The organism is Micromonospora sp. NPDC048169, from assembly GCF_040652815.1.
Classification (GTDB): domain Bacteria; phylum Actinomycetota; class Actinomycetes; order Mycobacteriales; family Micromonosporaceae; genus Micromonospora.
Genome location: NZ_JBEZMS010000033.1, coordinates 1 through 56,023, shown reverse-complemented (window position 1 = coordinate 56,023; position 56,023 = coordinate 1). Strand labels below are relative to the sequence as shown.

Below are 56,023 nucleotides of genomic sequence, written 5' to 3'. Positions count from 1 at the left end.
CGCGGCCCTGCTCACCGGCGTGCTGATCGGCCTGATCCTCGGGTTCCTGGTCGCGAAAGTGGGAATCCCGTCCTTCGTGGTGACGCTGGCCGGCTTCCTCGCCTTCCAGGGCGTGGTGCTGCTGCTCATGAAGGAGGGCAGCAACATCTCGATCAGCGACGACGTGATCGTCGGCATCGAGAACGGCCGCATCTCGCCGGCCGTCGGCTGGCTGCTGGCCGCCGTCGCGGTCGTCGGCTACGCCGTCGCCCAGCTGCTGCGCCACCGCAACCGGGTCTCCCGGGGCCTGGTGACCGAGCCGACGGCCGTGATCGGCGCCCGGATCGGCGGGCTGGCGCTGCTGATCGTGCTCGCGGTCTACGTGCTCAACCAGGAGCGCAGCATCAACCCGCTGATCACGTCGAACAAGGGCATGCCGGTGGTCGTGCCGATCGTCGCGCTCCTGCTGGTGTTCTGGACGTTCGTGCTCAACCGGACGGCCTACGGCCGGCACCTCTACGCGGTCGGCGGCAACGCCGAGGCGGCGCGGCGGGCCGGCATCAACGTGGACCGGCTCAAGATCTCGGCGTTCGTGATCTGCTCGGGCATGGCCGCGGTCGGCGGCATCATCGCCGCCAGCCGGGACCGGTCGGTCGACCCCAACACCGGTGGCAGCAACGTGCTCCTCTACGCCGTCGGCGCGGCCGTCATCGGCGGAACCAGCCTCTTCGGGGGCAAAGGTCGCATGATCAACGCGGTGCTGGGTGGCGCGGTGGTGGCTGTCATCATCAACGGTATGGGACTGCTCGACCTCAGCTCCGGGCTGAAGTTCATCTTCACCGGCCTGGTGCTGCTCCTCGCCGCCGGCGTCGACGCACTGTCCCGGCGACGTTCGGCCGCGACCGGTACCCGCTGATCCGGTCATCGACACCATGGCAGTGGCAATGCGCGCAGGCCCCAGTCAGGACGAGATCCGTCGGCAGAACCTGGGCGCGTTGCTCCGCTACGTGCACGTACACGGGGCCACCACCCGGGCCGAGCTGACCACCGCGCTCGGACTCAACCGCAGCACCATCGGCGCGCTGACCGCCGACCTGGCCGGCGCCGGTCTGGTCAGCGAGGGGACGCCGAAGGAGACCGGCCGGGCCGGACGACCGTCACTCGTCGTCCGGCCCGAGTCGGAGCGGGTCTACGCGTACGCGTACAGCGTCGAGGTGGACCGGCTGCGGGCCGCCCGGGTCGGGCTCGGCGGTGAGGTGCTCGACCGCCGGGAGATGGACCGGCCACGCAGCCTGATCGCCGGGGAGGCCGCCCCGCTGCTCGCCGACGCGGTGAAGGAGATGCACCAGTCGGTGCCCCCGGACGCGGTCTGCGTGGGCGCCGGGGTGGCGGTGTGCGGCATGGTCCGCCGCGACGACGGGCTGGTCCGGCTCAGCCCGACCACCGGCTGGGTGGACGAGCCGATCGGCGCGGCGCTCGCCGTCGAGCTGGGGATAGACGTACCGATTACGGTCGGGAACGTGGCCGACGTGGCCGCGTACGCCGAGCACGCCCGCGGCGCGGCGGTCGGCTGCGACAACGTCATCTACATCTACGGCGACGTCGGCGTGGGCGCGGGCATCATCGCCGGGGGCCGGCGGCTGACCGGGCACGGCGGCTACGGCGGCGAGGTCGGCCACATGGTGGTGGTCCGCGACGGGGTGCGCTGCGACTGCGGCCGGCGCGGCTGCTGGGAGACCGCGATCGGCGAGCACGGGCTGCTGCGCGCCGCCGGCCGGTCCGAGGCGCGCGGCCGGGACGCCCTGCTCGCCCTCTTCGACGCGGCCGACCGTGGCGACGCCCGCGCCCAGACGGCGGTACGGCAGGCCGGCGACTGGCTCGGCTTCGGCGTGGCGAACCTGGTGAACATCTTCAACCCGGAGATGGTGATCTTCGGTGGCACCATGCGCGACCTCTACCTGGCCTCCGCCGCGCAGGTGCGCAGCCGGCTCAACTCCAACGGGCTGCCCGCGTGCCTGGAACACGTGCGGCTGCGTACCCCGAAGCTCGGTGACGACGCGGCGCTGATCGGCGCCGCCGAGCTGGCGTTCGAACGACTCCTCGCCGACCCGCTGAACTGATCGGCCCGCCGATCCGTACCAGTGTGCGGACGGGCGGCCGGCTTGCGCGGCCGTCCACCACACCCCGCGTACCGGTCCGGACCGAGGAGGCACCGCAACCATGGCATCGCTGGAATCCGCACGCCGCAAGCTGGCGCACCGGGTGGTACTGCTGCTCGCCGCGCTGGGCGCGGGGATCGGCGTCGTTCCCGGGACGGCGCAGGCCGCGCCCAACCCCGGCGTGCAGATGAACGCCGCCGACATGACGCTGCTCAACGGCGTACGGCTGGCCGGGTTGTGGGAGATGCCGGCCGGGCAGATGGCGGCCGAGAAGGGCCAGTCCGCCCGGGTACGCGAGGTCGGCGCGGAGATCGCCAAGCAGCACGCGCAGCTGGACCAGCTGGTGGTCGAGGCGGCCAACAAGCTCGGCGCCACCCTGCCGACGGATCCGACCGCCGAGCAGAAGGGGTGGCTGACCGAGATGCAGAACGCCACCGGCGCCCGGTTCGACCAGATCTTCGTCACCCGGCTGCGGGTCGCCCACGGCAAGATCTTCCCGGTGATCGGCGCGGTCCGGGCCAGCACCCGCGACCCGATCGTGCGCAAGCTGGCCGAGGACGCCAACACGTTCGTCAACGACCACATGACCATGCTGGAGAGCACCGGGCTGGTGCGCTGGCAGCAGTTGCCGCCGGCCGCGCTGCCGCCCGCGCAGAGCGACTCGCTCGTCGCCGCCGCCCAGGCCAACGTGGGCAGCGGCGGTGGGCTCCAGGTCGGCACCGGGGTGGTGTGGGCGGTGTTCCTGATCGCGCTCGGCACCGGCGGGTACGCGACCTGGCGGCTGGCCCGCCGCTCCTGAACCGGCCGCCGAACGGGCCCCGGCACGTCCGCCGGGGCCCGTCGCGCGTCCTCAGCCGTGCCAGGACCGCCACAGCGCGGCGTACGAGCCACCGGCCGCGACCAGTTCGTCGTGTGAGCCCAGCTCGGTGATCCGGCCGTCGGCGACCACCGCCACGCGGTCCGCGTCGTGGGCGGAGAAGAGCCGGTGCGCGATGGCGATGACGGTGCGGCCGTGCAGCACCGCCGACAGCGACCGTTCCAGGGCCCGGGCCGCCCGCGGGTCGATCAGCGAGGTGGCCTCGTCCAGCACCAGCGTGTGCGGGTCGGCGAGCACCAGCCGGGCCAGCGCGAGCTGCTGCGCCTGCGCGGGGGTGAGCGGGTGGCCGTCCGCGCCGACCGGCGTGTCCAGCCCGTCCGGCAGGGCCAGCGCCCAGTCCAGCGCGTCGACGGCGGCCAGCGCCGCGCGTACCCGCGCCGGGTCGGCGTCCGGCCGGACCATCGCCACGTTGTCGGCGAGCGTACCGATGAACACGTGGTGCTCCTGACTGACCAGCGCGACGTGGGTACGCAGTTCGGCCAGGGGCATGCCGGCGAGCGGCCGGCCGTCCACCGTCACCGCGCCGGCGCTCGGCGCGTGCACGCCCGCCAGCAGCCGGCCCAGCGTCGACTTGCCCGCACCGGACGGGCCGACCATCGCCAGCCGCTCCCCCGGCCGGGGTTCCAGCGTCACGCCGTGCAGCACGTCGTGCCCCGGGCGGTACGCGTACCGGACGTCGTGCGCGGCGAGCCGGCCCGCGCCGCCCGCACTGCCCGGAGCGGCGGCGCGCTCGTCCGGCGTGGCGAATGCCTTGGCGCGCTCGTCCGGCTCGGCGGCCACCCCCAGCAGCCGGGCCAGCGACGCGCCGCCGACCTGGAACTCGTCCAGCCAGCCGAGCAGCCGCTCGATCGGGTCGGTGAGCTGCTGGGCGTAGAGCGTGGCGGCGGTGACCTGGCCGAGGGTGGCCCAGCCCTTCAGGTGGAACCAGCCGCCGATGAGCAGGGTCGCCACCATCGGCACCAGGTAGCCGAACTCGGCCACCGGCCAGAACACGGTCCGCAGGTAGAGCGTGTAACGCTCGGCCGCGTACGACCGGCGGATGTCCGCGTCGCCGCGAGCCCGGCGGCGGGCCGCCTGCCGCAGCGCCTCGGTGGTCCGCGCCCCCTCGACCGTCTCGCTGATCCCGTCGGTGATGTCCGAGTAGGCGGCGTTCTCCCGCAGGTAGCCCTGCGGCGCGCGGCGCAGGTACCAGCGCGTGCCGGCCCACAGCACCGGCACCGACAGCAGGCTGGGCAGCGCCAGCAGCGGGCCGGTCAGCACCAGCGCGCCGAGGATCAGCAGCACTGTGAGCGCCGCGATGAGCGTCTCCGGCCCGGCGAACCGGACCGTGCGGGACAGCGCGGCGACGTCCCGCGAGGTGCGGGTGAGCAGGTCCCCGGTGCCGGCCCGCTCCACTGTGGCGAGCGGCAGCGCGAGCACCCGGTCGACGAACTCCTCCCGCAGCTCGGCGAGCACCCGCTCACCGAGCCGGGCGGAGGCCAGGTGCGCGAAGCGGACCAGCACCGCCTGCACCACCACGAACGCGGCGATGGCCGCCACGACCCGGTCCACGGTCGTCGCGGCGATGCCCTGGGAGATCCCCTGCACCAGGTCACCGAGCAGGCGCGGGGCGACGAGCCCGGCCCCGGCGGCGAGCGCGTGCAGACCGAGCACGGCGGCCAGGCCGCGCGGGTGACGGCGGATCAGCTCCCGCGCGTACCGGCGGACCTGGGCGCCGTCGGCGACGGGCAGCGCGTTGCTCATCGGTCTTCCTCCCGGCTCACCGTGGCGGCGTAGCGCGGCTCGGTGGCGAGCAGTTCCTCGTGCCGGCCCTCGGCGACGACCTTGCCGTCCTCCACGAAGACGACGTGGTCGGCGTGACCGAGCACCAGTGGGCTCGTGGTGCAGACGAGCGTGGTGCGGCCGCGACGGGCCGGGCCGAGCCGTTCGGCGACGCGCGCCTCGGTGTGCGCGTCCACCGCGCTGGTCGGCTCGACCAGGATCAACGTCTCCGGGTCGGCGACGAGCGCGCGGGCCAGCCGCAGGCGTTGCCGCTGCCCGCCGGAGAACTCCCGGCCGCGTTCGGCCACCTCGCTGTCCAGGCCGCCGGGCAGCGCCTCGACGATGTCGGTGGCGCTCGCCGCGGCAAGCGCCGCCTCCACCACCCCGGGCCCGGCCCGGTCGTGCGGGTCCAGCTCCGTGCGCAGCACGCCGCTGAACAGCTGCGCGTCGTTGTCGGCCACCAGGATCCGCTCGCGCACCGTCGCCAGCGCCACCTCCCGCAGCGGTACGCCGTGCAGCGTGACGTCCCCGTCGGCGTACCGGCCGAGGCGGTCGGCGATCTCGGTGGCGTCCTGCGGGGTGGCGGCGGCCAGCGCGGTGAGCCGGCCCGGTCGCAGCACCAGCCCGGACCGAACGTCCGCCAGCTCGCCCGGCCCGGCCGGCACCGGCACCGGGGTGGCCGGGTCGGTGAACTCCGGCGCGAGCCGCAACAACCGGACCACCCGGCGGGCCGCCACGTGCCCGCGGGTCAGCTTGTCGGCCGCCTCGGTCAGGTTGCGCAGCGGGCTGACCAGGAACGCGGTGTAGCCGTAGAACGAGACGAGCTCGCCGGCGCTGATCTCGCCGCGCAGCGCGAACCGGGCGCCCAGCCAGGTCACCAGCACCACGAAGACGCCGGGCAGCAGGATCTGCGCGGCCTGCAACAGCGACTCGACGCGGGCGACCCGCAGCCCGTCCGCGCGCAACGCCTGCGACCGTTGCCGGTAGCGCTCGGAGAGCACCGGCTCGCCGCCGACACCGCGCAGCACGCGCAGGCCGGAGACGATGTCCGCGGCCCGGGCGGTGAGCCGGCCGGTGGAGTCCCGGTACGCGGCCTGCTGCCTGTGCAGCGGGCGGATCAGCAACGCCACGAGCGCCATCAGCAGTGGCACGCCGAGCACCACCACAAGACCGAGCGCCGGGGAGGCGCTGAGCAGGATCACCGCGACGGTGACGATGCCGACCACCGAGCCGACGCCCCGGGCGGTGATGTCGATGGCGCTGCCGATGTGCTCGATGTCGGCGGTGCCGATGCTCACCACCTCGCCGGCCGCGACCCGTCGGGGCAGCGCGGCGCCGAGCCGGTTGGTGGCGTCCACTGTGACCTGCACCGTGCGGTAGGCGGCGCCGAGCCAGTTGTGCACCGCGCAGCGGTGGCGCAGGATCCCGGCGACGGCCTGCACCAGGCCCAGCCCGAGCAGGACCAGGCTCCAGCGCACCAGCGCGTCCGGATCGCGTTGGGCCAGGCCGGCCTCCACGGCGCGGCCGAGCACGGCCGGCACCAGCGCCTGGGCCAGCATCCAGATCACGCCGAGCGCGAGACCGGCGCCGAAGAAGACGGGGTGCCGCCCGGCGAGCCACACGAGATACCGGGTGGCCGACCGCGCGTCGGGGGTGCCGGGATCACCGGCCGGTGAGAAGCGCATGACCCACCGACGCTAGGTGCCGGGACGACCCGGGCGCCAACCAATTCCGGCCGCCGTGACGACCCTCGCGTCAGCGGTCCACCTGGGTGAAGTCCCAGCTGTGCGGCGGGCGCGCGATCAGCCGGGCCGGCGGCTCGGGCAGCTCACGGGGGTTGTTCCGCCACTTGGAGATGACCACAAGCCGGTGGTCCGTGGAGGAGAACACCTCGCTGGAGACGTGCATGGGGTCGTGCTCGAAATCAGGCAGCGCGGTCTCGCAGACCCAGGTGATCAACTCGGCGAAGCCGTACGACTCGGCCTTCGCCTCCCACATCCGGACGATCATGTCGGTCCCCTCCCCGCTCACACACTGACCACTGTCAGCGGCATCGCCGAGTCGGCCGGCAGGTCCAGCCGGCTCGGCGCGACGCCCGCGGCGACCAGGTGGGAGCCGAGCGCGGCCACCATCGCGCCGTTGTCCGTGCAGAGCTTCGGCCGGGGCGTACGCACCCGGATGCCGTGCCGGCCGGCCCGCTGCTCGGCCATCGCCCGCAGCCGGGAGTTGGCCGCCACGCCACCGCCGATCACCAGCGTGTCGATGCCGCTGCTGCGGCAGGCGTCGATCGCCTTGCCGACCAGCACGTCGCAGACCGCCTCCTGGAAGGACGCGGCCACGTCGGCGACCGGCACCGGCTCACCGGCCCGCTGCCGCGCCTCCACCCAGCGGGCCACAGCCGTCTTCAGGCCGGAGAAGGAGAAGTCGTACCGGTGCCCGGCCAGGTCCTTCGCGGCGGTCAGCCCGCGCGGGAAGGCGATCGCCGCCGGGTCGCCGGACCGCGCCTCGCGGTCGATGTACGGCCCGCCGGGGAACGGCAGCCCGAGCAGCCGGGCCACCTTGTCGAACGCCTCCCCCGCCGCGTCGTCGATGGTGGCGCCCAGCGGTACGACGTCACGGGCCAGGTCGTCGACACGCAGCAGCGAGGAGTGCCCGCCGGAGACCAGCAGCGCGATCGCGGGCTCGGGCAGCGGGCCGTGTTCGAGCGTGTCCACAGCCACGTGCGCGGCGAGGTGGTTCACGCCGTACACCGGCTTCTCCGCCGCCACCGCGTACCCCTTGGCGGCGGCGACCCCGACGAGCAGCGCGCCGGCCAGGCCCGGCCCGGAGGTCACCGCGATGGCGTCGATGTCGGCGATGGTGACGCCGGCTTCGCGCAGCGCCCGGTCCATTGTCGGCACGATGGCCTCCAGGTGGGCGCGGCTTGCCACCTCGGGCACCACGCCGCCGAACCGGGCGTGCTCCTCGACGCTGGAGGCCAGCGCGTCGGCGAGCAGCGTGTGCCCGCGCACGATACCCACGCCGGTCTCGTCGCAGGAGGTCTCGATGCCGAGGATCAGGGGTTCGTCAGCCATGCGCGTCAGTCCTCGTTGCGCTGCATGACCAGCGCGTCGGTGTTGCTCGGTTGGTAGTAGCCGCGCCGTACGCCGATCGGCTCGAACCCGTAGGTGGCGTAGAGCCGTTGGGCGGGCGCGTTGTCGGCGGCGACCTCCAGCAGCGTGCTGCGGACGCCGCGCCGGGCCGCCTCGGCGAGCAGCGCCTCCAATAGCAGCCGGCCGATTCCCCGGCGGTGCGCGTCCCGGCGGACCGCGACGTTCTGCACCCACGCCTCGTCGGGCGGCGCCACGGCCAGCCCGGCGTAGCCGAGCACGGCACCGCCGTCGTCGGTGGCGACCAGGTAGAAGTGCCCGTTGGCGAGCTCGTTCCAGAACATCGCCGCCGACCACTGCTCGGCGCCGAAGAGGTCCGCCTCGATGGGCAGCACCTGGTCGATGTGCCACCAGCGGAACCGGCCCAGCCTCATGGCAGGACCGGCTTGTGGCCGGTGGCCGCGACCGCGTCCGGCCGGCGCAGGTAGAGCGGGGTGAGCGTCTCGCCGGGCGCGCCCGCGCGGATGCGCGGCGCGGCGAGACGGGCCAGCGCCAGCGGGTCCGGGTAGCGCGGCTCGTCGCGTACCGGCAGTCCGAGCACCTCGGCGTACCGGTGCGCGCCGTCGCCGACCGCGACGGTGACGGCCAGGTCGCGCGCCCGCTCCGCGACCACCGCCGGGGCCGCCACCTCCGGCCCGGCCAGGCGCCGGCCGGTGCCGTCGTAGACGGCCCAGTAGATCTCCCGGCGCCGCGCGTCGCTCGCCGCCAGCACCGGTTCGCCGGCGGCCGCCGGGTGGCCGATTCCGTCCAGCGAGCAGACACCGTACGTGGGCACGCCGAGCACCTGGCCCATGGTGGCGGCGGTGACCAGCCCGACCCGCAGTCCGGTGAACGGGCCGGGGCCGAGGCCGGCGACGATCGCGGCCAGGTCGGCGGGACGCGCGCCGACGTCCGCCAGGACGGCGTCGACCTGCGGCGCGAGCAGCTCGCCGTGGGCGCGGGCGTCGACAGTGCACCGGGACGCGCGGACCGCGACGCCGTCCGCCGAGACCTCGGCCAGCGCCGCGGTCACCGCGGGCGTCGAGGAGTCCACCACGAGTACGAGCACGGTAAGCCAGCCTAGCCGTCCGCCCCGCCCGCCTCCGGCACGCCCTCGCCGCGCGCCCGGTCACGGTGCGTAGCGCCCCGCATCAAAGAGAAGAGGTGAGAGCCTTATGCCTCTGGGTCATGAGCGCTCCCAGTCGATGGTGGGCAGCCCCGCGTCGGCCAGCGCCTTGTTCGCCGCGCTGAACGGGCGGCTGCCGAGGAAGCCGCGCGGGTTCATCGGGCTCGGGTGCCCGGCCTCCAGCACCACGTGCCGCGGGTTGGTCACCAGCGCCGCCTTCTTGCGGGCGTAGCCGCCCCAGAGCAGGAAGACCACGCGCTGGTCGAGCCCGTCGAGCGCCCGGATGGTGGCGTCGGTGAACTCCTCCCAGCCCCGGTTGGCGTGCGAGCCGGGCGTGGCCTGCCGAACGGTCAGGACCGAGTTGAGAAGCAGGACGCCCTGCGCGGCCCAGCCGTCGAGGTTGCCGCTGCGCGGCTTCGGTACGCCCAGGTCCTCGCCCAGTTCCTTGAAGACGTTGCGCAGCGACGGCGGCACCGCCACCCCCTCGCGCACGCTGAAGCTCAGCCCGTGCGCCTGGCCCGCCTTGTGGTACGGGTCCTGCCCGAGGATCAGCACCCGGGTGTCGGCCGGCCCGCACAGCCGGTAGGCGGAGAACAGGTCCTCCAGCGGCGGGAAGACCGTGGCTGTCGCGTACTCCCGGGCGACGAACTCGGCCAGCGCCGCGGTGCGGGCCGGGTCGAGGTGGGGGGTGAGCACGGCACGCCAGTCCTCCGGCAGCAGGGCCGGCAGGTCCAGGGTGGGGGCGTCGGGCATCGGCAACCTCTCCTAGTCGGTCGCCCTCTTCATACCAGCCTCGACCGACACTCCCCGGCGGCGGCGGGGCCGGGCACTGGCGGGAAAAGTTACCGGAGCGTAACCTACCGGCAAGTTACTTACGCCACACCACCACTGCTAGCTTGCATCCACCACCATCGATGCTCGCTAGGAGTGCCCGTGAGCAGCAGAAACACCCGTCCCCGCACGCCCTCCGCAGCCCTCTCCCCTCGCCGCACCGTCGGCCTCCGGATGCTGGCCGTCGCCGCGGCGGCAGCCACCTACCTGGCCGGATCCGGCGTCCCCGCGGCGGCCGACGGCGCCACGCCGGTGGTCTCCCGAGGCGTGACGATCCCGGCCTTCTACCAACCGCCCGCCGACCTGCCCACCACGAACGGCACGCTGATCCGCACCGAGCCGCTGCCGCTCGGCCTGAGCATCCCCGGGCTCGACGGCCGCCCGATGCCCGGCACGGCCACCCGGCTGATGTACCGGTCCACCGACTCCAACGGCCAGGCCGTCGGCGTGACCGGCGCCTACATCGAACCGTGGGCGCAGTGGCGGGGCACCGGGCCGCGTCCGCTGGTGGCCCTCGCCTCCGGCACCATGGGGCAGGGCGACCAGTGCGCGCCCTCGTTCGCCCTGCAACACCCGCTCACGCTCACCGGCGACACCCTGTCCGTCGGCTACGAGGCGCTGGCCGTCTACCGCCTGCTCGCCACCGGCGCCGCCGTCGTGGTCACCGACTACGTCGGTCTGGGCGCGACCGACCGGCTGCACACCTACGTCAACCGGCTCGACGAGGGACGCGCCCTGCTCGACGCGGCCCGCGCCGCCCGCGCGGTGCCGGGCGCGTCGGTCACCGACCGGTCCCGGGTCGGTCTGTACGGCTACAGCCAGGGTGGCGGCGCCAGCGCCGCGGCCGCCGAACTCCAGCCCACCTACGCACCCGACGTGCCGCTGGCCGGCACCTACGTCGGTGCGCCGCCGGCCGATCTGACCGCCGTCATCGGCGGCATCGACGGCAGCGCGCTGGCGGGAGCGCTGGGCTGGTCACTGAACGGCTTCGCCCAGTCCGACCCGGCGGTGCGGGACGTCATCGAGGCGAACGTCAACGAGGCCGGCCGGGCGGCGCTGAAGGACACCTCGACAATGTGCGTCGGGGACGCGATCCTGCGCTACGCGTTCACCAGGAGCAGCAGATGGATCACCGGCGGCCGGTCCCTCACCGCCGTCATCGCCGCCTCCCCCGAGGCGAGCGCCGTGCTCGACCGCCAGCGCATCGGCACCCTCAAGCCAGCTGGCCCGGTACGCGTGGCCACCGGCGTCCAGGACGACATCGTGCCGCACCGGCAGGCCCGCCAACTGGCTGTCGACTGGTGCCGCAAGGGCGCCGACGTGACCTACCAGGCCGTCAGCCTGCCCAACCTCGGGGACAAGCTCCTCACCAATCACCTGGCGCCGCTCATCACCGACCAGGGTGACGCGGTGGCCTGGCTGACCGACCGGCTCGCTGGTCGCACGGCCTACTCCAACTGCTGGACGATGCCGCTCCAGCCCTAGGACAGTTCGGCGACCCGGGCGGCCCAGTCGCCGCCGACCGGCTCCAGCGTGACCGCCCGGGTGTCGTCGTCCCGGCGGTCGATGCGTACCCGCAGGTGCGCGTCGGTCAACTGCTCGACCATGCCCTCGCCCCACTCCACCACGGTGACCGCCTCGTCCACCGAGGCGTCCAGGTCGAGGTCGTCGATCTCCGCTCGCGGGTCGGCGGCCTCGCCCAGGCGGTACGCGTCGGCGTGCACGAGCGTCACCCGGCCGCCCCGGGCCGGGTCGGGCCGGTGCACCCGGGCGATGACGAAGGTGGGCGAGGTGATGTCCCCGCGTACGCCCAGACCGGCGCCGATGCCCTGGGTCAGCGCGGTCTTGCCGGCCCCGAGCGGCCCGCTGAGCAGCAGCAGGTCGCCGGCGCGTAGCACACCTGCAAGCCGCCGCCCGAACCCGTGGGTGTCGTCGACCGTCTTCAGCTCCACGAGCACCGTCATAGCGAATCCAGGAACCTCTCCAGCGCCGCGTTGACCTCGTCGGCGTGCTCCAGCATCACCACGTGCCCGCTGTCGTGGATCTTCACGAACTCGGCGTCCGGCAGCCGGCGGACGATCTCCTCGGAGTGCGTCACCGGCGTGATCATGTCCTTGTCACCCACTATCACCAGCACCGGCGTGCCGGCCAGCGCGGCCAGCGCCGGGAACCGGGAGTGGGTGGCGATCGTGCGCAGGTAGCGGGTGACCGTGTCGGCCGAGGTGCGCGAGTTCATCATCTCGACGTACGACACCAGGGCCGGGCTCGGCTTCGAGGTGCCGAAGCCGTACTTGCGGGTGAGTAGCCAGGCCACGTTCGCCGTCGACCGGCGGGCCCGGTCGATCACGGTGCCGCCGTACCGGGTGGCGTTGCTCATCATGTAGAGCACCGGCGAACCGACGCGCCCGAGCAGCGCGGGCGCCACCAGCTTGGTCTCCGCCGCCAGGCCGCCCGAGGTGGCCATCAGCACGGTGCCGACCACGCGGTCACCGAACAGCTCCGGGTACAGCTCGGCCAGCGCCATGATCGTCATGCCGCCCATCGAGTGCCCGACCAGCACCAGCGGGCCGTCCGGGGCCACCTCGTCGAGCACCCGGCGCAGCGTGTGACCCAGCGCGGTCAGGTCGTACTCGCCGCTCTCCAGCCGGCCGGAGCGGCCGTGCCCCGGCTGGTCGTACGCGACCACCCGGTAGTCGCCGCGCTCGGTGAGCCGCTTGCGCTGGAAGTGGAACGTGCCCATGTCCAGGCAGAACCCGTGCACCAGCACCACCGTCGGGTGCCCGGCGACCGGTCGGGTCGGCTCGACCACCTCCACGTGGATGTCGGTGCCGTCCGGCATCTCCAGCCGGTACGCCTCGTCGTAGCGCTGCTCGCCGAAGACCTCGCCGGCGTACCTGTCGGTCGGGTCGTTCTTGAGCCGGCGGACCAGCACCCGCTCGCCGACCACGCCCGCCGCGAGCCCGGCGGCGGCCACGCCGACCAGCCCGGCGACCTTCCCGGCGGCGGTACGCGGACGCGGCAACCGGACGTTCACGCGCGCTCGCCGTCGTAGACGCGGGGCACCCGCACGCCGCCGAAGCGGGTCACGATCTCGTAGTTGATGGTGCCGACCGCCTCGGCCCAGTCGTCGGCGGTGGGCTCGCCGTCCGCGCCGCTGCCGAACAGCGTCGCCACGTCTCCGGCGGCCACCTCGTCGTCGCCGCAGTCGATCACGAACTGGTCCATGCAGACCCGGCCGGAGATGGTCCGGCGCTTGCCGGCGAGCTGCACCGGGCCGGTGTTGGAGGCGTGCCGGGGCACCCCGTCGGCGTAGCCGAGGGGCACCACGGCGAGGTTGGTCTCCTGCTCGGTGAGGTAGGTGTGCCCGTAGGAGACACCGGTGCCGGCCGACACGCGTTTGGTGAGCATCACCCGGGCGCGGGCGGTCATGGCGGGACGCAGACCGAACTGCTCGCCCGCCACCGGCGACAGGCCGTAGACGGCGATACCGGGACGGACCAGGTCGAAATGGGTGTCGGGCCGGGTGAGCGTGGCGGCCGAGTTGGCCAGGTGCCGGTAGCGCGGACGCAGACCGGCGCGGGCCACCATCTCCAGCCCTTCCTGGAAGACGGCGAGCTGACGGTTGGTGGTGGGGTGACCGGGCGAGTCCGCGTACACGAAGTGGCTCCACACGCCGACCACCTCGACCACGCCCTCGGCCTGGGCCTTCGCGGCGGCCTCCAGCAGCGCCGGCCAGTCGGCGACGGTGGCGCCGCCCCGGGCCAGCCCAGTGTCGATCTTGAGGTGCAGCCGGGCCGCGCGGCCCGCCCGGCGGCTCGCCTCGACCATCTCGTCGAGCTGGGTGAGGCTGGCGCAGCCGAGGTCGACGCCGACGGTGATCCCGTCGTGCAACGGCAGGCCCGGGTCGAGCAGCCAGGCCAGCACCGGCGCGGTGATGCCCGCCTCGCGCAGGCGCAGCGCCTCGTCCAGCGTGCAGACGCCGAGCTGGTCCGCGCCAGCGTCGAGCGCCGCGCGGGCGGCCGGCACCATGCCGTGGCCGTACCCGTCGCCCTTGACCACCGCCATCAGCTCGGCGCTGGTGCCGGCCTTGAGCCGGGTCACGTTCTCCCGGATCGCGTCCAGGTCGACGCGCACCTCCGACTGCCACATGTCCTCAGCCTACTTCCGTCAGTGATCATCAGAGCGGTGAGCCGGGTGGGCGGTGCCCCTCGCTACCTGGCGTCGCCGCCCGGATCAGCCCAGCCGGGCCAGTACCGGACGCAACGCGGCGGCCACGTCGGGCGCGGTCACCGGACCGCCACGCGCCGCCTCCCGCCCGGCCAGCCCGTGCAGGTACGCCGCCGCGGCGGCGGCCCGCTCCGGCGCCAGCCCGGCGGCGAGCAGCGAGCCGAGCAACCCGGCCAGCACGTCGCCGGTGCCGCCGGTGGCCAGTGCCGGGGTGCCGGTCGGATTCACGTACGCGCGACCGTCGGGCGTACCGATGACCGTACGGTCGCCCTTGAGCAGCACCACCGCGTTCATCCAGGCGGCCAGCCGCAGCGCGGCGGCGACCCGGTCCTCCCCCGGCATCTCGCCGCAGAGCCGGGCGAACTCCCGGTCGTGCGGCGTCACCACTATCGGCGCGTCCCGCCCGCGCAGCCGGTCAGCCAGCTTGCCGTCCACCAGGAGCGTCAGCGCGTCCGCGTCGAGCACCACCGGCACCGGCGCGGCCAGCACCGCGCGCAGTTCGGCGGCGGACTCCTCGCCGGTGCCGAGCCCGGAGCCGCAGACCCACGCCTGCACCCGGCCCGCGTCGGCGACCCTGCCGGTGGCGATCACCGACGGGTGCTGGTGCAGCACCTCGCCCTTGGCGCCCCCGGCGTAGCGGACCAGGCCGGTGGGGCCGGCGAGCGCCCCGGCGACCGAGAGCACCGCCGCGCCCGGGTAGGTGGCCGAGCCCGTGGCCACGCCGACCACGCCCCGGGAGTATTTCTCCGACGACGCGCCGAGCGCCGGCCACCAGTCGGCCACGTCCGCCCGCTCGATCACCTGGAGCGCCGGAGTGCCGCGCAGCCAGGGCGTCAGCCCGATGTCGACCAGCTCGACCTCTCCGGCCAGCTCGGCGGCCGGGCCGACGACCAGTGCGGGCTTGAGCGCGCCGAAGGCGACAGTCACGTCGGCCCGGACCGCGCGGGGCCGACCCGCGTCGGTGAGCGGGACGTGGCCGGTGTCGACAGCGACGCCGCTCGGCACGTCGACAGCGACCACTGTGGCGGGCGTGCCGTCGCGTCCACGCTGCCCGGTCAGGCTCGCGGCCAACTGCTCGGCCGTCTCCCGCAGCCCGCCGGTGCCGCCGATGCCGACGATGCCGTCGAGCACCAGGTCGACCACCTCGGGCGGCCGGTCGGCCACCCGGCCACCGGCGGCGCGCAGGGCGGCCAGGCCCTCGGCGTGCGCCCGGCCCGGCGTGAGGAGCAGCGCTGTCACCGCCGCGCCCCGGCGGGCCAGGTGCGCGCCCGCGAAGAGGGCGTCACCACCGTTGTCGCCGGAGCCGACGAGCAGCAGCACCCGGGCGCCGTAGACGCCGCCCCGGCCGCCGAGCAGCAACGCGCAGCGGCGGGCCAGCCCGGCCGCGGCCCGCTGCATCAGCGTGCCGGGCGGGAGGGCGGCCATCAGGCCCGCTTCCGCCGCGCGAACGTCAGCGACCCGCCACACCCGTCTCATGCCACCCCACCCCGTCCGGTCGCGCCGGCTCAGCTTCCGCCCGCGGCTCCCCCGATCACGGCCTCACCCTACCGGCGGTACGCGGCGCGGACCGGCTGACGGAGCGCCCCTGTGGATAACCCCGGACGTTGTCCACAGGGGTCGGCGGACGCTGTCGAGTGCCGCCTAGCGTCCCGGTGTCCGGAGCCGGCCGGTGGCGCCGGGCGAGGGAGGGCACGTGGTGGAGAAACCGTTCGACGTCGACCCGGGGCTGCTGCGCACTGTGGCGCGCGAGCTGGCCGACGACGCCTACCGACTGGCTCGCGGGCCGGGCGCGGCGCCGGAGTCGTTGCTGGTGGCGGCACCGGACGGCTGGCGCACCGGTACGGCGCTGGCCGACCTTGAGTCGGCGGTTTGCCGCTGGTCCGGCGCGCTCGGTGCCCGGGTGGCCGACACCGCCGAGGCGATACGTCGCGGGGCGGACGGCTACGAGGCGGTGGACGAGCGAGCCGCCCGCCGCCTCGCCGGGGTGCTCCGGTGAACGGCGGCACCACCGACGTGCCGGCCGGCTACGCGCAGCTCTGGCGGGCCGACCCGGGCTCCTGGTGCACCGCCGCGACGGCGTGGCGTGGTCTCGCCGGGCCGGTACGGCAGCGCGCCGACGCGCTGACCGCCCGGATCGGCGCGCTCCGCCCCGGGTGGTCGGGTACGGCCTCGACGGCGGCGCAGCGGCGGATCGAGGGCCTGCGCACCGAGCTCACCGACGTGCTGCCGGCGTTGTTCGAGGTCGACCAGGTGCTCGCCGAGTTCGGCGCGCGGCTGGGCGCGGCGAAGGCCCGGCTCGGCGCCGAGGTGGCCCGCGCCGAGTCCGGCGGCCTGCTCGTGGACCGCACCGGAGCGGTCCGGCCCGATCCGGCCCGGCCGATGGCGCAGGCGGGGCCGGCGGTGGCCGACGCGCGGACCGGGATCCGGCGTGCGCTCACGCTCGCCGGAGCCGCCGACCGGGAGGCCGCCGCCCGGCTGGCGGAGCTGACCACCGCGGCGGTACGCGGCTGGGTCAGTGTCCCGCCCGCGTGGCGGCCCGGCCCCGGCGCCGGGCCGGCCGAGGTGAGCCGCTGGTGGGCGGCGCTGAGCCCGGCCGAGCGGCGCTGGCTGGTGGGGCGGGAACCGGGCCGGATCGGCCGTCTCGACGGGCTGCCGGCCGCCGCGCGGGACCAGGCCAACCGGCTGCTGCTCGGCCGGCGGCGGGAACAGCTGCTCGTCCGGCGGCTCGCCCTGCTGCGCCCGCTTCCGGCCGGCCCGTCGGAGGTGTCCCGGCGGGTCCGGCTGGCAGGTGTCGAGGCGGCGTTACGCGGGCTGGACGGGCTCGGTGAGCGGCTGGCGTCGGGCGGGGCGCCGCGGGCGTACCTGCTGGGGCTCGACCCGGCCGGCGACGGCCGCGCGGTGGTGGCGCTCGGCAACCCGGACCGCGCCGCCTCGGTGCTCACCTACGTCCCGGGCATGACCTCGGATCTCGCCGACGCCCCGGCCGAGCTGGACCGGGCGGCCCGGGTGTTGCGGCGGTGCGCGGCGCTCGGGCCCGGCGACGAGACGGCGGCGGTGCTCTGGCTGGACTACGACGCGCCGGACTTCCTCACCGAGGCGGCCGGCACCCGGCAGGCCGAGGACGCCGGCCCGGCGCTGCACCGGTTTCAGGAGGGGTTGCGGGCCGCGCACGAGGGCCCGCCGGCCCGGCAGACGGTGCTCGGGCACAGCTACGGCTCGCTGGTGGTCGGCGCGGCCGCCCGCGACCACGGGTTGAGCGCCGACGCGCTGGTCTTCGTGGGCTCCCCGGGAGTCGGCGTGGACCACGCCGCCGACCTGCGCATGCCCGCCGGGCAGGTCTGGTCGTCGACAGCGCCGGACGACGTGATCCGGCTGACCCGCCCGCCGGACGAGCTGGCCCGCCGCGCGCTGCTGGCGGGTACGCCGCTCGGTCCGGCGCTCGCCGCGCTGGACGGGCACGGCGAACGCCTCTGGTTCGGCGCCGACCCGAGCGCGCCGGGCTTCGGCGGCCGGCGCTTCCCGAGCGCCCCGCACGGCCACACCGGCTACTGGGATCCGGACAACCCGGCGCTGGACGGCATGGCCCGGATCGTGCTGGGCCGGTGACCAGCGCCCTCCGGCGGCGGCCCGGAACCGCCCGACGACCGCTCGCGTGGCAGGCCGGAAACGGCGCGGTCCCTCCACCCGGTGGACGAGCGGAGGGACCGTGGACGAGCCGGAACTACTCGACGGTGACCGACTTGGCCAGGTTCCGGGGCTGGTCGACGTCGTGCCCGCGGGCGGCGGCGATCTCGGCGGCCAGCACCTGCAACGGCACCGTGGTCACCAGCGGCGCCAGCAGCGTCGGCGTACGCGGCACGTAGATCAGGTGGTCGGCGTACCGGACCACGGCCTGGTCGCCCTCCTCGGCGATCACGATGGTGCGGGCGCCGCGGGCGCGTACCTCCTGGATGTTGGAGACGACCTTGTCGTGCAGCATGCCCCGGCCGACCGGGGAGGGCACGATGCAGATCACCGGGGTGCCCTTGTCGATCAGCGAGATCGGGCCGTGCTTCAGCTCGCCGGCGGCGAAGCCCTCGGCGTGCATGTACGCCAGCTCCTTGAGCTTCAGCGCGCCCTCCAGCGCCACCGGGTAGCCCACGTGCCGGCCGATGAACAACACCGTCGGCTCGGACTTCAGCTCGCGGCCCAGCTCGCGGACCGGCTCGATGCGGTCCAGCAGCTCCCGCAGCTTGCCCGGCATCTCCTGGAGCTGGGCCACCACGGCGCCCACCTCGTCGGCGAACTTGATGCCGCGCACCTGGGCCAGGTGCAGGCCGATCAGGTAGCAGGCGACGACCTGGGTGAGGAACGCCTTGGTGGAGGCGACGGCGATCTCCGGCCCGCCGTGGGTGTAGAGCACGGCGTCGGACTCGCGCGGGATGGTCGAGCCGTTGGTGTTGCAGATCGCCAGCACGCGGGCCTTCTGCTCCTTGGCGTGGCGCAGCGCCATCAGCGTGTCCATGGTCTCGCCGGACTGCGAGATCACCACGATCAGGGTGGACCGGTCCAGCACCGGGTCGCGGTAGCGGAACTCGCTGGCCAGCTCCACCTCGCAGGGGATGCGGGTCCAGTGCTCGATGGCGTACTTGGCGACCAGGCCGGCATGGTAGGAGGTGCCGCAGGCGACGATGAAGATCTTGTCGACGTCGCGCAGGTCCTGCTCGCTGAGGCGGACCTCGTCGAGGGCGATCTCGCCGGTCTCGGTGAGCCGGCCCAGCAGCGTGTCGGCGATGGCCTGCGGCTGCTCCTCGATCTCCTTGAGCATGAACCAGTCGTAGCCGCCCTTCTCGGCGGCCGACGAGTCCCAGTCGATGTGGAAGTCAGTGCCGCTCGCCGGCTGACCGTGGAAGTCGGTGATGTCGATGCTGTCCGGGGTGATCAGGACGATCTGGTCCTGCCCCAGCTCGACCGCGTCCCGGGTGTGCTCGATGAACGCGGCGACGTCGCTTGCCAGGTAGTTCTCGCCGTCGCCCCGGCCGACCACCAGCGGCGAGTTGCGCCGGGCGCCGACCACCGCGCCGGGGATGCCGGCGTCGACGGCGAGCAGCGTGAACGCGCCCTCCAGGCGCCCGCAGACCACGCGCATGGCGGCGGCGAGAAGCTGCGGGCTGTCGGGCTCGCCGGCCGAGCGCAGGTCGGCCAGCGCACGGGCGATCAGGTGCGCGGCGCACTCGGTGTCGGTGTCGCTGGTGAACTCGACGCCCTCGTCCTCCAGCTCGGCGCGGAGCTTCGCGAAGTTCTCGATAATGCCGTTGTGGATCACCGCGACGCGGCCGTCCGGGGAGAGGTGCGGGTGGGCGTTGCGGTCGGTCGGGCCGCCGTGCGTGGCCCAGCGGGTGTGGCCGATGCCGGTGGTGCCGTCGCCGATGCCGATCGGGCTGGCGGCGCAGTCCTCGGGGTTGTCCGCCGCCCGCTCGGAGAGGACCTTCTCCAGGTTGGCGAGCTTGCCGGCCTTCTTCTCGGTCAGCAGCTCGTCCTCGCAGACCACTGCGACACCGGCCGAGTCGTAGCCGCGGTATTCGAGACGCCGCAGTCCGTCGAGCACGATGCCGAGCGCCGGGCGGGCACCGGCGTAACCCACGATTCCACACATGGTCCGCAGCCTAACCGAGTTTCGCTCATCGCGCGTGCTCGGAAGGCCGGTTAACGATCACTGATTTTGAGCGAACCGAACGCCGAGGTGGCCATTGCCGGACAAAGCACCATAGGGGTCGTTCGGACCGCCCGGACCGGTTCGGGACGCGGCACGCGGACCGCCGGCCGGGACCGCGTGGCTGGCCGTCACCGCCTACATTGAGGCCGGGCGCCGTCCCCCGGCCCCGTCGTTCCGCGGTCGTCCGCGCCGTACCCCTGTGAGCTGAGCCCATGTCCGAGACGACCCCCTCCCCCGAACCGGCCCCCGGACCGGCCGACCCGACCGCCGCGCCGGCCACGCCGCAGCCCTCCTCCTGGACGCCACCGGACCCGCTGGCCGCCCCGCAGCCGTGGACGCCACCCGAGCCCTGGTCGCCGTCCCCGGCACCCAGCCCCTGGGCGGCCCCCGGCCCGGAGAGCGCGTCCGGGACCGACCCGGCCACGTCCCCGAGCGGCGCGGGCCGGCCGGTGGGCGGACCGGGGTGGGCGGCTCCGGCCGACCCGGCAGCCCCGCCGGCCCCCGGCGATCCCCAGTCGTCAGGCGTGCCGGGCGGGCCCGGGTGGCCGGCCCAGCCGGGCGTACCCGGCTCGTCGGCGCAGCCGGGCTGGACACCGGGCGCCTACCCGCCCGGCTCCTACCCGCCGGGCCCCTATCCGCCCGCGCCCTACCCGCCGCCGTACGCGCACCCCGGCGGGCTTCCCCGCCGCAGCGCCGGCGGCTGGGTAGCCGGTCTGGTGGTCGGCATCGTCACCGTTCTGGCACTCATCGTGTGCTGCTGCGTCGGGCTGTCCTTCCTCGGCCGGGGGATGGACAGCACGGGAGCCTCCGGCGAGCGGTACGACGGGCCGCTGTACGGCGAGCCCGACGGGCCGCCCGGGTGGGCCGACGAGCCCAGCCGCGCCCCGGCCCGGCCGGCCACCACCCCGTCCGGCGGGCCCGGCAAGTTCACCGTGCTGTACGAGGTGACCGCCACCGACGGCGAGGCCGAGGTGCAGTTCTACGACGCGGACGCGAACTTCCACCAGCCCGGTGCCGTGGACACGCCCTGGCGGCTGAGCTTCACGGCGAACGACCGCGAGCGGGTGCAGATCATCGCCAGCCCGGTCGAGTCCGGCGACGTGACCTGCCGGATCACCGTCAACGGCAAGGTCGTCTCCAAGGACTCGGGCGAGTACGGCGCGACCTGCTTCGGCTGGTGAGCACTCGGCGGCGGGCCGTAGGCTGGCCGCCGTGACGACGACCGATCCCCTGGTGGCCCGGATGCGGCCGTTCGGCACCACCGTCTTCGCCGAGATGTCCGCTCTCGCCGTGCGTACCGGCGCGGTCAACCTCGGGCAGGGCTTCCCGGACACCGACGGCCCGCCGGAGATGCTCGCCGCCGCCGCCGAGGCGCTGCGTACCGGCCACAACCAGTACCCGCCCGGCCCGGGGATCCCCGCGCTGCGCGCCGCCGTCGCCGAGCACCAGCGCCGGTTCTGGGGCCTGGAGTACGACCCGGACGGCGAGATCGTGGTGACCGCCGGGGCGACCGAGGCGATCGCGGCGAGCATCCTCGCGCTCTGCGAGCCGGGCGACGAGGTGGTCTGCTTCGAGCCGTACTACGACTCGTACGCCGCCTCGATCGCGCTCGCCGGCGCGGTCCGCCGCCCGGTGACGCTGCGGCCCGGCCCCGACGGCAGGTACGCGTTCGACCCGGACGAACTGCGGGCCGCGTTCGGGCCGCGTACCCGGCTGGTGCTGCTGAACTCGCCGCACAACCCGACCGGCAAGGTCTTCACCGCCGACGAGCTGGCCACTGTGGCCGAGCTGTGCCGGGAACACGACGTGTACGCGGTCACCGACGAGGTCTACGAACACCTGGTGTTCACCGACGCCGCCGCGCCGCACGTACCGCTGGCCACGCTGCCGGGCATGCGGGAGCGGACGCTGCGCATCTCGTCGGCCGGCAAGACGTTCTCCTGCACCGGCTGGAAGGTCGGCTGGGTCAGCGGGCCCGCGCCGCTGGTGGCAGCCGTACTGCGGGTGAAGCAGTTTCTGACGTTCGTCAACGCCGGGCCGCTGCAACCCGCGGTGGCGGTGGCGCTCGGGCTGCCGGGCGCCTACTTCTCCGGGTTCCGGGACGACATGCAACGCCGCCGGGACCAGCTCGCCGCGGGGCTGGCCGACGCCGGGTTCGGCGTGCTCGCGCCGGAGGGCACCTATTTCGTCACCGCCGACGTCACGCCGCTGCGCGGCCGGGACGGGGTGGAGTTCTGCCGGGCGCTGCCGGAGCGCTGCGGCGTGGTGGCGGTGCCGACGCAGGTGTTCTACGACGACGTGGAGGCCGGCCGCCGGCTGATCCGGTTCGCGTTCTGCAAGCGACCTGAGGTGCTGGCCGAGGCGGTGACCCGCCTGCACCGCCTGCGCACGGACTGAACCACGCCGCCCGCCGAGGGAGCCCTCGGCGGGCGGCGTGGTTCAGGCGACCGGGCTGGCGGTGCGGACCTGCTCGGCGATGCGCTCGGCGACCTCGCGCGCGGTGTCCTCGGTGGCCGCCTCGACCATGACCCGCACCAGCGGCTCGGTGCCGGAGGGGCGCAGCAGCACCCGGCCGGTCTCGCCCAGCTCCGCCTCGGCGCGCTCCACCTCGGCCCGGACGGCGGGCGCGGCGGCACCGACGGTACGGTCGCCGACCGGCACGTTGATCAGCACCTGGGGCAGCTTGGTGACCACCGAGGCCAGCTCGGCCAGCGAGGTGCCGGTGGCGGCCATCCGCGCCATCAGGTGCAGACCGGTCAGCACGCCGTCGCCGGTGGTGGCGTAGGCGGGCAGCACGATGTGGCCGCTCTGCTCGCCGCCGAGCGCCAGGCCGGAGGCGCGCAGCTCCTCCAGCACGTACCGGTCGCCGACCTTCGTCTCGACCAGCCGGATGCCGTGTTCGGACATGGCGAGCCGCAGGCCGAGGTTGCTCATCACGGTGGCGACGAGGGTGTCCTGGGTCAGCTCGCCGGCGTCCCGCATGGCCAGCGCGAGGATCGCCATGACCTGGTCGCCGTCGACCTCGTCCCCGTCGGCGGTGACCGCGACGCAGCGGTCGGCGTCGCCGTCGTGGGCGATGCCGAGGTGGGCGCCGTGCTCGACCACCGCGGCGCGCAGCGCGTCGATGTGGTTGGAGCCGCACCCGTCGTTGATGTTGAGCCCGTCCGGCTCGGCGTGGATGGCGATCACTTCGGCGCCGGCCTCCTGGTAGGCGACCGGGGCGACGTCGGCCGCCGCGCCGTTGGCGCAGTCCACCACGACCTTGATCCCGTCGAGGCGGTGCGGCACGGTGCCGACCAGGTGCTGCACGTAGTGGTCGGCGCCGTCGAGCAGGTCGTTGACCCGGCCCACGCCGGCGCCGATCGGGCGCTTCCAGGCGGTGGTGGCGTTCGCCTTCACCGCCTCCTCGATCCGCATCTCGATCTCGTCGGGCAGCTTGTGGCCGCCGGCGGCGAACAGTTTGATGCCGTTGTCCGGCATCGGGTTGTGCGAGGCGGAGAGCATCACGCCCAGGTCGGCCTTGATCTCGGCGGTGAGGAACGCCACCGCCGGGGTGGGCAGCACGCCGACCCGGACCACGTTGGCGCCGGCGCTGGTGAGCCCGGCGACCACCGCCGCCTCCAGCATCTCGCCGCTGGCCCGGGTGTCCCGGCCGACCACCGCGAGCGGCGGATGGCTCTTGTCGGTCTCGGCCAGCGTGTGGGCCGCGGCGACCGCGACCGCCAGCGCCAACTCCGGGGTGAGATCCGCGTTCGCCCGCCCGCGTACGCCGTCCGTGCCGAACAACCGGCCCATACCCGCCAACCTCCGTGGAACTGCCGATGAGAGGAGAAACGCGGAACGGCCGGTCCGCCTCCCGGGAAGGGGAGGCGAACCGGCCGTCCGTCAGAAGTACAAGACGCTTGTGATCAGCGCTTCGAGTACTGAGGAGCCTTACGGGCCTTCTTGAGGCCGTACTTCTTGCTCTCCTTGACCCGGGCGTCACGGGTCAGGAAGCCGGCCTTCTTCAGGGCCGGGCGGTCGTCGGGCTCGCTGACGATCAGCGCCCGGGCGATGGCGAGCCGCAGCGCGCCGGCCTGGCCGGTGGTGCCGCCGCCACGCAGGTTGGCGATCACGTCGAACGCCTCGGGCTTCTCGGCGGTGACCAGCGGGTCCTTGATGAGCTGCTGGTGCACCTTGCTCGGGAAGTAGGCCTCGAGGTCGCGGCCGTTGCAGGTGATCTTGCCGCTGCCCGGGACGATCCGGACCCGGACGATGGCTTCCTTGCGCCGACCCACGGTCTGGATCGGGCGGTCACCACGGGGCGCGCGCGCGACGGGCGCCGGCGCCTCGGTGGCCTCGGGGGCGACCTCGGTGGCGGTGATGTCGGTCATGCTGCTTCCTTCGCCCGCGCTCACTGCGCGATCTGCTTGATCTCGAACGGCACCGGCTGCTGCGCGGTGTGCGGGTGCTCGGCACCGGCGTAGACCTTCAGCTTCTTGATGAGCTGACGGCCCAGCTTGTTGTGCGGAAGCATGCCCTTCACGGCCAGCTCGATGGCCCGCTCGGGCCGCTTGGTCAGCAGCTCGTCGTAGCCGACCCGCTTCAGGCCACCCGGGTAACCGGAGTGGCGGTAAGCGACCTTGGTCTGGCGCTTGTTGCCGGTCAGCGCGACCTTGCCCGCGTTCACGATGACGACGAAGTCGCCCGTGTCGACGTGCGGCGCGAAAGTCGGCTTGTGCTTGCCACGCAGGAGCGTGGCGGCGTGGGTCGCCAGGCGGCCCAGCACGACATCAGAGGCGTCGATGACGTGCCACTGACGCTCGATCTCACCCGGCTTCGGGCTGTACGTACGCACAGGTCTACCTTGTCTCGTCGTCGGTCTGGGGTCGCGCGCCGAGGTGACCGGGAGTTCCCAGCCGGACCAGCGCGCACGAACGACCAAGCGTACCTGATGCGGCACGCCTAAGAATGTCGTACAACAGCAGGCAACGATACCCGGCCGCCCGGCGGCAGGTCAAAACGGGGTCGCGCCGTGCGTGGCCTGCGGGTCCGTCATGGCACAGGTCACACGCCGGCCAGCGTACGCGACCCGGGACGCAGGTAGACCACCCAGGTCACCAGGAAGCAGAGCGCGTACCAGCCGATGAACGCCAGGTAGGCGGCGTCGGCGGTGCCGGAGGTCAGGAACGACTGCCGGAACGCCACGTTCACCAGCACCCCGCCGGAGGCGCCGACCGCACCGGCGATGCCGATCACCGCGCCGGCCAGCCGCCGGGCCCGCCGCTGCGCCGCCTCCGGGTCGCCGGTCAGCTCACCCTCCGCGACGGCCCGGGCCCGGAAGATCGCCGGGATCATCTTGTACGTCGAGCCGTTGCCGATCCCGGAGAACACGAACAGCGCCAGGAACCCGGCCAGGTAGAGCGGGAACGACCGGTCCCGGGCGGCGTACAGCACCAGTCCGGCACCGGCGGCCATCGCCACGAAGTTCCAGAACGTGACGCGGGCCCCGCCCAGCCGGTCGGCGAGCTGGCCGCCCACCGGCCGGATCAGCGAGCCGATCAGCGGCCCGAGGAAGGTCAGCCAGGCCGCGTCCACCGGCGTCGGGAACCGGTCGTGGAACTGGAGCTGGAGCACCTGGCCGAAGGCGAACCCGAAGCCGATGAACGAGCCGAACGTGCCGACGTAGAGCAGCGACATCACCCAGGTGTGCGGCTCGCGGGCCGCCGCGCGCAGCGCGCCCGGCTCGTTGCGCGCCCCCGGCACGTTGTCCAGCCACCGGGCCGCGGCCAGCGCGGCGAGCACGATCAGCGGCAGGTAGACCGCCGGCACGAGCCGGGGGTACGCGGCGCCGGCGGTCGCCAGCACCGCCAGCCCCACCAGTTGCACCGCCGGTACGCCCAGGTTGCCGCCACCGGCGTTGAGCCCCAGCGCCCGGCCCTTGAGCCGCTCCGGGAAGAAGAGGTTGATGTTCGCCATCGACGAGGCGAAGTTGCCGCCGCCGACGCCGGACAGGCAGGCGAGCACCATCAGCGTGGCGTACGACACCCCGGGCTCGATCAGCAGTGCCATCGGCACCGCCGGCACCAGCAGCAGCAGGGCGCTCACGATGGTCCAGTTCCGGCCGCCGAAGCGCGCCACGGCCAGCGTGTACGGCAGCCGCAGCACCGCCCCCAACGCGGCCGGCACGGCGGTGAGCAGGAACTTCCCGGCCGGATCGATGCCGTACCCGGGGCCGAGGAACAGCACCATGACCGACCAGAGGCTCCACACCGAGAAGCCGACGTGCTCGGCGAAGATCGAGACGTACAGGTTGCGCCGCGCCACCCGGGCGCCACCGGCGGCCCAGAACGCCCGGTCCTCCGGCCGCCATTCGGTGAGCCGGCCGGCGTCGGTGGCCGGCGGCGTGGTGGGTGCGGAAACGAGCGTGCTCACGGGCGACTCCTCCTCGTCGACGACGAGGCGACGCTCTCAGCCGCTGATTTCCCCGGCGTGCCCCGCGCGCGTCGGCCCGGCAACGGAGACCGCACGTCCGCCGGACAGCGCCGGTGAGACGGTCACAGCTCCTGGAGGATCCGCAGCGCCCGGCCGACCCGCTGCATGGTCTCGGTGTCGGCCACGTCCACGCACTCGGCGAACCACTTCTTCATCGGTGAGGAGATCCGGTCGGGCATCACCACGTACGCGCCCATCCGCACGGCGAGCGGCGAGTCGCGCAGCAGCGTCTCCTCGACCACCTCGGCCACGATCACGATGGGCACCGCCGTGGCGTTGTAGACGTCCGAGCTGATCACCAGACCGAAGCGTTCCCGGGCGCCGGAGATGCGCCAGACCTCACCCCTACGCAGCACGCGGGCGCCCGCCGAAGAGGGCGTCGTCGACGAGCGCGGCCTCCTGGGCGTCGGCCAGGGCGGCGGCCTCCAGGTCGAAGCCGGCACGGCCGACCGCGTCGGCGTGCGCGGTGAAGACCTCGCGCAGCGCCTTCTCCCGGGCAGCCTGGTCCATCCAGGCGGAGAGGGAGAGCCCTTCCCGCTTGGCGAACCGGCGCGCCTCCTCGATCGTCTCGTCGGAGAACGACAGGGTCACCTTGGCGGTCATGCCAGGAAGACTACCCAGCGGTATGACCGCCAGTCATCCTCGTGCCCGCCGATCGCTGAATCGGACACCAGCAGGTGAAACAAACGAAGCCAGTTGCGGATATTGCACTTGAGGGCGACGATGGACCAGGTCCGAACGGTTGGGACGACGCAAGCCGCATCTGCCACAGGGAGCCGTCATGAGCCTCAGCACCGGCATGGCCGCCGCGGTCATGCCCACCGAGGGAGTGGAGCGCCAGAAGGCGGCCGCCATGGAGGAGTTCCTCGTGCGGCACCCCCTCGCCGCAGGCGCGGACGCGGGCGCCGCCCGCCTCGTCTCCGCGAACGGTGACGAGGTCGAGGTTCCCGCGCAGATGTTCGACGTTCTCCGTCAGATCTCGGCGATGCTCGCCCGCGGCGACGGCGTCGCGATCAGCGCGGTCTCCCGCGAACTGACGACGACCGAGGCGGCGAAGCTGCTCGGCATGTCCCGCCCCACACTCGTCCGCCTCCTGGAGAACGGGGCGATCGCGTCCCACCGGGTCGGCAGCCACCGGCGTCTCTTCCTCCGCGACGTCCTCGCATTCCGGCAACGGCAGATGGACGAGCGACGGAAGTCGTACGAGGCGCTGATGTGGGAGTCCGACGCGCTGGGTTTCACCGACGACGTGTAGTTCCGGCCCCGGCCAGGAGGCGCTGGGTAGGGTGTCCACTGTGATCCCCAGTGCCTCACTGGTGTTCCTGGATGCGAACGTTCTCTATTCCAGGACCCTTCGCGACTGGATCAGTCTTCTCGCGCTCGAAGGCGACTGCACCGTCTTCGACCTCCGGTACAGCGAGGACGTCCTGGCGGAATGGATGTATCGCCTGCGCCGGAAGCGACCCGAGCATTCCGAACAGGCAATCGGCGGGCAGCGCCGCAGGTTCGTCCAGGCGTTTCCGTACGGCCTCGTCACCGGCTGTTCGCCGCACGACGTCCCGTGCCCACCGGATCCGGACGACCGGCACGTACTGGCCGCCGCCGTCCACGGCCGCGCCGACATCCTGGTGACCGACGACCGGCGCGCCTTTCCGCCGGAATGCGTACGGGAATCGCTGTCGGTCCGCACCGGCGACGAGTTCCTCAACTGGGCGGCCGACCGTTCGATGCCTCTGGTCATGAGGACGTTGGCGCGGCAGATCGACTACTACCGGCGCACCCCGGTTCGCCGAGCGGCTTGAGAATCACCTCGCCGATCCGTCCGGCCGCTGACCGCCGAAGACCGCGAAACGCCACTCCTTGAAGAAGCAGTCCACGTCCGCCAGGCCCGCCTCGGCCAGCCACCGGCACTGGTCTGCCACCGTGGCCGGCCGGTCGTGCCGCATCCGCTCCCGGGCGCCGGCGATCTCCTCGGCGTCGGAGCCCAGCTCGGTGATCCGCGCCGTCCACACCTCGTCGTAGCGGCGGTCCAGCGCCGGGGTCGGCCCGGCCACCTGCTCGGCGTTGACGAACACCCCGCCCGGGACCAGCGCGTCTGCGGCCCGCCGGTACAGCGCCCGCTTGCCCTCGTCGTCGAGGTGGTGGATGGCCAGCGCGGACACCACCGCGTCGTACCGCCCGGCGGGCAGCGGGTCGGCCAGGTCGGCGTGGACCGTGCGATGGGGCACGCCGCGTTCGCCCAGGTGCCCGGCGGCCACGGCGAGCATGCCGGGGGCGCCGTCCACGAGCGTCAGGCGGACGCCGGGGACGGCCGCGGCCAGCAGCAGGGACAGCAGGCCGGTGCCCGCGCCCAGGTCCAGCACCTCGGGGGTACGCCCGGCGGCGAGCGCGACGCGCAGCGGCGGCGCGGCCACCTCGACGGCGGTGCCGTAGAAGGCGTCGAAGCAGGGCACCAGGCGACGTCGAGCCTGGTCGTAGGTGCCGGCCACCGCGTCGAACGCGTCCGTCACGCTCATGATGCCTCCCGAAATATGAGATTGTTGTCCCACATTCTAGGCCTTGCGGGCCGTCCCGTCACGTGCGTGCGGTGTGAAGCGCTCGTGACAGGACCGAAACAGAGCAGACCCGGACCGGAAACCGCCCGACGGCACGCTTTTCCGACATGACAGACGGTGCACGCACGGCGACGCGAACGGAGCAACGCTCCGTCGAGATTGCCACGCACTGCCCGTACTGCGCACTGCAGTGCGGCATGATCCTGCGCGCCACCGGCGACGGCGTCGAGGTAGGCGCCCGTGACTTCCCCACCAACCGCGGCGGCCTGTGCCAGAAGGGCTGGACCGCGGCCGACCTGCTCGACCACCCGGACCGGCTCACCACCCCGCTGCTGCGCGACCGGCCCGGCGGCGAGCTGCGCCCGGCGACCTGGGACGAGGCACTCGACCGCGTCGCCGCCGGGATCCGGGACGTGCAGCACCGCCACGGGCCGGACGCGGTCGCCGTCTTCGGCGGCGGCGGCCTCACAAACGAGAAGGCGTACGCGCTGGGCCGCTTCGCCCGGGTGACACTGCGGACCCGGCACATCGACTACAACGGACGCTGGTGCATGTCGTCGGCCGCCGCGGCCGGCAACCGGGCCTTCGGGGTCGACCGTGGACTGCCGTTCCCGCTCGCCGACCTGGGGCACGCGGACACGCTGCTGCTCGTCGGCGCGAACCCGGCCGAGACCATGCCGCCGCTGATGCGGCACGTCGCCGACCTGCGGGAACGCGGCGGCCGGGTGATCGTGGTCGACCCCCGCGCCACCGCCACGGCCCGGCAGGCCGACCTGCACCTGCAACCCCTGCCCGGCACCGACCTGGCGGTGGCGAACGCGCTGCTGCACATCGCGCTCACCGAGGGCTGGCTGGACCGGGCATACGTGGCGGAGCGGACCGCCGGCTTCGACGAGGTACGGCGGACGGTTGCCGGCTACTGGCCGGCGGAGGTGGAACGGCTCTCCGGCGTGCCGGTGGCCGACCTGTACGCGACAGCCCGTGCGCTGGCCACAGTGGATCGCGCGGTCATTCTCACCGCGCGGGGCGCCGAGCAGCACGCCAAGGGCGTCGACACGGTGACCGCCTTCATCAACCTGGCGCTCGCCCTGGGCCTGCCCGGCCGCCCCGGCTCCGGCTACGGCTGCCTGACCGGGCAGGGCAACGGGCAGGGCGGCCGGGAACATGGGCAGAAGTCCGACCAGCTCCCCGGCTACCGGCGCATCGACGACCCGGCGGCCCGTACGCACGTCGCCGGGGTGTGGGGCGTCGAACCGGACGCGCTACCCGGGCCGGGGGTGCCGGCGTACCAGCTCCTGGACGCGCTCGGCACGCCGTCCGGCGCGCGGGCGCTGCTTGTCTTCGGGTCCAACCCGGTCGTGTCAGCGCCCCGCGCCGCCCGGGTCGAGTCCCGGCTGCGCGCCCTGGACCTGCTGGTGGTGGCGGACTTCGTCCGCTCCGAGACGGCCGAGCTGGCCGACGTGGTGCTGCCGGTCGCCCAGTGGGCCGAGGAAAACGGGACGATGACCAACCTGGAGGGCCGGGTACTGCGCCGCCGGGCGCTGCGCGAACCACCCGCCGGAGTCCGTACCGAGCTGGCGATCCTCGCCGCGCTCGCCGGACGGCTGACCGAGGGCGGTACGCCGCTGCCGACCGACCCCCGCGAGGTCTTCGCGGAGCTGGGCCGGGCCTCGGCCGGCGGGCCGGCCGACTACGCCGGGATCACCTGGGACCGGATCGACGCCGACACCGGCGTCTTCTGGCCCTGCCCGGACCGTGACGGCCCGGACACGCCCCGGCTGTTCGCCCACCGCTTCCCCACCCCTGACGGCCGGGCCCGGTTCCATCCGGTGACCCACCGGCCGGCCGCCGAGCCGGTCTGCGCCGACTACCCGCTGCACTTCACCACCGGCCGGGTGCTGGCTCAGTACCAGTCCGGCGCGCAGACCCGGCGGGTGGCCGCGCTGCGCCGCGCCGCGCCCGGCGGCTTCGTCGAGCTGCACCCGGACCTGGCGGCCCGGATCGGCGTGACCGAGGGGGCGCCGGTACGGGTGGTCTCCCGCCGGGGTGAGCTGCGCGCACCGGCCCGGCTCAGCACGGCGATCCGGCCGGACACCGTCTTCGCGCCGTTCCACTGGCCCGGCGCGCAACGCGCCAACTCGGTCACGAACGACGCGCTCGACCCGGTCTCCGGGATGCCCGAGTTCAAGATCTGCGCGGTCCGGGTGGAGCCGGCATGAACGAGCGCATAGTCGTCGTCGGCTACGGCATGGCCGGCGCCCGGCTCGCCGCCGAGCTGCACGCTCGCGGCGGGGACCGGCGGATCACCGTGCTCGGGGCGGAGCCGCACCGCGCGTACAACCGGATCATGCTCTCCACGCTGCTCGCCGGGCGCATCGGCGAGCCGGACGTGGAGCTTGTCGAAGCCGTCGGGCCGGGCGTCGAGGTCCGCACCGGCGCGGCCGTCACCGCCGTGGACCGGGCCGCCCGCCAGGTGGTCACCGCCGACGGCGACCGGCACGGGTACGACCACCTGGTGCTCGCCACCGGCAGCCGGGCCGTCGTGCCACCGCTGCCGGGCCTCGCCCCGCTGCCCGAGCGGGTCGTCCCGTTCCGCACGCTCGGCGACTGCCGGCGGATCCTCGCCGCCGCCGAGGGCGCGCGGCGCGTGACCGTGCTCGGCGGCGGGCTGCTGGGTCTGGAGGCGGCCCGTGGGCTGGCCGCCCGAGGGCTCGACGTGACTGTGGTCCACCCGGTCGGGCACCTGATGGAACGCCAGCTCGACCCGCCGGCCGGCGCGGTCCTCGCGGGCACGCTCGCCGGCCTGGGCGTCCGGTCCCGGCTCGGGGCGCCGGCGACCGCCGTGAGCGCCGGCACCGACGGCGTCCGCCTGCACCTGGCCGACGCCGAACCGCTCGACGCCGACCTGCTGGTGCTCTGCTGCGGGGTACGCCCCGACGCCGCGCTCGCCGAGGCGGCCGGGCTCGCCGTCGACCGGGGTGTGGTGGTGGACGACCGGATGCGTACCAGCGACAGACACATCTCCGCGATCGGCGACTGCGCCCAGCACGACGGGACGCTGACCGGGCTCGTCGCGCCGGCCTGGGCCCAGGCCCGGGTGGTGGCCGACGTGCTGACCGGCGCCGATCCGCTGGCCCGCTACCGGCCCCGGCCGGCGGTGACCCGGCTCAAGGCGGCCGGCATCGACCTGGCCGCGATGGGCGACGTGGCCGGGCCCGGCGACCCGGGCGGCCCGGTCGAGGAGCTGACCTTCGCCGACCCGGCCCGGGGCACGTACGCCCGGCTGCGCATCCGGGACGAGCGGCTGACCGGCGCGATCCTGCTCGGCGACAACCCGGCGGTCGGCACCGTGGTGCAGCTGTTCGACAGGGGCGCGCCGGTGCCGGCGGACCGGCGTTCGCTGCTGCTCGGCCGGACGTTCGGTGACGCACCGGCCGAGCCGGCCGCGTCGCCGGCGCTGATGCCGGACGCCGCGACCGTGTGCCGGTGCAACGACGTGAGCAAGGGCGCGCTGGTGGCGTGCTGGCGGGCGGGCGCCCGGACGGCGGCGGCGCTGTCCACGGCGACCCGGGCCGCCACCGGCTGCGGCAGTTGCCGGGAGGCGGTGGCCGGCATCGCCGCCTGGCTCGCCGAGGCCGACCCGCTGACGACCGACGAGGAACGCGAGACGGTGGAGGTGGCGTCATGAGCGAGCCGATCAGGGAGCTGGTCGTCGTCGGGAACGGCATGGTGGGGCAGCGCTTCGTCGAGGCGCTGCGGGCCCGGGACACCGACGGGCGGTGGCATGTCACGGTCCTGGCCGAGGAACGGCGTCCGGCGTACGACCGGGTGCGGCTCTCCGCCGTCTTCGACGGGGTGGACGCCGACGAGCTGAACCTGCACACCCCCGACGCCGGTGTGGACCTGCGCCTGGGTGAGCCGGCCACCGGCGTCGACCGGGCGCGGCGGGTGGTGACCACCGCGGCCGGTGAGTACCCGTACGACGCGCTGGTGCTGGCCACCGGCTCGTACGCGTTCGTGCCGCCGGTCGACGGCGCTGATCTGCCCGGCGTCTTCGTCTACCGGACGCTTGACGACCTGGCCGCGATCCGGGAACACGCCCGGGGCCGCCGCACCGGCGCGGTGATCGGCGGCGGGCTGCTCGGGCTGGAGGCGGCGAACGCGCTGCGGCTGCTCGGGCTCGCCACGAGCGTTGTCGAGTTCGCGCCCCGGCTCATGCCGGTGCAGGTGGACGAGGCGGGCGGGGCGATGCTCCGGCGGTACGTGGAGGAGCTGGGCGTCACGCCGTACCTCGGGGTGGCCACCACGGCCCTGCGTTCCGGGCCGGACGGCACGGTGACCGCGCTCGACCTGGCCGACGGCCGCACCGTCGACGCGGACCTGGTGGTGGTGGCCGCCGGGATCCGGCCCCGGGACGAGCTGGCCCGCGCGGCCGGGCTGCCGCTCGGCCCGCGCGGCGGCGTGCTGGTGGACCCGGCCTGCCGGACCGCCGACGAACGGATCTGGGCGGTCGGCGAGTGCGCGGCTGTCGACGGGGTCTGCCACGGCCTGGTCGCGCCCGGATACGCCACCGCCGAGGTGGTCGCGGACCGGCTGCTCGGCGGCGCGGCCACCTTCCCCGGCGCGGACACCGCGACGAAACTCAAGCTGCTCGGCGTGGACGTGGCCTCGTTCGGTGACGCGCACGGCGTCACCCCGGGCTGTCTCGACGTGACGTTCACCGACCCGGCCACCCGGTCGTACGCGAAGCTGGTCCTCTCCGACGACGCGCGGACGCTGCTCGGCGGCGTGCTGGTTGGGGACGCGAGCGCCTACCCGGCGTTGCGCGCCAGTGTGGGCGGGCCGCTGCCCGCTCCCCCGCTGGCGTTGCTGGCGCCGGCCGGCGGCGCGGGCGCCGGTGCGGGCGCGTTGCCCGCCACCGCGCAGGTCTGCTCCTGCAACGCGGTGACCCGCGCCGACCTGGACGCGGCGATCGCCGGCGGGGCGACCGACGTGCCGGCGCTGAAGGCGTGCACCCGGGCCGGTACGAGCTGCGGCTCCTGCGTGCCGATGCTGAAGCAGTTGCTGGACGCCGCCGGGGTGCGCCAGTCCACGGCGTTGTGCGAGCACTTCGACCACAGCCGGCAGGAGCTGTTCGATCTGATCCGGGTACGCGGCATCGGCACGTTCTCCCGGCTCGTCGCCGAGCACGGGCGCGGAAGCGGATGCGACATCTGCAAGCCGGTGGTGGCCTCGATCCTGGCGTCGCTGGGCACCGGGCACGTGCTCGACGGTGAGCGGGCGTCGCTTCAGGACACGAACGACCACTTCCTGGCCAACCTGCAACGCGACGGCAGCTACTCGGTGGTGCCCCGGATACCCGGCGGCGAGATCACCCCGGAGAAGCTGATCGCGATCGGCGAGGTGGCGCGCGACTTCCGGCTGTACACGAAGATCACCGGCGGGCAGCGGATCGACCTGTTCGGCGCGCGGGTCGACCAGCTGCCGCAGATCTGGCGGCGGCTGGTCGACGCGGGCTTCGAGTCGGGCCACGCGTACGGCAAGGCGCTGCGCACGGTCAAGTCGTGCGTGGGCGACACCTGGTGCCGCTACGGGGTGCAGGACTCGGTCGGGCTCGCGGTGGCGCTGGAGCTGCGCTACCGAGGGCTGCGCGCGCCGCACAAGCTCAAGTCGGCGGTCTCGGGCTGCGCCCGGGAGTGCGCCGAGGCCCGGAGCAAGGACTTCGGGATCATCGCCACCGAGACCGGCTGGAACCTGTACGTCGGCGGCAACGGCGGTTTCCGGCCCCGGCACGCCGACCTGTTCGCCACCGACCTGAGCACAGCCGAGCTGGTCACCCTGATCGACAGGTTCCTCATGTACTACATCCGCACCGCCGACCGGTTGCAGCGCACCGCCGCCTGGATCGAGGCGATGGACGGCGGCCTGGACCACCTCCGGTCGGTGATCGTGGACGACTCGCTCGGCCTCTGCGCCGACCTCGACGCGGCGATGGCCCGGCACGTCACGAGCTACTCCGACGAGTGGCGCGACGTCCTGGAGGACCCGGACCGGCTGCGCCGCTTCACCTCCTTCGTCAACGCGCCAGACGTGCCCGACCCGTCCATCACGTTCACCCAGGAGCGGGGCCAGCCGGTGCCGGCCCGGGGCGCGCCCCCGGACGGCGGACACCGCCGCCAGCCCGTCGTTCTGGGCCTGCCGGAGGTACGCCGATGAGCCCCGTCGTCACGCTGGACTGGACACCGGTCTGCCCGCTGGACCGGCTCGACCCCGACCGGGGTGTGGCCGCGCTCGTCGACGGCGTCCAGGTGGCCGTCTTCCGCACCGCCAACGGGCTGTACGCGGTGGACAACCTCGACCCGGTCGGCGGCGCGTACGTCATGTCCCGGGGGCTGGTCGGCAGCCGGGGCGGGGTGCCCACGCTCGCCTCGCCGCTGCACAAGCAGGTCTACGACCTCACCACGGGGCGGTGCCTGGACCTTCCGGGAGTGACGCTGCGCCGGCATCCGGTGCGCTGCCGGGACGGCCTGGTCGAGGTGCGGTTACGGCAGGAGGAATGATGCGGGACGAGCTGGCCGGCTTCACCATCGGGGTCACCGCCGACCGGCGGCGCGACGAACTCGCCGCGCTGTTCCAGCGGCGTGGGGCGCGGGTGGTGCTCGCCCCGGCGCTGCGGATCGTCCCGCTGGCCGACGACAGCGACCTGCGTGAGGCCACCCGGGCCTGCCTGGAACACCCGCCGGACGTGCTGATGGCGAACACCGGCATCGGCATGCGCGGCTGGCTGGAGGCGGCCGAGGGCTGGGGGCTGGCCGAGCCGCTGCGCACCACGCTCGCCGGGGCGTACGTGGTGTCCCGGGGTCCGAAGGCGACCGGGGCGATCCGCGCCGCCGGGCTGCGCGAGCACTGGTCCCCGGAGTCGGAGAGCTGCGACGAGGTGATCGAGCATCTGGTCCGGCGCGGTGTGGCCGGCCAGGTCGTGGCGATGCAACTGCACGGCGAGCGGCAGCCCGAGTGCGCCGACGCGCTGGTGGCGGCCGGGGCCACGGTGATCGAGGTGCCGGTCTACCGGTGGGCGCCGCCGGCCGACCCGGCGCCGCTGCACCGGCTCATCGACCTGGTGGCCGGGCGGCTCGTCGACGCGGTCACGTTCACCTCGGCCCCGGCGGCCGAGGCGCTGCTGCGGGCGGCCGGGGACCGTACCGAGACGGTGCTGGAGGCGCTGCGCGGCGACGTGCTGGCCGGATGCGTCGGCACTGTCACCGCCGAGCCGCTGGTACGGCGCGGCGTGCCGGTGAGCGCGCCCAGCCGGGCCCGGCTGGGCGCGCTCGTGCGCACCATCGTCGAGGAACTGCCCCGGCGTACCGTCTCGGTGAAGGCGGCCGGGCACGTGCTGACGCTGCGCGGGCACGCCGCTGTGGTGGACGGGGAACTGCGCCAGCTGGCGCCGGCCCCGATGGCGGTGCTGCGGGCGCTCGCCGCCTCGCCCGGGAAGGTGCTCTCCCGCACCGCGCTGCTGCGTACGCTGCCGCGCGGCGCCGACGAGCACGCCGTGGAGATGGCTGTCGCCCGCCTGCGGGCCGGCCTGAAGGCGCCCCGCGTGGTGCAGACGGTGGTCAAGCGGGGCTACCGCCTGCGGGTCGACTGACCCGCAGGCGGTCAGCCCACCGAGGCCGGGTAGCCGTGCTCGGCCTGGAGGCGGAGCATGGCGTGCTCGACCACAGTCACCAGCACCTGCTTGACCGAGTCGCGCCGCCGGGCGTCGCACAGCACCATCGGCACGTCCGGGGAGATGGCGAGCGCCTCCCGGATCTCCTCCAGCTCGTAGTGCGGCGCGTCTTCGAAGCGGTTCAACGCCACGACGTACGGCAGCTTGCGGTTCTCGAAGTAGTCCAGCGGCGCGAACGCGTCGGTGATCCGGCGGGTGTCCACGAGCACCGCCGCGCCCACCGCGCCCCTGATGATCTCGTCCCACATGAACCAGAAGCGCGTCTGGCCGGGCGTGCCGAACAGATAGAGGATCAGGTCCTCGGCCATTGTGATACGGCCGAAGTCCATGGCGACCGTTGTGGTCTCCTTGCCCGGCACCTTCGACGCGTCGTCGATGCCCACGCCGGCCGCGGTCATCAACGCCTCGGTGGTCAGCGGCTGGATCTCGGAGATCGCCCCGACGAGCGTGGTCTTTCCCACGCCGAAGCCACCCGCGATCACGATCTTCGCGGAGATGATCTCCCGGCCGCGGTTCACCCCGTCGGGGTCATAGTTCGCGAAGTCCACTTAGCACCCTTCCAAGCAGGTTCATCCGCGCCGCGAAACCCGTCGCGGGAGCGGCAGTGTGTAGCGTCAGCAGGCCCTCGGCCACCATGTCGGCGACCAGCACCCGGGTGACGCCCAGCGGCATCCGGGTGTAAGCGGCGATTTCCGCAAGCGACTGCGCCCGGCCCTCACAGACCGAGGAGATGCGGTACTTGTCGTGCCCGGCGAAGCGCGCCTCGGCCGACTGCGTCGGCGTGCTCGACAGCACCGCTTCGAGCGCGATGTTCTGCAACGGCTCGGTGCGGCCCCGGGTGACCGCGTACGGCCTTACCAGCGCGCCACGTGGATCACGTCGCGGTTCCAATTCGCGATCACCTCCCCTCGTACGGAGCCGCACCGGCTCCGGTCGTCAGCACCCCGGGCCGATCAGGACCGGACCGCGTCCCTCGGCAGCGGGACCAGTGCCTGGCCGACCCGCTCCACCAGCAGCGCCATCTCGTAGCCCACCTGGCCGACGTCGCAGCTGCGGGCCGCGAGCACGGCCATCGACGAGCCGTCGCTGATGGACATCAGGAACAGGTAGCCGCTGTCCATCTCGATCACGGTCTGCAGCACCCCGCCGGCGCTGAACATCCGCGCCGCGCCCTCGGTAAGGCTCACCACGCCGGAGGTGATGGCGGCGAGCTGGTCGGCCCGGTCGCCGGGCAGATCCCGCGAGGAGGCGAGCAGAAGTCCGTCCGCGGACACCGCCACCACGTGCGCGATGCCCGCGACGCTGTCGGCGAAGTTGGTGAGAAGCCACCCCATGTCCTGCATGGCCGCCGGCCTGTTCATCGGTTCGTCTCCTTGTTCGAGGTGCTGTTCAGGTCGGCGCCGGCCGTACGGCCCCGCTGGACGCCACGGTGGTAGGCGGAGAGCAGGCCGCGTACCTCGTCCGGCGTGCGCCGGCTGCGGTCCCGGCCGCTCTTCGGCTCGATGCCGCCGGGCACGAGCTGGGCCTGCGGCACCCGCTTGGGCAGGCCGGAACGGGTGGTGCCGCCGGTGGTGGGCTCCGCGGCACGGCTGGCCCGCGACCAGCCCTCGTCGGCCGCCGTACGCCAGGCCTCCGGGTCGATCGACGGCGCGGACGCGGGCTCGGCGGCGGGCGGCGCCGGGGGCGGCGTCGCGGCTGCCGGAGGCGTGGACGGGACCTCCGGCGGGCTGTACGCCGGCGGCGTGGTCAGCCCCGACGCCTGGGCGCCCGGGGTACGGGTGGGCAGCTTCGGACGTGCCGACGCCGCGGGGGGCGCCACGGCCGGCTGTGCCGGCGCGGGCGGCTCGTCGAACGTGGGACGGGTGAAGATGGTGGTCTCGTCCTCTCCGTGCGAACGGAACCAGACCGCCTCCATCTCGCGGAATATCGGCGCCTCGGCCCGCTGCTCGGGCCGGGCCACCACGGGCGTCGCCGGGGTGCTCTCCACCGCCGGCGCCGCGGCGAGCGGCTGGTAGGCCGGAGGTGCGGCCTGGGTAGCGGGTTGCGCCGCATCGACACCCGGCGTCCGCTTGGGCAGCGGGTCGAGCGCGGGATACGCCACGGTCGGGCCGGCCGACCAGCCCGCGCCGGAGACCGGTGCCGGCGCGGCGGGGGCGGGCGCCGCCGCCACCGGGGCGGGCGCCGCCACGGTGGGCAGCGCGCCGGTCGCTCCACCCAGTTGTACGGCGGGTGTGGTGTCGCGGGTCTCGGCGGGCGTCTGCCACCGGGACGGCGGGGCGGTGGTCGCCCCGCGCCACTGGTCGGCGAGCGTGGCGGTGGCCGCGCCCCGCCCGGCGCCGGCCAGCGCGTCGGCGGCACCGACCTGGCTGAGCGGCGACTGCTCCACGGCGAGCGGCTGACGCGGCCGGGTCAGCGGGGCCTGACCCCGGTTGGCCGGCAGCACCACAGTCGAGTTCGGCAGCGTGACCTGGGCGACGGTGCCGCCCTCGACGTTGCGGCGCAGTTCGACGCGGATCCCGTAGCGGGAGGCGAGCCGGCTCACCACGGCCAGACCCATCAGCCGGAACGCGGCCACGTCGACTGTCGGCGGCGCGGCCAGGCGCCGGTTGAGCGAGTCGAGCTGGTCGTCGCTGAGCCCCAGGCCGCGGTCCTCGATCTGGATCAGCACGTAGTCGCGGATCCGGCGGCCGTCGGCCACCACCGAGGTGTTCGGCGGCGAGAACCGGGTGGCGTTGTCGAGCAGCTCGGCGACCAGCCGGACGACGTCGTTGACGGCGTGCGCGGCGACCGAGATGTCGGTGTCGACGGTGCCGAACTCGATCCGGTTGTAGAGCTCCACCTCGGACTGGGCGGCGCGCAGCACGTCGACAAGGAGCGCGTCGTCGCGACGCGGCACGGCCGAGTCGGCACCGGCCAGCACCAGCAGGTTCTCGTCGTTACGGCGCATCCGGGTGGCCAGGTGGTCCAGCTCGAAGAGCTGCGCCAGCCGCTTCGGGTCCTCCTCGGAACGCTCGATCGCGTCCAGTTCGCCGATCATGCGGTCGACCAGGCTCTGCGAACGGCGGGCCAGGTTGAGGAACATCGCCGAGACGCTGGTCCGCAGCGCGGCCTGCTCGGCCGCGACCCGGACCGCCTCGCGGTGGACCACGTTGAAGGCCACCGCGACCTGGCCGACCTCGTCGCGGTTGCTGAGCTTGATCGGGTCCCGTACCTGCTGGACGATCTCGTCCACGCCGCCGTCGCCGATGGCGTTGACGTTCTGCAGCCGGCTCACCGCGTCCGGCAGGTCGTGGTTGGCCACGGCGAGCGCGCCTTCACGCAGCCGGCGCAGCGAGTCGTTGAGCGAGCGGGCGAGCACCACGGCGAGCGTCACCGCGATGGCGAGCGTGAGCAGCACGAGCAGGCTCTCCACGATCGCCTGCCGGATCACGTCGGCGCGTACCTCGTCGGCGTCGGCCAGCATCTCGTCCAGCAGCTGGATCTCGGCCCACCGCATCAGGTCGTCGACCGCACCGATGGCGGCGGACGCCTCGTCGCGGGTGACCAGCGAGGATCGTTCGACGGAGCGGGAGATGTCGCCGGCGACGCGGTCGGCGAGCTGGACGGCGTCACCGGAGACCGTGCGGTCCACCAGGGCCCGCTGGCTCGGCGTCGCGGTCCGGGAGAAGGTCAGCAGCGCCTCCTGCTGGCCGGTGAGCGTGGCCACGAAGGAGGAGAACTGCTCGCCGTCGATCCGGCTGCCACCGAGGGCGGTGAAGGCCACCGCCTGTTCCTCGGCCACCGCGGCCTTGGCGTGGGCGAACGCGGCCACCGCGCGGCGGGCGTCGGCCAGGCTCTCCGCGCCCGGCTGCTGGGCCAGCGCGTCGCTGTACGCGACCAGGTCGCCCAGGACGATCCCGTAGCGCAGGCTGGCCTCGGCCACCGGCATCTGGAGCCGGTCCAGCACCTCCTGCCGGGTGCCGTTCAACGTGGCCAGGTGGGCGTCGATCACCTTGAGCTGGTTGCTGATCGCCGCCGGCAGGTCACCGAGGTCGGCGCGCCCCTTCTGGTACGCGTCGATGCGCTCGTCGGTCTGACGCACGCGCAGGTTGTACGCGTCCGGCTTCTGGTTCGGGTCGGCCAGGAAGACCGCCGCCGCCATTCGCTCCTTGTGCAGGTCCTGGGTGAGCGCCGAGATGTCGACAGACACCGCGCTCAGCGACCGGATCCGGTCCGCCTCGTACGCGCCCTGGCCCACCGAGATGAGTCGGATAGTTGCCAGTGCGATGACGGCTGCCACCGGGACGACCAGGATGAGGGCGAGCTTGGAGCGGATCCGCGCGTCGCGCAGCCTGGGCAGGCGCCGACGGCGGTTCCGCTGTTCGGCGTTTGGGCTCCCGGGCAGGGTCGTAGGTCCGGTGCTCACGACATCGCCTCCGTCGTTTCTTCCACGCGCGACCCACTGACCCGTGCCTGGTGCAGCGGCCAGCGCCGCACGCGGCACGGCCGCGATTTCATCAGACGAGATCGTGTTTGGGAAGCCGCAGTGGGGCAGGAAACGGTCGGGGGTGGCGCAACCCGGGATCCGATCACCTAATACCTTCTTTTCTCCAACCCCCTGAACAGGGGATGTCACTCCAGAGTGGTCATACGCTTCTGTGCAGTAATTGTCGGTTAATGTTCCGTGTCCCCAGCATGTGGGATAGCCGTCCCGAAACAGGACTCCGGATCCCGGCTTGACCACAGGCCCCGGCATTGGCAAGGTTTTGCAGGCTTCGCGCACACCGTACGGCACACCAATCCCGTTCCTCCACTGAGGACGGACTAGCGGCGGTGATCGGGCGTCGGCCCGCGCCGCACCTGGAGGACTGAGTTGAGCCCCATCCGCTCCGCGAGCATCGCGGCGCTCGCATCGGCCGTGCTGGCCACCACGCTCACCGGCTGCGGGATCGGCGGGGAACCGCAGGACACCAGCCCCATCGTGATCGCCGCCGATCTGGAGCTCTCCGGCGCCTCGGCGCCCGTCGGCAAGGTCTACCAACGGGCCCTGGAACTGAAGGTCGAGCAGTTGAACGCCTCCGGCGCACTGGGCGGCCGGAAGATCGATCTGAGGATCAAGGACAACCGCTCGGACGCCGCGGAATCCTTGCGGAACATCAATGATTTCAGCGGTGACTCGCGGGTGAGCGCCGTCATCATGGGCGGCTGCAACGAATGCGCCGTCGGTGCGGCCCGTACGATCGGCGAGAAGCGCATTCCGACGATCGCACTGGCGTCGTCGAGCGCCGTCACCGAGCCGGTGGCCGAGCGGCGATATGTCTTCAAGCTCGCCCCGAACGCCGCGGACAGCGCCGCCGCGCTCGCCGCCGAACTGGACCGGCGCAACGTCCGCAAGGTGGCGCTGCTGCACAGCGCCGAGGGCTACGGCCAGGAAGGGCTCACCGCCCTGCGCCGCGAGCTGAGCAAGACCAGCGTGAAGCTGGTCGGCAACGAGTCGGTGCGGTCCACCGACACCGAGGTGACCACGCAGATCAACGAGCTGATCGAGGGCAAGCCGCAGGCGCTGGTCCTGTGGACCACGCCGGAGCAGGCGACGCTCGCCGCCACCACCGCCCGGCAGAGCAAGTTCCGCGGGTCGCTGTTCTTCGACGCCTCGGCCGCCGGTGACCTCTTCCTGGGCCCGTCGGCCCGATCCACCGAGGAGGCGACGCTGATCTTCACCCAGACCATGGTGATCGACGACGTGATCGCCACCACCCCGGCCAAGGCCGCGCGGCGGCAGTGGTTCCAGGACTACACCGCCCGGTTCGGCGGCTACAACGGCTTCTCCTCGTTCGCCGCGGACGCGGTCCAGCTGATCGCCGACGCCGAGCAGCGGGCCGGCGGCGATCCCGGCAAGGTCGACCGGGACGCGCTGCGCGACGTGCTGGAGACCGCCCAGCTCGACGGGCTGTCCGGGCCGATCCGGATGACGCCGGACAACCACTCCGGGCTGATGCCGCAGGCGTTGACGACGCTCGTTGCTCGTGGTGGGCGTTGGCGGCTCGCCGGCTAGTCACTGTTGGGGGCGTGGCCCCACCGCAACCGGCTCCGGGCGGTCAGGCTTGATCCCTGCGCCGGTTGCGGTGGGGCCACGCCTGTCGTGGTCGGCCGCCATCCGTGGGTTTGAGGTTTACCTTCTGGGTGCTCGGTCGACGTCGGGTTCTCGGGTCAGTGGCTAGCGGGCTGAGGTGGTGGCGCGGACCCAGGGCAGGGCCAGGCGCTCGATGAGGCTGAGGGCGGCGTAGAGCACGATGCTCATCAGGGCCACCAGCACGATCGCCGCCCACGCGGTCGCGGTGTCGCCGACACCGTTGTACTGCAGGATCTGGTAGCCCAGGCCCGGACGGTCCGAGTAGAACTCCCCGATCACGGCGCCGATCGCGGCCAGCGGCATGGCCACCTTGAGGCCGACGAAGATCTGCGGCAGCGCCGCCGGGAAGCGCACCTTGCGGAACGACTGCCACCACGACGCGTTCAGCGACCGGCCCAGTTCCGCCAGATCCGCCGGGGTGGTGGTCAGCCCGGTCGCGGTGGAGAGCACGATCGGGAAGAAGCAGAGCAGGAACACCATGGTCAGGATGGGCTTCTGCCCCCAGCCCACGGCCACCACCAGCAGCGGCCCGAACGCGATCTTCGGGACCGCGTTCACCGCCACCAGCAGCGGCGCGAACATCCGCTCCACCCGGCGGGAGGCGGCCAGCGCCATCCCGATCAGCACCCCCGCCACCGACGAGAGCAGGAAGCCGAGCACTGTCATCCAGGTGGTGATGCCCAGCGCGGGCAGCAGCACCTCGGTGGTGCCGGCGAGGGACCTCCCCACCGCCTGCGGCGGGGGCAGCGCGGCCGGGTGCACCAGGTTCAGCCCCGAGGTGACCAGCCACCAGGCCGCCACCGCGATCACCAGGCCGAGCGCCGGCAGTCCCACCGCCGCCGGGCGTACGGCGATCCCGCGCCGGACGACCGCCGGGCGCGGCGGCGTCTCCGGCCGGGCCTCGGTCGACTGTGTCAACGTGTGCTCCTCTCTGCGCCGGTCGGCGTGACCGGCACGCGAAGGGGGTGCGCCCCACCGGGGTGTCCGGCGGGTCGCACCCCCGTTGGCCCGAGCGGACCGGTCAGGCCTTCGGCGCGAGGTTGAAGTCGATGATCTGGTCCGGGGTGAGGTTCTGCTTGAGCGCACCTGCGCCCTGGAGCAGCGCGATGCTCTTGGCCACCCGGCCGCTGTCCAGCGTGCCGATCGCGGTGCCGGAGTTGCTCGACCGGACGTACGCGGCCATCAGCTGAAGCTCGGCGGAGGCAGCGGCCGGCACGGCGGCCGGCACGTTCTTTTTCAGGATCTCGGCCGCCTCGTCCGGGTTCGCCAGCGAGTACTCCAGGCCCTTGAGCAGCGCGGCGGTGAACTTCTTCACCATCTCCGGCTTCTCCTTGGCAATCTTCGAGGAGGTGATCAGCGCGTTGCCGTAGAGGTCCTGCATCACGTTGCTGTACGGCAGGACGACCGGCTTCTTCTTGGTCACCGTCTCCACCGTCGGCTGGCCGACGACGAACTGGCCGATGCCGTCCACCGACCCCGAGCCGAGCATGCCGATCAGGCCCTGCGCCTCACCGTTGACCCAGGTCACCTTGCTGCCGTCGATGCCGGCGAGCCGCGCGTACGTCGGGAAGAGGTTGCGCACGACGGACGTCGGGGTGTCGGCGAGCTTCTTGCCCTCGAGGTCCTTCGGGGTGGCGATGTTCTTGCCCTCGACCGTGACGATCGCGGCCATGGTGCGCTGCTGGATCGCGGCCACCGCCACGAAGTCCTTGGCCTGGCCGTTGCCGAGCTGGAGGATGCCACCGGTCAGGTCGATCGGGCCGAAGTCGGCCTGACCGCCGGTGATGGTCTGGATGACGGAGCCGGTGCCCTGACCGGGCTTGATGTCGACGTCGAAGCCGGCCTCCTTGAAGAAGCCCTTGTCCTTCGCCACCCAGGCGTAGGAGTCACGCCCGAAGTTGCCGAACGAGGTGAGGTACGTCACCTTCTCCAGCGCCGCGCCGTTGCCGCCGCCGCTCTCGGACTTGTCCGAGTCGCTGCTGCAGCCGCCCACCAGGGCGAGGGCGGTGGCCAGAGCCGCGGCGGCGACCGTACGGGTCAGCCTTCTCATCAGTGCACCATGTCCTTTCCGACCAGGACTTCTTCGCCGGTCGGGTCGTGGGTCCGACGGGGTCGGCAGGTGGTTCGGCCGACTGGACCGTCGTGAGGGGACTCTTCGCGCGCAACAGCGTACGAGAAGGCAGATGACCTTCCGCCGCCGTCCCGGTTGCGGAACGGAAACGAAGTTGCGTGACGGAAAGCGGACTGACGTCCACCCCGGACGGTGCTATAAGCACAGTCCCCCGCTACGCTAGCCCGGCTCGCGTCGGAGACGACGTGGCCGAGACGACGTGGAAGGGAGCCGGCAGGACATGATCCGACTGTCCGGGGTGTCCCGCACCTTCGACGGCCGTTCGGGGCGGGTGGAGGCGCTGCGCGGCATCGACCTCGACGTCGCCGAAGGCGAGTTCGTCGCCGTCCTCGGCCGGTCCGGCTGCGGCAAGTCCACGCTGCTGCGCATGATCGCCGGCCTGCTGCCGGTCACCGGCGGCGAGATCACCGTGGCCGGTACGCCGATCACGAAGCCCCGCCGCGACGTGGCCATGCTGTTCCAGCGACCGGCGCTGCTGCCCTGGCGCTCGGTGCTGGACAACGTGCTGCTGCCGGTGGAGATCTTCGGCTGGCGCCGGGCCGAGCACCGCGACCGGGCCCGCCAGTTGCTGGAGATGGCAGGGCTGGGCGGCTTCGAGAAGCGCCTCCCGCACGAGCTGTCCGGCGGCATGCAGCAGCGCGTGTCACTGTGCCGGTCGCTGATCGGCTCGCCCCGGGTGATGCTCATGGACGAGCCGTTCTCCGCGCTCGACGCGCTCACCCGCGAGGAGCTCTCCGGCGAACTCCAGCGGGTGCACATGGAGACCAGGGCGACGATCGTCTTCGTCACCCACTCGATCGACGAGGCGGTGCTGCTCGCCGACCGGGTCGTCGTGCTCAGCCCGCGCCCCGGGCGCATCCGCGAGGTGGTCGAGGTGAACGTGCCCCGGCCCCGCACGCTGGGCCGCCACGAACACCTGGAAGACGTCGCGCGGATCAGCGCCGAGCTGCACGAACTGCTGATGGAGCGGGACGCCCCCGGCGTACCCGTCGGAGGCCGGTGACCATGCGGGTCTCGGTGTTCACCGAACCCCACCGCGGTGCGGACTACGACGACCAGCTCCGGTTCGCCCGGCTGGTCGAGGAGACCGGCTTCGAGGGCTTCTTCCGGGCCGACCACTACCGGGCCATGGGGGACGAGCCGGCGCCGCCCGGCCCCACCGACGCCTGGCTGACGCTCGCCGCGCTGGCCCGGGAGACCTCCCGGATCCGGCTCGGCACGCTCGTCACGTCCGCCACGTTCCGGCTCCCCGGGCCGCTCGCCGTCATGGTCGCCCAGGTCGACCGGATGAGCGGCGGCCGGGTCGAGCTGGGCATTGGTGCCGGATGGTACGAGCGCGAGCACACCGCGTACGGCATCCCGTTCCCGCCCGTCGCCGAACGCTTCGACCGGCTCGCCGAGCAGCTGGAGATCGTCACCGGGCTGTGGCGCACCCCGTCCGACGAGACGTACAGCTTCACCGGTGAGCACTACCGGCTGGTCGACGCGCCCGCGCTGCCCAAGCCGGTGCAGCGGCCCGGCCCGCCGGTGATCGTCGGCGGCCGGGGACCGAAGCGCACACCCGAGCTGGCCGCCCGCTACGCCGACGAGTTCAACATGCCGTTCAAGAGCGTCGCCGAGACCGCCGCCGCGTACGACCGGGTGCGGGAGGCGTGTGACCGCGCCGGGCGGGCCGACTCCGGCCGCGCGCCGCTGACGCTCTCGGCCGGCATCGTGGTGGCGATCGGGCGCACCGACGCCGAGGCGCAGCGCCGGGCCGCGCCGCTGCACGTCACCAGCGCGCTGCCGCCGGAGGACCCGGTGGTCGGCTCCCCCGCCCAGCTGGTCGACCGGATCGGCGAGTTCGCCGCGATCGGGGCCAGCCGGGTGCACCTGCGCCTGATCGACTTCGACGACCTCGACCACGTGGAGCTCATCGCCGCCGAGGTGCTCCCCCGACTGGACGGACCACGATGACCGAACTCTCCGCCGACCTCGAACTCGGCCCGGTGGGCCAGGAGATCGTGTACGAGAACGACCGGGTACGCGTCTGGCACATCCGGCTCGAGCCGGGTGAGCGGCAGCCGCTGCACCGACACGACCACCCCTATCTGGTGGTGGCGATCCAGGGCGCGAAGAACGTGGTGCAGACCATCGACGGCGCCACCATCGACGCCGACGAGCCGACCGGCGGCGTGGTCTACCGGGATCCGGGCGCGGTGCACATGCTCACAAACGTCGGCGACACCACCTACCTCGCGCGCCTGGTCGAGCTGAAGTAGCCACGCCGGGAGGTTCGCCGCGCCGCGCGGCGGCAAGGTGGCGATCGGGGTCACCGGGCCGTAACGTGCCGGACATGGCCTTTCGGACGTGGGGCAGGCTGCTGCTCACGGCGCTCGGCGTGAGCGTGCTGGCCGGGGCCGGCCAGTTGGGCATCGCGTACGGCTTCGGAGTCGTACGCCTCGACGGCGCGTTCGTCGACGTCTCGGTCAACCGGTGGCCCGCCCAGCTCGTCTGGGTGGGCTGGTTCGCCGCTGTCGCCACGGTCGCCGGAGCCGTCCTCACCGAGCGCATCGCCCGCCGCGACGACGGTCCCGGCGGCACCACCGAACTGCTCTCCGTCGCCGGCGTCAGCGCGCTCGGCGCGATGGTGGTCGCCCCGCTGTGCATGCAGCCGGCCCGCGCTGCCGAGCTGGGCGGATCCGTCGACGCGGCCTGGGCCGCCGGCATCTGCGCCGCGCTCGGGGCCGTGGTCGGGGCGGGTGCCGCGATCGCCGTGCTGCTCAAGCCGCCGTTCGGCTGGGGAGTGGCGATCACCGCCGGGATCGTCTGGCTGTTCGCGCTGCTCTCCGTCGCGCCCACGATCCTCTCCAGCCGCCCGCTGGCCACCGTACGGCTCGGCGTGCTCGAACCCTCCTGGCTGGATGCGGAGGCGGCGCAACGCCTGTCCATGCTGCTGCTGCCGGTGCTCGCCCTGCTGGCCGGCGGGGCGGTCGGCGTGCTCGCCCGCCGGGCCGAATGGCCGCCGCTGGTCGGCGGGGCGGCCGGGGCGGCCGGTCCCGTGCTCGTCGCGTTCGCCTACCTGACCGCCGGTCCCGGCTCGGCCACCGACCGCTACCAGGTCGCGCCCTACTACGGCGCGCTGATCGCCGTGATCGCCGGTGCGCTCGGCTCGACCGCCACCACGATGCTGCCCCGGCCGGTCACCGCCAGCGGTGACCCCGACGCGGTCGAGGCCACCGACATCCTCGCGCCGCTGCCGCACTCGTCCGCCCCGGCCGCCGCCACCGTCCCGCCCACGCCTCCGGTGACGAGCGGCGCCGCCGCACCCGCTCACTGGAGCTGGCCCGAGCCCGGCGGCTCGACCACGACGTCGGCGCCCACCGGTGCCGACCTTCCCGCCGCCGACCCGCCTGCCGTCCCCGGTCTGCCCACCGCTGATCAGCCGGCGGGCGACCGTCCGGCCACCGTTGACACGACGACCCACGGCCAGCCCATGCCGGGCCTGCTGCCCCCGGGGCGCCGGACCTCGGCCATCGACGTGCTCGCCGCGGGCCGCCCCGACCCGATCCCGGCCCCGGGCACGGGTCCGGGCACGGGTCCGGGCACGGGTCCGGGCACGGGTCCAGAGTCGAGCGTCACCCCGGCCGCCGCCTCCGCATCCGCCGGCGGCGAGAGCGCCGCCCCCGCTGCCCCGGCCGCCGGGTCGGACGATGCGGCACCGGCTCAGGAAACGACGGCGGCCACGCCACGGGTCACCCGGCCCCGCCGTACCCGCGCCGGCCGGTCCACCGGCGGACCAGGGTCACCCGCCGACGGTCCCACCGCACCCCGCGCCGCGGATGCCACCTCCCCGGGCACCGCCGCCGAGGACGCCTCGCCGCTCACCGGCGGCACCCCCGAGAACCACGTCCCCGGCCCCCGGACGGACGGCGGCGACCTGACCGGACCGGACCGGGCCGACGCGGACAGCGCCGCCGCGCCACCGGCCGAGCCCACTGCCGGGACCGGCCGCCCCACCCGCTCGCGGCGTGGCCGCACCCCGAAGGCCGGACCACGCGCCACCGGCCCGGCCGCACCCGACTCCGCCCCGGCCGACGCCACGCCGACGACGCCGGTCGGGCAGGGCGGCCCGGCGGCGAACGCCGACCCGATCCCACCGGCCGCGAACCCGGCCCGGGACGACGCGAGCGCGGCCTCGACGCCCGGCAGTGTGGACCCCGGCACGCCCGGCGGTTCCCTCGACGGCCCGGCTCCCCGCACGGGCTCCCCGGCCGGCGAGGACGCACCGCCCGGTCGTACCCGACGTAGTTTCTTCTTCGACGACGGCCCGGTGCCGGCCCCGTCGCCCCGGCCCCGGTTCCCGATGTTCGAGGAGGTCGCCGGCGCGCCCGGCGAGGTACGCCCGGCCTGGCCGATCACCCCGGCGAGCCGCCCGCAGCGCGCCACCGCCGAACCGGACGCGCCGGCAGGGGACAGCGTGGAGGCGGTCACCCCGGCCGAGCCGGCACCGCGTCCCCGCCGTCGGGGTCTGCCCGAGCCGGGCGCGAGCGCCGGCTGGGACGCGCTCACCACGAACGCCCGTCCCGCCGGGCCGGTTTCCCGGCCGGAGGAGAAGGCCGCACTGCCTGTCGCCCGACCGGAGCCGACGACCGCCGTACCGGCCGAGGCCGGTGCCGGCACCGCGCTGCCCGAGGCCACCGCGCCGGAGACGGGCGAGCCGGACCTCCGGCGCGGGCGGCACGCCGGCCCGGCGGACGCCGACACGCCCGCCGGGAAGACGAAGACCCGGCGCGGCCTGTTCCGGCGTAACCGGCCCAAGGCCGACCCGGAGCCGCCCGACCGTGCGGCCGAGCCGGACGCCGCTACCGACGACGAGTACGTCGACTGGGTCGCCGGTCTCGCCTCGGACGACAACGCCGCCGACGCCCGCTCGCTGCGTACCGGGCGGCACCACCGCGACTGAACGGCGACCCGGGGCGGGCCGGATCGACACGCCCGCCCCGGCCTCGCTCACGCCAGCGGCAGGTACACCCGTGAGCCGGAGGCGACGAACTCCTCCGACTTGCCGCGCATACCCCGCGCGGCATAGTCCTTCAGCTCCTGCGTGATCTTCATGGAGCAGAACTTCGGCCCGCACATCGAGCAGAAGTGCGCGGTCTTCGCCGGCTCGGCGGGCAGCGTCGCGTCGTGGTACGCCCTCGCGGTCTCCGGGTCGAGCGCCAGGTTGAACTGGTCGGACCACCGGAACTCGAACCGGGCCTTCGACAGCGCGTCGTCCCACGCCTGCGCGCCCGGGTGCCCCTTGGCCAGGTCGGCCGCGTGCGCGGCGATCTTGTACGCGATCACGCCCGCCTTCACGTCGTCGCGGTCGGGCAGCCCGAGGTGCTCCTTCGGGGTGACGTAGCAGAGCATCGCGGTGCCGAACATGCCGATCATCGCCGCGCCGATCGCCGAGGTGATGTGGTCGTACGCGGGTGCGACGTCGGTGGTCAGCGGCCCGAGCGTGTAGAACGGCGCCTCGTGGCACCACTCCTGCTGGAGGTCCACGTTCTCCTTGATCTTGTGCATCGGCACGTGCCCGGGGCCCTCGATCATCACCTGGACGTCGTACTCCCAGGCGATCTTCGTCAGCTCACCGAGCGTGCGCAGCTCGGCGAACTGCGCCTCGTCGTTGGCGTCCGCGATGGAGCCGGGACGCAGGCCGTCGCCCAGGGAGAACGTCACGTCGTACTTCGCGAGCAGCGAACACAGCTCCCGGAAGTTGGTGTAGAGGAAGTTCTCCTCGTGGTGCGCCAGGCACCAGGCCGCCATGATCGAGCCGCCCCGGGACACGATCCCGGTGACCCGGTCCACCGCCAGCGGCACGTACGGCAGCAGCACACCCGCGTGCACAGTCATGTAGTCGACGCCCTGCTCCGCCTGCTCGATGACCGTCTCGCGGAACACCTCCCAGCTCAGCTTCACCGGGTCACCGCCGACCTTCTCCAGCGCCTGGTAGATCGGCACCGTGCCGATCGGCACCGGCGCGTTCCGCACGATCGCCTCGCGGGTCTCGTGGATGCGCCTGCCGGTGGACAGGTCCATCACGGTGTCCGCGCCCCACCGGGTGGCCCAGGTCAGCTTCTCCACCTCCTCGGCCACCGACGAGGTGACAGCCGAGGTGCCGATGTTGGCGTTGACCTTCACCAGGAACGCCTTGCCGATGATTGCCGGCTCGCACTCCGGGTGGTTGACGTTCAGCGGCAGCACCGCCCGGCCGGCCGCGATCTCGTCCCGGACGAACTCCGGCGTCACCGACTCCCGGATCGCCACGAACTCCATATCCGGCGTGACGATCCCGGCCCGGGCGTAGGCGAGCTGAGTCGGACGGGTGCCCGCCAGCGGCGTGCCGGCGCCGCGTACCGGGGCGACGTCGCCCCGCTCGGCGATCCACGGCCCACGCAGCGCGGGCAGCCCCGCCTCCGGGTCGGAGCCGGGACCGGAGGTGTCGTAGAGCCGTACCGGTGGGTTGTCCCCGGTCAGCGTCACCTCGGCGAACGGCACCCGGATGTCCGGGCGTGATCCTTCCACGTACACCTTGCGACGTGCCTGCATGACAGCCTCCCTGTCGCTCATGCGGACCAGCCGAAGTGGTCCAGCGGGCCGCGTCCCGCGCCCAGCTCCCAGGTCCGCGCGCCGGTCAGCGCGCGGGTGACGTACTCCTTGGCGGCCTCCACCGCGACCGGCACCGCGTCGCCCGCGGCGAGCCGGACCGCGACGGCGGCCGAGAACGAACAGCCGGTGCCGTGGTTGTGCCGGGTGTCCACCCGGGGCGCGCGCAGCAGCCGGGTGGTCCCGCCACCAGCGAGCACGTCCACCGACTCGCCGTCGGCGTCCACGTCGCCGCCGGTCACCACCACGAAGGCCGGTCCGCGCGCGGCGAGCGCCTCGGCCGCCGCGACCATCTCCTCCACGGTGCCCACCGGGCCTCCGGTGAGGGCCGCGGCCTCCGCGCAATTGGGTGTCGCCACCTCCGCGTACGGCAGCAGCCGCTCGACCGCCTCCACCACGCCGAGCCGGTGCCCGCTCGTGGCGACGAGTACCGGGTCGACGACCAGGTGCGGCAGCCGCCCGGCCCGGGCCGCCTCGGCCACCGCGTCGGCGACCGCCGGGGTGCCGAGCATTCCCGTCTTCACGGCCCGCACGTCGAAGTCGCCGAGCACGCTGTCCATCTGGTCGCGCACTGTCTGCGGTGGCAGCGGCAGGACGGCGTCAACACCCCTGGTGCTCTGCGCGGTGACGGCGGTGAGCACGCTCGTGCCGTACGCCCCGAGCGCGGCGAACGTCTTGAGGTCGGCCTGGATGCCCGCTCCCGCTCCGGAGTCGGAGCCGGCGATGCTGAGAACTGTTTTCGGCGTCACTTGTCTTCTCCGGTGGTTGCGGTTCAGGGCTGCGGCCGACCGTGCCCACTCCGGGCGGTCAGGCTTGATCCCTCCGTGGTCACGGTCGGCCGCAGCCCTTCTCGTGTGGGCCTTCGTCGGATCGCGCGGGGTGGGTGCGCGCCACACGGGTGGCCGCCTCCTGGAAGGCTCTGCCCAGCGTGGTGGCGGTTTCGGTGGGGTCCTGGGCACGCATGATCGCGCCGAGCACTGCTACTCCTGTTGCCCCTGCCGCTACGCATGCGTGGACCTGGTCCGGGGTTTCGATGCCGCCTAGTGCCAGCACCGGGAGCGGGCTGGCTTTCACCAGCGCGGCGAGTCCGGCCGCCCGTAGCGGCGGGCCGTAGCCGGGTTTGGTCTTTGTCTCGTAGACCGGGGACAGCGTCGCGTAGTGCTCGGTGGTGAGCCGGGCCAACTCGGCGGCGTCGTGGCAGGAGCGGCCGACGAGTCCGACGGCGGGCGGCGGGTACGGGCCGGCGGCGGGCAGGTGCACCGCGTCCCCGTCGAGCGGGTCGGGTCCGGCGACGATCAGCGTGCCGCCCGCCTCGGCGAGGATCGCGCGCAGGTCGACGGCGAGCGCGAGGCGTTCGGCGCGGGGCAGGTCCTTCTCCCGCAGCACCACCCACCGCACTCCCCCACCCACGGCCCCCGCCACCACGTCAACGAGCCGCCTCCGCGCCACCCGACGATCGGTCAACAGCACGACCCCGGTCGAGCCGGTGTAGTTCTTGGTACGCGGCCGCCCCTGCGGGGGCGTGTCCGTACCAAGATCCGCGACGCGTAGGGCGGTCACAGGTCGGGCCGTCCCTCGTCGGGGGTGGACGCCTGGGCGTGGAAGCGGCGGGCGATGCGGCCCGCGCCGTACGCCAGGCGCCCGGCCTCGACCGCGTACCGCATCGCCGTGGCCATCGCCACCGGGTCGGCGGCCCGGGTCACGGCGCTCGCCAGCAGCACCGCGTCGCAGCCCAGCTCCATCGCGAGCGCCGCGTCGGACGCGGTGCCGATGCCCGCGTCGAGCACCACCGGCACGTCGACCGACTGCCGGATCAGCCGGATGTGGTGCGGGTTGCCGATGCCCAGTCCGGAACCGATCGGCGACCCGGCCGGCATCACCGCCGCGCAGCCCACGTCGGCCAGCCGCCGCGCGAGCACCGGATCGTCCGACGTGTACGGCAGCACCGTGAACCCGTCCGCCACCAGTTCCTCGGCGGCGCGCAGCAGCTCCACCCCGTCGGGCAGGAGCGTGCGCTCGTCGCCGATCACCTCAAGCTTCACCCAGTCGGTGTCGAACGCCTCCCGCGCCAGGTGCGCCGTCTTCACCGCCTCCACGGCGGTACGGCAGCCGGCCGTGTTCGGCAGCAGCCGTACGCCGCACCGCTCCACCAGGTCGAGCAGGCCGCCCGACCCACCGGGCGTGGTGTCCACCCGGCGCAGCGCCAACGTCACCAGCTCGGTGCCGGAGGCCCGGATCGCCTGCTCCAGCACGTGCAGGTTGGCCGCGCCGCCGGTGCCGAGGACGAGCCGGGAGCCGAACGTGACCCCACCGATCTCAAGCGTGGACATCCGCTCACCCGCCCTGGGTGGCGCTGAGCACCTCGACCCGGTCGCCGTCGCGCAGCACGCTCGCCGACCAGCCGCCGCGCGGCACCACCTCACCGTTCACCGCCACCGCGAGCCCGCGCTCCCGGTCGGTGACCGCGCGGACCACCTCCGCGACTGTGACACCGTCGGGCAGCGTCCGGCCGGTGCCGTTGACGATCAGTTCCACGTGCGCTCCTTCCCGAAGCGATCCGGGGTGAAGGGGGCGAGCGCGGGATCCGGCTCGCCGGTGACGATCAGTTCGGTGACCAGGTCGGCGGTGACCGGGGTGAGCACGATGCCGTGCCGGTGGTGCCCGGTGGCCGCGAGCACGCCCGGCCGCCCGGGCAGCGGCCCGATGATCGGCGCGTTGTCCGGCGTACCGGGACGCAACCCGGCCACGGCCTCCGCCAGCTCGTACTCGACGAGTTCCGGCACCAGCTCGGCGGCGGCGCGCAGCAGCGTCAGCACCCCACCGGCGGTGACAGCGGTGTCGGCGCGCTCCTCGACTGTCGCCCCGACGACGACCTCACCGCTGTCCCGGGGCACCAGGTAGACCGACTCGCTGTCCGCGTACCCCCGGATCACGTGCCGGAAGCCCGGCGGGCCGCCGCCCGGCGCGCGCAGCCGCAGCACCTGGCCCTTCACCGGACGGACCGGCAGGCTGGTCAGCGCCGCCGCGCCGCAGCCGGCCGCGACCACCGTGACGCGGGCGTCCACGTCGGACAGCGCGCCGACGCGGGCGGGGCGCAGCTCCGCACCGGCGCGTTCGGCGGCAGTGCGCAGCGCGGCGACCAGCCGCCGCGGGTCGACCTGGTGGTCGCCGGGGGCCACCGCGCCGCCGCGCACGCGCGGCGCCAGCGCCGGTTCGCGGTCGCGCAGCTCCGACGGCCGCAGCGGCGTGATCGGCAGTTCCAGACCCTGTTGGTACGACCACAGCCGCCCCGCCTCGGCCAGGTCGTCGGCGGTGAGCCCGACGACGAGCGTGCCCTCGGTGCGGTACCCGATGTCGACGCCGCTCGCCCCGGCCAGCTCGGCTGCGAAACCGGGCCAGCGGGCGGCGGACTCGACGAGCAGCGCGGTCAGCTCGTGCTCACCGAAGTACGCCTCGGCGACCGGCGACAGCATCCCGGCGGCCACCGACGAGGCGCCCGACCCGGGCCGGTCGTCGTGCACCACCACGCGCAGTCCGCGCTGCGCGCACCGCCACGCGATCGCCCACCCGATCGGCCCGCCCCCCACCACCGCCACGTCGGTAAGGAAGGGCCCCCTTTTAACGCCTCCGGTAGAGGAAGGGCCCCCTTTTAACACGTCAGCGCCCGCATCAGCTCGGCGGTGGCGTGTGCGGGATCGGCGGCCAGGCTGAGCGCGCCGACCACCGCCACCCCGTACGCCCCGGCGGCCCGCAACGTCGGCACGGTCCCGGCGGTGACCCCACCGATCGCGATCACCGGCACGCTCACCGCCTCGGCGACCGCGCGTATCCCCTCGGGGCCGATCGGATCCGGCAGGCCGGCCTTGGTGGTGGTGACGTGGCACGGGCCCACGCCCAGGTAGGTCGCGCCCGCGTCCACCGCCACGCGGGCGCCGGCCGGCTCGCGGGCGGTCGCGCCGAGCACGGCGTCCGGGCCGAGCACCCGGCGCGCGGCTGCGACCGGCAGGTCGTCCGCGCCGACGTGGCCCCCGGCGGCGTCCACCGCGAGCGCCACGTGCAGCCGGTCGTTCACCAGGCACCGCGCCCCGTACGGCCGGCAGGCGTCGACCACCAGCCGGGCCAGCTCGTACGCCTCCCGGTCGGTGGCGTCGTCCTCCACACGCACCTGTACGACGAGGTCGGCGCCCGCTACGGGCAGGGCGGCACGCAGCACGGCGAGCGGGTCACGCCCCGGCCGGGTGTCGGTGATGAGATGCAGTCGTCCCAGGGACAGCACGGCAACGCTCCTCCCTGCGCCGGCATTACCCGGATCAGGTTCGACGGTCGGGGGCTCCCAGCCCCCCTCTCAGCCCGGTCCGCACCGGGCTCCCGTGGGTCACTTGCGGCCTACCGTACGACGCCTCCCGCCCGTACGGAAGCCCTCCGTAACGTTCGTCCCACGCCAACGCGCGCCGATCTTGCAGTTGTCGCCCCCGCAGAAGCCGCGAAACGGGCACCCGAGGGGCCGAAACTGCAAGACGCTTCTATGTGTGTGGTGATCGGTTCGGCTGGTTGCCGTTAGGGTTCGGCATCGATGATCACTTGGGTGACTCTTCGTCGATCCGGC

Annotated in this window: 52 protein-coding genes and 1 riboswitch (1 of these 53 cut by a window edge); of the genes, 20 read left to right on the top strand and 32 right to left on the bottom strand. The window is 73.9% G+C overall.

The window, feature by feature from the left end:
* The 3 genes from AB0D28_RS23770 to AB0D28_RS23760 all read left to right on the top strand — a co-directional run.
* On the top strand, nucleotides 1-895 hold the 3' portion of the coding sequence (locus AB0D28_RS23770; protein WP_357389063.1) for an ABC transporter permease. It extends 365 nt beyond the left edge of the window; 895 of the gene's 1,260 nt are visible here — the last part of the coding sequence; its start codon lies beyond the left edge, outside the window; the stop codon is at nucleotides 893-895.
* Between the two features lie 28 nt (nucleotides 896-923).
* On the top strand, nucleotides 924-2,099 hold the full coding sequence (locus AB0D28_RS23765; protein WP_357389061.1) for an ROK family protein: 1,176 nt from the start codon (nucleotides 924-926) through the stop codon (nucleotides 2,097-2,099).
* Nucleotides 2,100-2,199: 100 nt separating this feature from the next.
* Nucleotides 2,200-2,937: a DUF4142 domain-containing protein gene (locus AB0D28_RS23760; RefSeq protein ID WP_357389059.1), complete on the top strand. Its 738-nt coding sequence runs from the start codon at nucleotides 2,200-2,202 to the stop codon at nucleotides 2,935-2,937.
* 51 nt (nucleotides 2,938-2,988) lie between these two features.
* Here AB0D28_RS23760 and AB0D28_RS23755 read toward each other — a convergent pair whose 3' ends face one another.
* The 7 genes from AB0D28_RS23755 to ung form a co-directional block, all read right to left on the bottom strand.
* The gene (locus AB0D28_RS23755; protein ID WP_357389057.1) at nucleotides 2,989-4,758 is read right to left on the bottom strand and encodes an ABC transporter ATP-binding protein; all 1,770 of its coding nucleotides are present in this window, start codon (nucleotides 4,756-4,758) and stop codon (nucleotides 2,989-2,991) included.
* On the bottom strand, nucleotides 4,755-6,461 hold the full coding sequence (locus tag AB0D28_RS23750; RefSeq protein ID WP_357389055.1) for an ABC transporter ATP-binding protein: 1,707 nt from the start codon (nucleotides 6,459-6,461) through the stop codon (nucleotides 4,755-4,757). Before AB0D28_RS23750 ends, AB0D28_RS23755 begins: the two co-directional genes overlap by 4 nt.
* Before the next feature lie 70 nt (nucleotides 6,462-6,531).
* The gene (locus AB0D28_RS23745) at nucleotides 6,532-6,786 is read right to left on the bottom strand and encodes a hypothetical protein (RefSeq protein WP_357389053.1); all 255 of its coding nucleotides are present in this window, start codon (nucleotides 6,784-6,786) and stop codon (nucleotides 6,532-6,534) included.
* A gap of 17 nt (nucleotides 6,787-6,803) precedes the next feature.
* Complete coding sequence (gene tsaD / locus AB0D28_RS23740; RefSeq protein WP_357389051.1) at nucleotides 6,804-7,850, bottom strand: tRNA (adenosine(37)-N6)-threonylcarbamoyltransferase complex transferase subunit TsaD; 1,047 nt, start codon at nucleotides 7,848-7,850, stop codon at nucleotides 6,804-6,806.
* A gap of 5 nt (nucleotides 7,851-7,855) precedes the next feature.
* Complete coding sequence (gene rimI, locus AB0D28_RS23735; protein WP_357389049.1) at nucleotides 7,856-8,299, bottom strand: ribosomal protein S18-alanine N-acetyltransferase; 444 nt, start codon at nucleotides 8,297-8,299, stop codon at nucleotides 7,856-7,858.
* Nucleotides 8,296-8,973, bottom strand: coding sequence for a tRNA (adenosine(37)-N6)-threonylcarbamoyltransferase complex dimerization subunit type 1 TsaB (gene tsaB / locus AB0D28_RS23730; protein ID WP_357389047.1), 678 nt, complete (start codon nucleotides 8,971-8,973; stop codon nucleotides 8,296-8,298). The genes rimI and tsaB overlap by 4 nt, the downstream gene beginning before the upstream one ends.
* A 117-nt stretch (nucleotides 8,974-9,090) precedes the next feature.
* Nucleotides 9,091-9,783 carry a uracil-DNA glycosylase gene (gene ung / locus AB0D28_RS23725; RefSeq protein WP_357389045.1) on the bottom strand — a complete coding sequence of 231 codons (693 nt, stop codon included), beginning with the start codon at nucleotides 9,781-9,783 and terminating at the stop codon, nucleotides 9,091-9,093.
* Between the two features lie 180 nt (nucleotides 9,784-9,963).
* Between ung and AB0D28_RS23720 the strand changes: the two genes are divergently transcribed.
* Nucleotides 9,964-11,346 carry a lipase family protein gene (locus AB0D28_RS23720; protein ID WP_357389044.1) on the top strand — a complete coding sequence of 461 codons (1,383 nt, stop codon included), beginning with the start codon at nucleotides 9,964-9,966 and terminating at the stop codon, nucleotides 11,344-11,346.
* On the opposite strand, the gene tsaE is transcribed toward AB0D28_RS23720, so the two are convergent.
* From tsaE to AB0D28_RS23700, 4 genes are all read right to left on the bottom strand, one after another.
* Nucleotides 11,343-11,825, bottom strand: coding sequence for a tRNA (adenosine(37)-N6)-threonylcarbamoyltransferase complex ATPase subunit type 1 TsaE (gene tsaE / locus AB0D28_RS23715; RefSeq protein ID WP_357389043.1), 483 nt, complete (start codon nucleotides 11,823-11,825; stop codon nucleotides 11,343-11,345). The two genes, AB0D28_RS23720 and tsaE, sit on opposite strands and share 4 nt — an antisense overlap.
* A complete protein-coding gene (locus AB0D28_RS23710; RefSeq protein WP_357389041.1) occupies nucleotides 11,822-12,895 on the bottom strand; it encodes an alpha/beta hydrolase in 1,074 nt (357 codons plus the stop codon). Before AB0D28_RS23710 ends, tsaE begins: the two co-directional genes overlap by 4 nt.
* Nucleotides 12,892-14,010: an alanine racemase gene (gene alr, locus AB0D28_RS23705; RefSeq protein WP_357389039.1), complete on the bottom strand. Its 1,119-nt coding sequence runs from the start codon at nucleotides 14,008-14,010 to the stop codon at nucleotides 12,892-12,894. Before alr ends, AB0D28_RS23710 begins: the two co-directional genes overlap by 4 nt.
* 84 nt (nucleotides 14,011-14,094) lie before the next feature.
* Nucleotides 14,095-15,564 (bottom strand): NAD(P)H-hydrate dehydratase, encoded by a 1,470-nt coding sequence (locus tag AB0D28_RS23700; protein ID WP_357389037.1) that lies wholly within the window; start codon nucleotides 15,562-15,564, stop codon nucleotides 14,095-14,097.
* 217 nt (nucleotides 15,565-15,781) lie between these two features.
* Between AB0D28_RS23700 and AB0D28_RS23695 the strand changes: the two genes are divergently transcribed.
* Nucleotides 15,782-16,084, top strand: coding sequence for a hypothetical protein (locus tag AB0D28_RS23695; RefSeq protein WP_357389035.1), 303 nt, complete (start codon nucleotides 15,782-15,784; stop codon nucleotides 16,082-16,084).
* Nucleotides 16,081-17,694 carry an alpha/beta hydrolase gene (locus AB0D28_RS23690; protein ID WP_357389033.1) on the top strand — a complete coding sequence of 538 codons (1,614 nt, stop codon included), beginning with the start codon at nucleotides 16,081-16,083 and terminating at the stop codon, nucleotides 17,692-17,694. The genes AB0D28_RS23695 and AB0D28_RS23690 overlap by 4 nt, the downstream gene beginning before the upstream one ends.
* Before the next feature lie 115 nt (nucleotides 17,695-17,809).
* Here the strand turns inward: AB0D28_RS23690 and glmS are convergent, their stop codons facing one another.
* Complete coding sequence (glmS, locus tag AB0D28_RS23685; RefSeq protein ID WP_357389031.1) at nucleotides 17,810-19,723, bottom strand: glutamine--fructose-6-phosphate transaminase (isomerizing); 1,914 nt, start codon at nucleotides 19,721-19,723, stop codon at nucleotides 17,810-17,812.
* Nucleotides 19,724-19,995: 272 nt separating this feature from the next.
* Here glmS and AB0D28_RS23680 point away from each other — a divergent pair, with 272 nt between their 5' ends.
* Nucleotides 19,996-20,964 (top strand): MmpS family transport accessory protein, encoded by a 969-nt coding sequence (locus tag AB0D28_RS23680; protein ID WP_357389029.1) that lies wholly within the window; start codon nucleotides 19,996-19,998, stop codon nucleotides 20,962-20,964.
* Nucleotides 20,965-20,995: 31 nt separating this feature from the next.
* A complete protein-coding gene (locus AB0D28_RS23675; protein WP_357389027.1) occupies nucleotides 20,996-22,180 on the top strand; it encodes a pyridoxal phosphate-dependent aminotransferase in 1,185 nt (394 codons plus the stop codon).
* Nucleotides 22,181-22,222: 42 nt separating this feature from the next.
* Here AB0D28_RS23675 and glmM read toward each other — a convergent pair whose 3' ends face one another.
* The 6 genes from glmM to AB0D28_RS23645 form a co-directional block, all read right to left on the bottom strand.
* Nucleotides 22,223-23,578 carry a phosphoglucosamine mutase gene (glmM, locus tag AB0D28_RS23670; RefSeq protein ID WP_357389025.1) on the bottom strand — a complete coding sequence of 452 codons (1,356 nt, stop codon included), beginning with the start codon at nucleotides 23,576-23,578 and terminating at the stop codon, nucleotides 22,223-22,225.
* Between the two features lie 113 nt (nucleotides 23,579-23,691).
* Complete coding sequence (rpsI, locus tag AB0D28_RS23665) at nucleotides 23,692-24,156, bottom strand: 30S ribosomal protein S9 (protein ID WP_088991922.1); 465 nt, start codon at nucleotides 24,154-24,156, stop codon at nucleotides 23,692-23,694.
* Between the two features lie 20 nt (nucleotides 24,157-24,176).
* A complete protein-coding gene (gene rplM, locus AB0D28_RS23660; protein ID WP_354870501.1) occupies nucleotides 24,177-24,620 on the bottom strand; it encodes a 50S ribosomal protein L13 in 444 nt (147 codons plus the stop codon).
* 209 nt (nucleotides 24,621-24,829) lie between these two features.
* Nucleotides 24,830-26,197 carry a nitrate/nitrite transporter gene (locus tag AB0D28_RS23655; RefSeq protein WP_357389023.1) on the bottom strand — a complete coding sequence of 456 codons (1,368 nt, stop codon included), beginning with the start codon at nucleotides 26,195-26,197 and terminating at the stop codon, nucleotides 24,830-24,832.
* A gap of 122 nt (nucleotides 26,198-26,319) precedes the next feature.
* Nucleotides 26,320-26,613, bottom strand: a complete 294-nt coding sequence (locus tag AB0D28_RS23650; RefSeq protein ID WP_357389021.1) for a type II toxin-antitoxin system PemK/MazF family toxin — start codon at nucleotides 26,611-26,613, stop codon at nucleotides 26,320-26,322.
* Nucleotides 26,603-26,860 (bottom strand): DUF6364 family protein, encoded by a 258-nt coding sequence (locus tag AB0D28_RS23645; RefSeq protein WP_357389019.1) that lies wholly within the window; start codon nucleotides 26,858-26,860, stop codon nucleotides 26,603-26,605. The genes AB0D28_RS23650 and AB0D28_RS23645 overlap by 11 nt, the downstream gene beginning before the upstream one ends.
* A gap of 178 nt (nucleotides 26,861-27,038) precedes the next feature.
* Here AB0D28_RS23645 and AB0D28_RS23640 point away from each other — a divergent pair, with 178 nt between their 5' ends.
* Nucleotides 27,039-27,512, top strand: coding sequence for a helix-turn-helix domain-containing protein (locus AB0D28_RS23640; RefSeq protein ID WP_357389017.1), 474 nt, complete (start codon nucleotides 27,039-27,041; stop codon nucleotides 27,510-27,512).
* A 40-nt stretch (nucleotides 27,513-27,552) separates the two neighbouring features.
* The gene (locus AB0D28_RS23635; RefSeq protein ID WP_357389015.1) at nucleotides 27,553-28,059 is read left to right on the top strand and encodes a PIN domain-containing protein; all 507 of its coding nucleotides are present in this window, start codon (nucleotides 27,553-27,555) and stop codon (nucleotides 28,057-28,059) included.
* A gap of 3 nt (nucleotides 28,060-28,062) precedes the next feature.
* Here AB0D28_RS23635 and AB0D28_RS23630 read toward each other — a convergent pair whose 3' ends face one another.
* On the bottom strand, nucleotides 28,063-28,773 hold the full coding sequence (locus AB0D28_RS23630) for a class I SAM-dependent methyltransferase (protein ID WP_357389013.1): 711 nt from the start codon (nucleotides 28,771-28,773) through the stop codon (nucleotides 28,063-28,065).
* A 146-nt stretch (nucleotides 28,774-28,919) separates the two neighbouring features.
* Here AB0D28_RS23630 and AB0D28_RS23625 point away from each other — a divergent pair, with 146 nt between their 5' ends.
* The 5 genes from AB0D28_RS23625 to AB0D28_RS23605 are packed head-to-tail and all read left to right on the top strand — an operon-like array spanning nucleotide 28,920 to nucleotide 36,460.
* Nucleotides 28,920-31,031, top strand: coding sequence for a molybdopterin oxidoreductase family protein (locus AB0D28_RS23625; RefSeq protein ID WP_357389011.1), 2,112 nt, complete (start codon nucleotides 28,920-28,922; stop codon nucleotides 31,029-31,031).
* Nucleotides 31,028-32,500 carry an FAD-dependent oxidoreductase gene (locus AB0D28_RS23620; RefSeq protein ID WP_357389009.1) on the top strand — a complete coding sequence of 491 codons (1,473 nt, stop codon included), beginning with the start codon at nucleotides 31,028-31,030 and terminating at the stop codon, nucleotides 32,498-32,500. The genes AB0D28_RS23625 and AB0D28_RS23620 overlap by 4 nt, the downstream gene beginning before the upstream one ends.
* The gene (gene nirB, locus AB0D28_RS23615; RefSeq protein WP_357389007.1) at nucleotides 32,497-35,028 is read left to right on the top strand and encodes a nitrite reductase large subunit NirB; all 2,532 of its coding nucleotides are present in this window, start codon (nucleotides 32,497-32,499) and stop codon (nucleotides 35,026-35,028) included. Before AB0D28_RS23620 ends, nirB begins: the two co-directional genes overlap by 4 nt.
* Nucleotides 35,025-35,372: a nitrite reductase small subunit NirD gene (gene nirD, locus AB0D28_RS23610; protein WP_013288584.1), complete on the top strand. Its 348-nt coding sequence runs from the start codon at nucleotides 35,025-35,027 to the stop codon at nucleotides 35,370-35,372. The genes nirB and nirD overlap by 4 nt, the downstream gene beginning before the upstream one ends.
* A complete protein-coding gene (locus AB0D28_RS23605) occupies nucleotides 35,372-36,460 on the top strand; it encodes a uroporphyrinogen-III synthase (RefSeq protein WP_357389005.1) in 1,089 nt (362 codons plus the stop codon). The genes nirD and AB0D28_RS23605 overlap by 1 nt, the downstream gene beginning before the upstream one ends.
* 11 nt (nucleotides 36,461-36,471) lie before the next feature.
* Here the strand turns inward: AB0D28_RS23605 and AB0D28_RS23600 are convergent, their stop codons facing one another.
* The 4 genes from AB0D28_RS23600 to AB0D28_RS23585 all read right to left on the bottom strand — a co-directional run bounded on the left by AB0D28_RS23600 (nucleotide 36,472) and on the right by AB0D28_RS23585 (nucleotide 40,946).
* Nucleotides 36,472-37,089 (bottom strand): ATP/GTP-binding protein, encoded by a 618-nt coding sequence (locus AB0D28_RS23600; protein WP_354870472.1) that lies wholly within the window; start codon nucleotides 37,087-37,089, stop codon nucleotides 36,472-36,474.
* On the bottom strand, nucleotides 37,070-37,432 hold the full coding sequence (locus AB0D28_RS23595) for a DUF742 domain-containing protein (RefSeq protein ID WP_030501578.1): 363 nt from the start codon (nucleotides 37,430-37,432) through the stop codon (nucleotides 37,070-37,072). Before AB0D28_RS23595 ends, AB0D28_RS23600 begins: the two co-directional genes overlap by 20 nt.
* Before the next feature lie 62 nt (nucleotides 37,433-37,494).
* Nucleotides 37,495-37,902 (bottom strand): roadblock/LC7 domain-containing protein, encoded by a 408-nt coding sequence (locus AB0D28_RS23590; protein WP_013288588.1) that lies wholly within the window; start codon nucleotides 37,900-37,902, stop codon nucleotides 37,495-37,497.
* A complete protein-coding gene (locus tag AB0D28_RS23585; RefSeq protein WP_357389002.1) occupies nucleotides 37,899-40,946 on the bottom strand; it encodes a sensor histidine kinase in 3,048 nt (1,015 codons plus the stop codon). Before AB0D28_RS23585 ends, AB0D28_RS23590 begins: the two co-directional genes overlap by 4 nt.
* A 447-nt stretch (nucleotides 40,947-41,393) precedes the next feature.
* Between AB0D28_RS23585 and AB0D28_RS23580 the strand changes: the two genes are divergently transcribed.
* Entirely contained in the window at nucleotides 41,394-42,575 is a 1,182-nt protein-coding gene (locus AB0D28_RS23580; protein WP_357389000.1) for an ABC transporter substrate-binding protein, read from the top strand.
* Nucleotides 42,576-42,737: 162 nt separating this feature from the next.
* Here AB0D28_RS23580 and AB0D28_RS23575 read toward each other — a convergent pair whose 3' ends face one another.
* Together AB0D28_RS23575 and AB0D28_RS23570 are read right to left on the bottom strand one after the other, a co-directional pair.
* Nucleotides 42,738-43,571 carry an ABC transporter permease gene (locus AB0D28_RS23575; protein ID WP_357388998.1) on the bottom strand — a complete coding sequence of 278 codons (834 nt, stop codon included), beginning with the start codon at nucleotides 43,569-43,571 and terminating at the stop codon, nucleotides 42,738-42,740.
* Nucleotides 43,572-43,674: 103 nt separating this feature from the next.
* Entirely contained in the window at nucleotides 43,675-44,703 is a 1,029-nt protein-coding gene (locus tag AB0D28_RS23570) for an ABC transporter substrate-binding protein (RefSeq protein WP_135242057.1), read from the bottom strand.
* A 301-nt stretch (nucleotides 44,704-45,004) separates the two neighbouring features.
* On the opposite strand from AB0D28_RS23570, the gene AB0D28_RS23565 reads away from it, so the two are divergent.
* The 4 genes from AB0D28_RS23565 to AB0D28_RS23550 all read left to right on the top strand — a co-directional run bounded on the left by AB0D28_RS23565 (nucleotide 45,005) and on the right by AB0D28_RS23550 (nucleotide 49,729).
* Complete coding sequence (locus AB0D28_RS23565; protein ID WP_357388996.1) at nucleotides 45,005-45,787, top strand: ABC transporter ATP-binding protein; 783 nt, start codon at nucleotides 45,005-45,007, stop codon at nucleotides 45,785-45,787.
* 2 nt (nucleotides 45,788-45,789) lie between these two features.
* Complete coding sequence (locus AB0D28_RS23560) at nucleotides 45,790-46,740, top strand: LLM class F420-dependent oxidoreductase (protein ID WP_357389075.1); 951 nt, start codon at nucleotides 45,790-45,792, stop codon at nucleotides 46,738-46,740.
* The gene (locus tag AB0D28_RS23555; protein WP_073828925.1) at nucleotides 46,737-47,045 is read left to right on the top strand and encodes a cupin; all 309 of its coding nucleotides are present in this window, start codon (nucleotides 46,737-46,739) and stop codon (nucleotides 47,043-47,045) included. The genes AB0D28_RS23560 and AB0D28_RS23555 overlap by 4 nt, the downstream gene beginning before the upstream one ends.
* A 74-nt stretch (nucleotides 47,046-47,119) precedes the next feature.
* The gene (locus AB0D28_RS23550; RefSeq protein ID WP_357388994.1) at nucleotides 47,120-49,729 is read left to right on the top strand and encodes a hypothetical protein; all 2,610 of its coding nucleotides are present in this window, start codon (nucleotides 47,120-47,122) and stop codon (nucleotides 49,727-49,729) included.
* Between the two features lie 47 nt (nucleotides 49,730-49,776).
* Here the strand turns inward: AB0D28_RS23550 and thiC are convergent, their stop codons facing one another.
* From thiC to thiE, 7 genes are all read right to left on the bottom strand, one after another.
* Nucleotides 49,777-51,360 carry a phosphomethylpyrimidine synthase ThiC gene (thiC, locus tag AB0D28_RS23545; protein ID WP_357388992.1) on the bottom strand — a complete coding sequence of 528 codons (1,584 nt, stop codon included), beginning with the start codon at nucleotides 51,358-51,360 and terminating at the stop codon, nucleotides 49,777-49,779.
* 17 nt (nucleotides 51,361-51,377) lie between these two features.
* On the bottom strand, nucleotides 51,378-52,166 hold the full coding sequence (thiD, locus tag AB0D28_RS23540; RefSeq protein ID WP_357388990.1) for a bifunctional hydroxymethylpyrimidine kinase/phosphomethylpyrimidine kinase: 789 nt from the start codon (nucleotides 52,164-52,166) through the stop codon (nucleotides 51,378-51,380).
* 79 nt (nucleotides 52,167-52,245) lie between these two features.
* Nucleotides 52,246-52,887: a thiamine phosphate synthase gene (locus AB0D28_RS23535; RefSeq protein ID WP_357389073.1), complete on the bottom strand. Its 642-nt coding sequence runs from the start codon at nucleotides 52,885-52,887 to the stop codon at nucleotides 52,246-52,248.
* An 86-nt stretch (nucleotides 52,888-52,973) separates the two neighbouring features.
* Nucleotides 52,974-53,747: a thiazole synthase gene (locus AB0D28_RS23530; RefSeq protein ID WP_357388988.1), complete on the bottom strand. Its 774-nt coding sequence runs from the start codon at nucleotides 53,745-53,747 to the stop codon at nucleotides 52,974-52,976.
* 4 nt (nucleotides 53,748-53,751) lie between these two features.
* Nucleotides 53,752-53,952: a sulfur carrier protein ThiS gene (gene thiS / locus AB0D28_RS23525; RefSeq protein ID WP_354870441.1), complete on the bottom strand. Its 201-nt coding sequence runs from the start codon at nucleotides 53,950-53,952 to the stop codon at nucleotides 53,752-53,754.
* A complete protein-coding gene (gene thiO / locus AB0D28_RS23520) occupies nucleotides 53,943-55,073 on the bottom strand; it encodes a glycine oxidase ThiO (protein ID WP_357388985.1) in 1,131 nt (376 codons plus the stop codon). The genes thiS and thiO overlap by 10 nt, the downstream gene beginning before the upstream one ends.
* Nucleotides 55,067-55,693, bottom strand: coding sequence for a thiamine phosphate synthase (gene thiE, locus AB0D28_RS23515; RefSeq protein ID WP_357388983.1), 627 nt, complete (start codon nucleotides 55,691-55,693; stop codon nucleotides 55,067-55,069). The genes thiO and thiE overlap by 7 nt, the downstream gene beginning before the upstream one ends.
* Nucleotides 55,688-55,799, bottom strand: a riboswitch (TPP riboswitch). Its footprint overlaps the gene before it by 6 nt.
* Nucleotides 55,800-56,023 lie beyond the last annotated feature (224 nt).

What these genes read in the sequence shown, in the direction of transcription:
- nirD (WP_013288584.1), top strand. Translation starts at nt 35,025, where the DNA reads ATGAGCCCCGTCGTCACGCTGGACTGGACACCGGTCTGCCCGCTGGAC.
- AB0D28_RS23530 (WP_357388988.1), bottom strand. Translation starts at nt 53,747, where the DNA reads ATGTCCACGCTTGAGATCGGTGGGGTCACGTTCGGCTCCCGGCTCGTC.
- rimI (WP_357389049.1), bottom strand. Translation starts at nt 8,299, where the DNA reads ATGAGGCTGGGCCGGTTCCGCTGGTGGCACATCGACCAGGTGCTGCCC.
- AB0D28_RS23750 (WP_357389055.1), bottom strand. Translation starts at nt 6,461, where the DNA reads ATGCGCTTCTCACCGGCCGGTGATCCCGGCACCCCCGACGCGCGGTCG.
- AB0D28_RS23560 (WP_357389075.1), top strand. Translation starts at nt 45,790, where the DNA reads ATGCGGGTCTCGGTGTTCACCGAACCCCACCGCGGTGCGGACTACGAC.
- AB0D28_RS23645 (WP_357389019.1), bottom strand. Translation starts at nt 26,860, where the DNA reads ATGACCGCCAAGGTGACCCTGTCGTTCTCCGACGAGACGATCGAGGAG.
- AB0D28_RS23625 (WP_357389011.1), top strand. Translation starts at nt 28,920, where the DNA reads ATGACAGACGGTGCACGCACGGCGACGCGAACGGAGCAACGCTCCGTC.
- AB0D28_RS23565 (WP_357388996.1), top strand. Translation starts at nt 45,005, where the DNA reads ATGATCCGACTGTCCGGGGTGTCCCGCACCTTCGACGGCCGTTCGGGG.
- rpsI (WP_088991922.1), bottom strand. Translation starts at nt 24,156, where the DNA reads ATGACCGACATCACCGCCACCGAGGTCGCCCCCGAGGCCACCGAGGCG.
- AB0D28_RS23760 (WP_357389059.1), top strand. Translation starts at nt 2,200, where the DNA reads ATGGCATCGCTGGAATCCGCACGCCGCAAGCTGGCGCACCGGGTGGTA.
- AB0D28_RS23700 (WP_357389037.1), bottom strand. Translation starts at nt 15,564, where the DNA reads ATGAGACGGGTGTGGCGGGTCGCTGACGTTCGCGCGGCGGAAGCGGGC.
- ung (WP_357389045.1), bottom strand. Translation starts at nt 9,783, where the DNA reads ATGCCCGACGCCCCCACCCTGGACCTGCCGGCCCTGCTGCCGGAGGAC.
- glmM (WP_357389025.1), bottom strand. Translation starts at nt 23,578, where the DNA reads ATGGGCCGGTTGTTCGGCACGGACGGCGTACGCGGGCGGGCGAACGCG.
- alr (WP_357389039.1), bottom strand. Translation starts at nt 14,010, where the DNA reads ATGTGGCAGTCGGAGGTGCGCGTCGACCTGGACGCGATCCGGGAGAAC.
- tsaE (WP_357389043.1), bottom strand. Translation starts at nt 11,825, where the DNA reads ATGACGGTGCTCGTGGAGCTGAAGACGGTCGACGACACCCACGGGTTC.
- AB0D28_RS23590 (WP_013288588.1), bottom strand. Translation starts at nt 37,902, where the DNA reads ATGAACAGGCCGGCGGCCATGCAGGACATGGGGTGGCTTCTCACCAAC.
- glmS (WP_357389031.1), bottom strand. Translation starts at nt 19,723, where the DNA reads ATGTGTGGAATCGTGGGTTACGCCGGTGCCCGCCCGGCGCTCGGCATC.
- AB0D28_RS23755 (WP_357389057.1), bottom strand. Translation starts at nt 4,758, where the DNA reads ATGAGCAACGCGCTGCCCGTCGCCGACGGCGCCCAGGTCCGCCGGTAC.
- nirB (WP_357389007.1), top strand. Translation starts at nt 32,497, where the DNA reads ATGAGCGAGCCGATCAGGGAGCTGGTCGTCGTCGGGAACGGCATGGTG.
- AB0D28_RS23630 (WP_357389013.1), bottom strand. Translation starts at nt 28,773, where the DNA reads ATGAGCGTGACGGACGCGTTCGACGCGGTGGCCGGCACCTACGACCAG.
- AB0D28_RS23640 (WP_357389017.1), top strand. Translation starts at nt 27,039, where the DNA reads ATGAGCCTCAGCACCGGCATGGCCGCCGCGGTCATGCCCACCGAGGGA.
- AB0D28_RS23605 (WP_357389005.1), top strand. Translation starts at nt 35,372, where the DNA reads ATGCGGGACGAGCTGGCCGGCTTCACCATCGGGGTCACCGCCGACCGG.
- AB0D28_RS23550 (WP_357388994.1), top strand. Translation starts at nt 47,120, where the DNA reads ATGGCCTTTCGGACGTGGGGCAGGCTGCTGCTCACGGCGCTCGGCGTG.
- AB0D28_RS23765 (WP_357389061.1), top strand. Translation starts at nt 924, where the DNA reads ATGCGCGCAGGCCCCAGTCAGGACGAGATCCGTCGGCAGAACCTGGGC.
- thiC (WP_357388992.1), bottom strand. Translation starts at nt 51,360, where the DNA reads ATGCAGGCACGTCGCAAGGTGTACGTGGAAGGATCACGCCCGGACATC.
- AB0D28_RS23620 (WP_357389009.1), top strand. Translation starts at nt 31,028, where the DNA reads ATGAACGAGCGCATAGTCGTCGTCGGCTACGGCATGGCCGGCGCCCGG.
- AB0D28_RS23680 (WP_357389029.1), top strand. Translation starts at nt 19,996, where the DNA reads ATGTCCGAGACGACCCCCTCCCCCGAACCGGCCCCCGGACCGGCCGAC.
- tsaD (WP_357389051.1), bottom strand. Translation starts at nt 7,850, where the DNA reads ATGGCTGACGAACCCCTGATCCTCGGCATCGAGACCTCCTGCGACGAG.
- AB0D28_RS23555 (WP_073828925.1), top strand. Translation starts at nt 46,737, where the DNA reads ATGACCGAACTCTCCGCCGACCTCGAACTCGGCCCGGTGGGCCAGGAG.
- AB0D28_RS23745 (WP_357389053.1), bottom strand. Translation starts at nt 6,786, where the DNA reads ATGATCGTCCGGATGTGGGAGGCGAAGGCCGAGTCGTACGGCTTCGCC.
- AB0D28_RS23570 (WP_135242057.1), bottom strand. Translation starts at nt 44,703, where the DNA reads ATGAGAAGGCTGACCCGTACGGTCGCCGCCGCGGCTCTGGCCACCGCC.